The organism is Kitasatospora sp. NPDC001547 (assembly GCF_042894165.1).
Taxonomy (GTDB): Bacteria; Actinomycetota; Actinomycetes; order Streptomycetales; family Streptomycetaceae; genus Kitasatospora.
Genome location: NZ_JBIAVL010000010.1, coordinates 1 through 56,652 on the forward strand (window position 1 = coordinate 1; position 56,652 = coordinate 56,652).

General features: G+C 75.1%; 50 protein-coding genes (1 of these 50 only partly in view). 31 read left to right on the forward strand and 19 right to left on the reverse strand.

Going from position 1 to position 56,652, the window contains the following annotated elements; genetic code table 11:
* Window positions 1-139: 139 nt before the first annotated feature.
* Window positions 140-898 carry a CHAP domain-containing protein gene (locus ACFY0X_RS19400; protein WP_387756182.1) on the reverse strand — a complete coding sequence of 253 codons (759 nt, stop codon included), beginning with the start codon at window positions 896-898 and terminating at the stop codon, window positions 140-142.
* A 229-nt stretch (window positions 899-1,127) separates the two neighbouring features.
* Here ACFY0X_RS19400 and ACFY0X_RS19405 point away from each other — a divergent pair, with 229 nt between their 5' ends.
* From ACFY0X_RS19405 to ACFY0X_RS19420, 4 genes are all read left to right on the forward strand, one after another.
* Window positions 1,128-2,003: a helix-turn-helix domain-containing protein gene (locus tag ACFY0X_RS19405; protein WP_387756184.1), complete on the forward strand. Its 876-nt coding sequence runs from the start codon at window positions 1,128-1,130 to the stop codon at window positions 2,001-2,003.
* 213 nt (window positions 2,004-2,216) lie between these two features.
* Entirely contained in the window at window positions 2,217-3,524 is a 1,308-nt protein-coding gene (locus ACFY0X_RS19410) for an aldehyde dehydrogenase family protein (RefSeq protein WP_387756186.1), read from the forward strand.
* A 52-nt stretch (window positions 3,525-3,576) separates the two neighbouring features.
* Window positions 3,577-4,341 carry a maleylpyruvate isomerase family mycothiol-dependent enzyme gene (locus ACFY0X_RS19415; RefSeq protein WP_387756188.1) on the forward strand — a complete coding sequence of 255 codons (765 nt, stop codon included), beginning with the start codon at window positions 3,577-3,579 and terminating at the stop codon, window positions 4,339-4,341.
* 213 nt (window positions 4,342-4,554) lie between these two features.
* The gene (locus ACFY0X_RS19420; protein ID WP_387756190.1) at window positions 4,555-5,199 is read left to right on the forward strand and encodes a transglutaminase family protein; all 645 of its coding nucleotides are present in this window, start codon (window positions 4,555-4,557) and stop codon (window positions 5,197-5,199) included.
* Here ACFY0X_RS19420 and ACFY0X_RS19425 read toward each other — a convergent pair.
* The gene (locus ACFY0X_RS19425) at window positions 5,159-5,497 is read right to left on the reverse strand and encodes a cyclic-phosphate processing receiver domain-containing protein (protein WP_387756192.1); all 339 of its coding nucleotides are present in this window, start codon (window positions 5,495-5,497) and stop codon (window positions 5,159-5,161) included. The genes ACFY0X_RS19420 and ACFY0X_RS19425 overlap by 41 nt on opposite strands.
* Window positions 5,498-5,634: 137 nt before the next feature.
* Here ACFY0X_RS19425 and ACFY0X_RS19430 point away from each other — a divergent pair, with 137 nt between their 5' ends.
* From ACFY0X_RS19430 to ACFY0X_RS19445, 4 genes are all read left to right on the forward strand, one after another.
* Complete coding sequence (locus tag ACFY0X_RS19430) at window positions 5,635-8,334, forward strand: NACHT domain-containing protein (RefSeq protein WP_387756194.1); 2,700 nt, start codon at window positions 5,635-5,637, stop codon at window positions 8,332-8,334.
* Between the two features lie 135 nt (window positions 8,335-8,469).
* On the forward strand, window positions 8,470-9,711 hold the full coding sequence (locus tag ACFY0X_RS19435) for a hypothetical protein (RefSeq protein WP_387756196.1): 1,242 nt from the start codon (window positions 8,470-8,472) through the stop codon (window positions 9,709-9,711).
* Window positions 9,695-10,465 (forward strand): hypothetical protein, encoded by a 771-nt coding sequence (locus ACFY0X_RS19440; RefSeq protein ID WP_387756198.1) that lies wholly within the window; start codon window positions 9,695-9,697, stop codon window positions 10,463-10,465. The genes ACFY0X_RS19435 and ACFY0X_RS19440 overlap by 17 nt, the downstream gene beginning before the upstream one ends.
* Before the next feature lie 164 nt (window positions 10,466-10,629).
* Entirely contained in the window at window positions 10,630-11,190 is a 561-nt protein-coding gene (locus ACFY0X_RS19445) for a hypothetical protein (protein WP_387756200.1), read from the forward strand.
* A 19-nt stretch (window positions 11,191-11,209) separates the two neighbouring features.
* Here the strand turns inward: ACFY0X_RS19445 and ACFY0X_RS19450 are convergent, their stop codons facing one another.
* Window positions 11,210-12,166, reverse strand: coding sequence for a hypothetical protein (locus ACFY0X_RS19450; RefSeq protein WP_387756202.1), 957 nt, complete (start codon window positions 12,164-12,166; stop codon window positions 11,210-11,212).
* 497 nt (window positions 12,167-12,663) lie between these two features.
* Between ACFY0X_RS19450 and ACFY0X_RS19455 the strand changes: the two genes are divergently transcribed.
* Window positions 12,664-13,581: a glycoside hydrolase family 19 protein gene (locus ACFY0X_RS19455; RefSeq protein ID WP_387756204.1), complete on the forward strand. Its 918-nt coding sequence runs from the start codon at window positions 12,664-12,666 to the stop codon at window positions 13,579-13,581.
* A 129-nt stretch (window positions 13,582-13,710) separates the two neighbouring features.
* Here ACFY0X_RS19455 and ACFY0X_RS19460 read toward each other — a convergent pair whose 3' ends face one another.
* Window positions 13,711-14,427, reverse strand: a complete 717-nt coding sequence (locus ACFY0X_RS19460) for an SDR family oxidoreductase (RefSeq protein WP_387756206.1) — start codon at window positions 14,425-14,427, stop codon at window positions 13,711-13,713.
* 143 nt (window positions 14,428-14,570) lie between these two features.
* Here ACFY0X_RS19460 and ACFY0X_RS19465 point away from each other — a divergent pair, with 143 nt between their 5' ends.
* From ACFY0X_RS19465 to ACFY0X_RS19480, 4 genes are all read left to right on the forward strand, one after another.
* Window positions 14,571-15,518 (forward strand): AraC family transcriptional regulator, encoded by a 948-nt coding sequence (locus ACFY0X_RS19465; RefSeq protein WP_387756208.1) that lies wholly within the window; start codon window positions 14,571-14,573, stop codon window positions 15,516-15,518.
* Window positions 15,519-15,875: 357 nt separating this feature from the next.
* Entirely contained in the window at window positions 15,876-17,483 is a 1,608-nt protein-coding gene (locus tag ACFY0X_RS19470) for an MFS transporter (protein WP_387756210.1), read from the forward strand.
* A 248-nt stretch (window positions 17,484-17,731) separates the two neighbouring features.
* The gene (locus ACFY0X_RS19475) at window positions 17,732-18,703 is read left to right on the forward strand and encodes a permease (RefSeq protein WP_387756605.1); all 972 of its coding nucleotides are present in this window, start codon (window positions 17,732-17,734) and stop codon (window positions 18,701-18,703) included.
* Window positions 18,700-19,575, forward strand: coding sequence for a TIGR03943 family putative permease subunit (locus tag ACFY0X_RS19480; RefSeq protein WP_387756212.1), 876 nt, complete (start codon window positions 18,700-18,702; stop codon window positions 19,573-19,575). Before ACFY0X_RS19475 ends, ACFY0X_RS19480 begins: the two co-directional genes overlap by 4 nt.
* A 78-nt stretch (window positions 19,576-19,653) precedes the next feature.
* On the opposite strand, the gene rpmF is transcribed toward ACFY0X_RS19480, so the two are convergent.
* Genes rpmF through rpmB form a run of 5 tightly spaced genes read right to left on the reverse strand, consistent with a single transcriptional unit; the run spans window position 19,654 to window position 21,801 of the window.
* Window positions 19,654-19,818, reverse strand: a complete 165-nt coding sequence (gene rpmF / locus ACFY0X_RS19485; RefSeq protein ID WP_387756214.1) for a 50S ribosomal protein L32 — start codon at window positions 19,816-19,818, stop codon at window positions 19,654-19,656.
* An 11-nt stretch (window positions 19,819-19,829) separates the two neighbouring features.
* On the reverse strand, window positions 19,830-20,072 hold the full coding sequence (gene rpsR / locus ACFY0X_RS19490) for a 30S ribosomal protein S18 (protein WP_387756216.1): 243 nt from the start codon (window positions 20,070-20,072) through the stop codon (window positions 19,830-19,832).
* A gap of 18 nt (window positions 20,073-20,090) precedes the next feature.
* Entirely contained in the window at window positions 20,091-21,254 is a 1,164-nt protein-coding gene (locus ACFY0X_RS19495; RefSeq protein WP_387756218.1) for a CobW family GTP-binding protein, read from the reverse strand.
* Between the two features lie 5 nt (window positions 21,255-21,259).
* On the reverse strand, window positions 21,260-21,565 hold the full coding sequence (gene rpsN, locus ACFY0X_RS19500; protein ID WP_387756220.1) for a 30S ribosomal protein S14: 306 nt from the start codon (window positions 21,563-21,565) through the stop codon (window positions 21,260-21,262).
* A complete protein-coding gene (gene rpmB / locus ACFY0X_RS19505) occupies window positions 21,565-21,801 on the reverse strand; it encodes a 50S ribosomal protein L28 (protein ID WP_387756222.1) in 237 nt (78 codons plus the stop codon). The genes rpsN and rpmB overlap by 1 nt, the downstream gene beginning before the upstream one ends.
* A gap of 151 nt (window positions 21,802-21,952) precedes the next feature.
* On the opposite strand from rpmB, the gene rpmG reads away from it, so the two are divergent.
* Together rpmG and ACFY0X_RS19515 are read left to right on the forward strand one after the other, a co-directional pair.
* Window positions 21,953-22,117 carry a 50S ribosomal protein L33 gene (rpmG, locus tag ACFY0X_RS19510; protein WP_350741047.1) on the forward strand — a complete coding sequence of 55 codons (165 nt, stop codon included), beginning with the start codon at window positions 21,953-21,955 and terminating at the stop codon, window positions 22,115-22,117.
* A 31-nt stretch (window positions 22,118-22,148) separates the two neighbouring features.
* A complete protein-coding gene (locus ACFY0X_RS19515; protein WP_387756225.1) occupies window positions 22,149-22,400 on the forward strand; it encodes a type B 50S ribosomal protein L31 in 252 nt (83 codons plus the stop codon).
* 255 nt (window positions 22,401-22,655) lie between these two features.
* Here the strand turns inward: ACFY0X_RS19515 and ACFY0X_RS19520 are convergent, their stop codons facing one another.
* The 6 genes from ACFY0X_RS19520 to ACFY0X_RS19545 all read right to left on the reverse strand — a co-directional run bounded on the left by ACFY0X_RS19520 (window position 22,656) and on the right by ACFY0X_RS19545 (window position 29,356).
* On the reverse strand, window positions 22,656-24,332 hold the full coding sequence (locus ACFY0X_RS19520; RefSeq protein ID WP_387756227.1) for a DUF885 domain-containing protein: 1,677 nt from the start codon (window positions 24,330-24,332) through the stop codon (window positions 22,656-22,658).
* 98 nt (window positions 24,333-24,430) lie between these two features.
* Window positions 24,431-25,522, reverse strand: a complete 1,092-nt coding sequence (locus ACFY0X_RS19525) for a hypothetical protein (protein ID WP_387756229.1) — start codon at window positions 25,520-25,522, stop codon at window positions 24,431-24,433.
* A 243-nt stretch (window positions 25,523-25,765) separates the two neighbouring features.
* Window positions 25,766-26,314, reverse strand: coding sequence for a CGNR zinc finger domain-containing protein (locus ACFY0X_RS19530; protein ID WP_387756231.1), 549 nt, complete (start codon window positions 26,312-26,314; stop codon window positions 25,766-25,768).
* A 123-nt stretch (window positions 26,315-26,437) separates the two neighbouring features.
* On the reverse strand, window positions 26,438-27,391 hold the full coding sequence (locus ACFY0X_RS19535; RefSeq protein ID WP_387756233.1) for a trypsin-like serine peptidase: 954 nt from the start codon (window positions 27,389-27,391) through the stop codon (window positions 26,438-26,440).
* 148 nt (window positions 27,392-27,539) lie between these two features.
* Entirely contained in the window at window positions 27,540-28,544 is a 1,005-nt protein-coding gene (locus ACFY0X_RS19540; RefSeq protein ID WP_387756235.1) for an aldo/keto reductase family protein, read from the reverse strand.
* Window positions 28,478-29,356, reverse strand: coding sequence for a BTAD domain-containing putative transcriptional regulator (locus ACFY0X_RS19545; RefSeq protein ID WP_387756237.1), 879 nt, complete (start codon window positions 29,354-29,356; stop codon window positions 28,478-28,480). Before ACFY0X_RS19545 ends, ACFY0X_RS19540 begins: the two co-directional genes overlap by 67 nt.
* Window positions 29,357-29,747: 391 nt before the next feature.
* Here ACFY0X_RS19545 and ACFY0X_RS19550 point away from each other — a divergent pair, with 391 nt between their 5' ends.
* The 12 genes from ACFY0X_RS19550 (at window position 29,748) to ACFY0X_RS19605 (ending at window position 48,222) form a co-directional block, all read left to right on the forward strand.
* A complete protein-coding gene (locus tag ACFY0X_RS19550; RefSeq protein WP_387756239.1) occupies window positions 29,748-30,785 on the forward strand; it encodes a TauD/TfdA family dioxygenase in 1,038 nt (345 codons plus the stop codon).
* Window positions 30,778-31,983: an NAD-dependent epimerase/dehydratase family protein gene (locus ACFY0X_RS19555; protein WP_387756241.1), complete on the forward strand. Its 1,206-nt coding sequence runs from the start codon at window positions 30,778-30,780 to the stop codon at window positions 31,981-31,983. The genes ACFY0X_RS19550 and ACFY0X_RS19555 overlap by 8 nt, the downstream gene beginning before the upstream one ends.
* A 103-nt stretch (window positions 31,984-32,086) precedes the next feature.
* Entirely contained in the window at window positions 32,087-33,715 is a 1,629-nt protein-coding gene (locus ACFY0X_RS19560; protein ID WP_387756243.1) for an amino acid adenylation domain-containing protein, read from the forward strand.
* A 95-nt stretch (window positions 33,716-33,810) separates the two neighbouring features.
* Window positions 33,811-35,160, forward strand: coding sequence for a condensation domain-containing protein (locus ACFY0X_RS19565; RefSeq protein ID WP_387756245.1), 1,350 nt, complete (start codon window positions 33,811-33,813; stop codon window positions 35,158-35,160).
* Window positions 35,161-35,235: 75 nt separating this feature from the next.
* Window positions 35,236-38,442 (forward strand): amino acid adenylation domain-containing protein, encoded by a 3,207-nt coding sequence (locus tag ACFY0X_RS19570; RefSeq protein WP_387756247.1) that lies wholly within the window; start codon window positions 35,236-35,238, stop codon window positions 38,440-38,442.
* Window positions 38,442-39,611, forward strand: coding sequence for an acyl-CoA dehydrogenase family protein (locus ACFY0X_RS19575; RefSeq protein ID WP_387756249.1), 1,170 nt, complete (start codon window positions 38,442-38,444; stop codon window positions 39,609-39,611). Before ACFY0X_RS19570 ends, ACFY0X_RS19575 begins: the two co-directional genes overlap by 1 nt.
* Window positions 39,612-39,634: 23 nt before the next feature.
* Window positions 39,635-41,575, forward strand: a complete 1,941-nt coding sequence (locus tag ACFY0X_RS19580) for a non-ribosomal peptide synthetase (RefSeq protein WP_387756251.1) — start codon at window positions 39,635-39,637, stop codon at window positions 41,573-41,575.
* Window positions 41,576-41,605: 30 nt separating this feature from the next.
* Window positions 41,606-42,868, forward strand: coding sequence for a LeuA family protein (locus tag ACFY0X_RS19585; protein ID WP_387756253.1), 1,263 nt, complete (start codon window positions 41,606-41,608; stop codon window positions 42,866-42,868).
* A gap of 34 nt (window positions 42,869-42,902) precedes the next feature.
* On the forward strand, window positions 42,903-44,909 hold the full coding sequence (locus ACFY0X_RS19590) for an aconitase family protein (protein ID WP_387756255.1): 2,007 nt from the start codon (window positions 42,903-42,905) through the stop codon (window positions 44,907-44,909).
* Window positions 44,906-45,964, forward strand: a complete 1,059-nt coding sequence (locus ACFY0X_RS19595; RefSeq protein WP_387756257.1) for an isocitrate/isopropylmalate family dehydrogenase — start codon at window positions 44,906-44,908, stop codon at window positions 45,962-45,964. Before ACFY0X_RS19590 ends, ACFY0X_RS19595 begins: the two co-directional genes overlap by 4 nt.
* A gap of 62 nt (window positions 45,965-46,026) precedes the next feature.
* Window positions 46,027-47,232: a PLP-dependent aminotransferase family protein gene (locus ACFY0X_RS19600; protein ID WP_387756259.1), complete on the forward strand. Its 1,206-nt coding sequence runs from the start codon at window positions 46,027-46,029 to the stop codon at window positions 47,230-47,232.
* Window positions 47,233-47,565: 333 nt separating this feature from the next.
* The gene (locus ACFY0X_RS19605; RefSeq protein ID WP_387756261.1) at window positions 47,566-48,222 is read left to right on the forward strand and encodes a sigma-70 family RNA polymerase sigma factor; all 657 of its coding nucleotides are present in this window, start codon (window positions 47,566-47,568) and stop codon (window positions 48,220-48,222) included.
* Between the two features lie 19 nt (window positions 48,223-48,241).
* Here ACFY0X_RS19605 and ACFY0X_RS19610 read toward each other — a convergent pair whose 3' ends face one another.
* Window positions 48,242-50,410 (reverse strand): BTAD domain-containing putative transcriptional regulator, encoded by a 2,169-nt coding sequence (locus tag ACFY0X_RS19610; protein ID WP_387756263.1) that lies wholly within the window; start codon window positions 50,408-50,410, stop codon window positions 48,242-48,244.
* Between the two features lie 385 nt (window positions 50,411-50,795).
* Window positions 50,796-50,960, reverse strand: coding sequence for a hypothetical protein (locus ACFY0X_RS19615; RefSeq protein ID WP_387756265.1), 165 nt, complete (start codon window positions 50,958-50,960; stop codon window positions 50,796-50,798).
* On the opposite strand from ACFY0X_RS19615, the gene ACFY0X_RS19620 reads away from it, so the two are divergent.
* A complete protein-coding gene (locus ACFY0X_RS19620) occupies window positions 50,944-51,129 on the forward strand; it encodes a hypothetical protein (RefSeq protein WP_387756267.1) in 186 nt (61 codons plus the stop codon). The genes ACFY0X_RS19615 and ACFY0X_RS19620 overlap by 17 nt on opposite strands.
* Before the next feature lie 210 nt (window positions 51,130-51,339).
* Here the strand turns inward: ACFY0X_RS19620 and ACFY0X_RS19625 are convergent, their stop codons facing one another.
* Window positions 51,340-51,570, reverse strand: coding sequence for a tautomerase family protein (locus ACFY0X_RS19625; protein WP_387756269.1), 231 nt, complete (start codon window positions 51,568-51,570; stop codon window positions 51,340-51,342).
* A 206-nt stretch (window positions 51,571-51,776) separates the two neighbouring features.
* Here ACFY0X_RS19625 and ACFY0X_RS19630 point away from each other — a divergent pair, with 206 nt between their 5' ends.
* Window positions 51,777-52,682: a helix-turn-helix domain-containing protein gene (locus ACFY0X_RS19630; RefSeq protein WP_387756271.1), complete on the forward strand. Its 906-nt coding sequence runs from the start codon at window positions 51,777-51,779 to the stop codon at window positions 52,680-52,682.
* Window positions 52,683-52,749: 67 nt separating this feature from the next.
* Here ACFY0X_RS19630 and ACFY0X_RS19635 read toward each other — a convergent pair whose 3' ends face one another.
* Window positions 52,750-54,687, reverse strand: coding sequence for a BTAD domain-containing putative transcriptional regulator (locus tag ACFY0X_RS19635; RefSeq protein ID WP_387756273.1), 1,938 nt, complete (start codon window positions 54,685-54,687; stop codon window positions 52,750-52,752).
* 134 nt (window positions 54,688-54,821) lie between these two features.
* Between ACFY0X_RS19635 and ACFY0X_RS19640 the strand changes: the two genes are divergently transcribed.
* Window positions 54,822-55,700 (forward strand): alpha/beta fold hydrolase, encoded by an 879-nt coding sequence (locus ACFY0X_RS19640; protein ID WP_387756275.1) that lies wholly within the window; start codon window positions 54,822-54,824, stop codon window positions 55,698-55,700.
* A gap of 326 nt (window positions 55,701-56,026) precedes the next feature.
* Window positions 56,027-56,652, forward strand: partial view of a hypothetical protein gene (locus ACFY0X_RS19645; RefSeq protein WP_387756277.1) — the 5' portion only. It continues 253 nt past the right edge of the window; only the first 626 of its 879 coding nucleotides appear in the window; it begins with the start codon at window positions 56,027-56,029; its stop codon lies off the right edge, out of view.

Below are 56,652 nucleotides of genomic sequence, written 5' to 3' on the forward strand. Positions count from 1 at the left end.
GCCCCCGGGGCGGCACCACCGCCCCCACGGCCGTGGGGCGCCCCCCCCCCCCCCCCCTCAAACCCCCCGCGCAGGGGCCCGCCGCGGGCCCCCGCCCGGCGGGCCCGGCGGGGCCCCGGCGCCGGTGGAGGCGGGCCGGTCAGGCGCCGGGCACGCTGACGTAGCCGGAGATGTGGACGTTCTTCGCACCGGCGCGGGCGTCGGCGGGCTTGATGTGGCGGTGCGTCACCTTGTCCCCGAAGTTGCCCTCGACGGTGTCGAGGGTTCCGTCGTGGTTGACGGCGACGACGACCCCGACGTGACCGCCCGTGGCGTACGCCGGAGCACCGTAGACGACGAGGTCGCCGGGCACGGGGGTGTACGGGCGCTCGCCGCGCGCGGGCAGGCGGTTGTGGAAGAGGTGGTGCTCCTGGCCCCACTTGCCGACCCCGCGCCCGAGCAGGGTGGTCGGCGCGGGCTTGACGCCGGCCTGGTGCCAGGTCCAGTCGACGAACGCGGCGCACCAGGAGGTCTTCGCGCACTTCGCCTTCGGGCTGCTGGAGTAGGCGAAGTACTTGTCGCACGCGCCGGTCCGCTCGGGCTGCCGGCCGGCCGGGGTGATCTGGCCGCGGGCGATGGAGACGATCCGCTCGCGCAGCGCGGAGCGGGCCGCGTCGGCGGTGGTGGCGGTGTCCATGGGGACGGTGTCCGTGGCGGCGGTGTCCGTGGCGGCGGTGTCCGTGGCGGCCGCCTGGACGGTGCGCGCGCCGGCCGTGAGGGTCGTGTCGGCGGCGGTGGCCGCGGTGGCGGCGCTGCCGAGGCCGCCGAGCGTCCCGGCCGCCACCAGGGCGGTGGCGGCGGTCCGTCCGGCGCGCCCCTTGAGGGCGGCGGCGAGCATCCGCGAGCGTGTCATGTTCATGATCTCTCCTTGGGCGTCTTCTCCACCGGCCCGGGCGGGCCACGGCCCGCCCGGGATGCGGAAGAGGGGGTTTCGCCGGGGCGTTCCCGTCGGCTGATGACCACGATTGCACGCCCGACCACCGAACTCCTACGCTGTGTGAACGCCTGGTTACCCATGCATATGCGGGGGGCCTACACATGGCACTGAGCTGGGCCTATGCGCAGCCGAGGGAAGAGGAACCGAGCCGATGACGCAGAACCGGCCGACGGCCACGGCGGCCCGCACCGAACTGGCCCGGACACTGCGGAGATGGCGCCAGGAGGCCGGCAACCCCACCCAGGTGACCGTCGCGCGGCGCACCACGATCGCCCAGACGACGCTCTCCCGCTACGAGAACCCCGACGGCAGGTACCCGGCACCGGAGTCGGCGATCCGCTCCCTGGCGGCGCACTACACGGTCGCCGCCGACGAACTCGACCACGCGCTCGGGCTCAGGGCGGCGATCGACTGCGGCACAGCCGACGCACCGGAACCGCAGCCCGGTCCGCAACCTGCTCCGGAGCCCGTTCCGGAACGGGTTCCGGAACCCTCGTCGACGGACGGCCAGGAGCCCGGCGGCAGGCGGCGGCGCCGAACGACGTGGGCGGCGTGGACCGTCGCGGGCACGGCCCTGGCGGCGGTCGCCGTCGGCGCACTCCTCCACACCACGGCCCGCCCGGGCACCGACGCCGCCGCCACACCCTCCCGGCACCCGCTGCCCGCACCGGCGGCCGGCCCCTCCTGCGACGGGGCGTCCTGCCTGCATGTCGACCCGGTCGGCACCGGCTGCGACCGTGACGCCGCCACCACCGCACACAACCGCGACTTCGGCGTCCTGATCGAACTGCGGCACAGCCCGACCTGCCACGCCGCCTGGGCCAAGATGAGCGGCGGCTCCCCCGGCGACCGCGTCCAGGTCTTCGGCACCCCGCCCGAGCAGGAGGAGTACCGCCAGCAGTACGGCCACGACGCCCACACCAAGATGGTCCGCGCCCCCCTCCCCACCGCCGCCCGCGCCTGCGCCGTCATCCACGCCCGCGGCACCGTCTGCACCACCCCGCCCCCGGCACCCCCCGCGGACTGACCGGCGCGAGCACCGCACCGCCGCGGCACTCGCGCCGCCTCCTCGCATCGCCGGGTCGAAGGCCTTCGACCACGTCGGTCCGGGGGCGACCCGAGGCAGATGATTGACAAACTCAACCTTTCACCCCTAGCCTCGGCATTGCTTCAGGTAGTGAAATTTCTACCCGAAGCACCGTATGCACCACCTCCCCCTCTCAGGACCGCGAGCCCCCTCATGACCGAAGCCATCCCCTCCGTGGTCGCCCGCCTGCGGGCCGAATTCTCGACCGGCCGGACCAGGCCGCTCTCCTGGCGCCTGGACAAGCTGGCCGCCCTGCGCACCCTGCTCACCGAGCGGGCCGAGGTGTTCCAGCAGGCCCTGCACGCCGACCTCGGCAAGAGCGCCGCCGAGGCGTACCGGACCGAGATCGGCTTCACGCTCAACGAGCTCGACCACACCGTGGCCCACTTGGCGCAGTGGCTGGAACCGGCGCCGGCCGCCGTACCGGAGTTCTTCCGCCCCGCCGAGGCCCGGGTCGTCCGGGACCCGCTGGGCGTGGTGCTGATCATCGCGCCGTGGAACTACCCGCTGCAGCTGGCCCTGGCCCCGCTGGTCGGCGCCCTGGCCGCCGGGAACACCGCGCTCGTCAAGCCCAGCGAACTGGCCCCCGCGACCTCCGCCGCCATCGCCGAGCTGCTGCCGCGCTACCTCGGCGAGGAGACGGTCGCGGTCGTCGAAGGGGCCGTGCCGGAGACCACCGCCCTGCTGGAGCAGCGCTTCGACCACATCTTCTACACCGGCAACGGCGCGGTCGGCCGGATCGTCATGACCGCCGCCGCCAAGCACCTGACCCCGGTCACCCTGGAACTCGGCGGCAAGAGCCCGGTGGTGGTCGACCCCGGCGCCGACCTCGCCGTCACCGCCCGGCGGATCGTCCGCGGCAAGTTCCTCAACGCCGGACAGACCTGCGTCGCCCCCGACTACGTCCTCGCCGTCGGCGACACCGCGAGCGGCCTCGAACGCGAACTGGCCGACGCCGTGAAGGAGTTGTTCGGCGAGGACCCGGCCACCAGCACGGAGTACGGGCGGATCGTCAACGAGCGCCACTTCGACCGGCTCACCGCGCTGCTCGGCGCCGGGCGGACCGTCGTCGGCGGCGAGCACGACCGTGCCGCGCGCTACCTCGCCCCGACCGTCCTCGCCGACGTACCGGCGACCGCCCCGGTGATGCTGACCGAGATCTTCGGGCCGATCCTGCCCGTCCTGCCGGTGCCCGACCTCGACGCGGCGATCGCCTTCATCAACGAGCGCGACAAGCCGCTCGCCCTCTACGCCTTCACCGAGTCCGCGGACACCAAGCGGCGACTGGCCGAGGAGACCTCCTCCGGCGCGCTCAGCTTCGGCCTGCCCGTCTCGCACCTGGCGATGCCCGACCTGCCGTTCGGCGGCGTCGGCGAGAGCGGCATGGGCCGCTACCACGGCGAGTACTCGATCGAGACGTTCAGCCACGCCAAGGCCGTCGTCGACAAGCCCCTCGCCTGATCCCCGCCACACCACGGGCCCGCTGCCCCCGATCCCCCCGGAGCATCCGTCCATGACCCCGAACGAGCACGTCGCCGCAGTCTCCGCCGAGACCGCCCGGTTCGTCGCCGCCGTGCGGTCCGCCGACCCGGCCACCCCCGTCCCCGGCTGTCCCGGCTGGACCCTCGCCGACCTCGTCCGCCACACCGGCAGCGTCCAGCGCTGGTTCACCCTCCTGCTGCGCCGGCGCATCCAGGAGCCGCCCACCAGCCGGGAGGTCGACCTGAAGCTCCCCGAGCGGGTCGAGGACTACCCGGCGTGGCTCGCCGAGGCCTGCGCGGAGGCGGGTGCGGCGTTCGCGGAGACCGACCTCGACGCCCCGATGTGGGCGTGGGGCGCCGACCAGCACGCCCGGTTCTGGGTCCGCCGGATGCTCTTCGAGACCCTCGTGCACCGCGCCGACGCCGAACTCGCCCTGGGCCTGAAGCCCGGGATCGACCCGGACCTCGCGGCGGACGGCGTGGCCGAGTTCCTGACCAACCTGCCGTACGCGGCCTTCTTCGCCCCGCGGACGGCCGAGCTGCGCGGCGAGGACCGCACGATCCGCTTCGCCCGCACCGACGGGGACGGCGACTGGCTGGTGCGACTGCGCCCCGACGGCTTCGGCCTGGACTCCGCCGACGCGCCCGCCGGCTCGCCCGCCGACGCCACCGTCTCGGCCACCGCCGCCGAACTGCTGCTCCTCCTCTACGGCCGTCTCGACCGCTCGACGCCCACGGTCACCGTGTCCGGGGACGAGGGCCTGCTGGACCTCTGGTTCGCCAACTCCGCCTTCTAGCAGGGCCGCTGACCACGCCGTTCGACCGGCCCGCGGCGGTGCCCCTGCCACGGGCCGGTCGAACGGGCTCCGCGGGCCGTCCGGTGCGGGACACCGCGACGCCGAGCGCCGGCAGGGCGTCGGCCCGCGAGTCCCGCAGGACCGTCCCGCCGGGAGCGTCCGAGGAGTGGAATCCCGCCCGCGGTGGCCGAGGCTTGCGGCACCGTGGACGGCATGATCCTACGACCGGAGACCGACGACCTCGCCGCCTACCTCGGGGCGGACGAGGTGATCGACCACCAGCACCCGGAGCTGCGGCGGCTGGCCGCCGAACTGGCCACCCCGGAGGCGGCGTTCCACCACGTCCGCGACCAGGTGGCCCACTCCGCGGACGCGGGCGCGTACAGCGGGGCGTTCCGCGCCTCCGAGGTGCTGGCCGCGCGCAACGCGATCTGCCACGGCAAGTCCCACCTGCTGGCCGCGCTGCTGCGGGCGCAGGGCCTGCCGGCCGGCCTGTGCTACCAGCGGCTGGAGGACGGGGAGGGCGGATTCGTGCTGCACGCCCTCAACGCCGTGCACCTGGACGGCCGCTGGTCCCGGCTGGACGCCCGGGGCAACCGGGAGGGCGTGGACACGCGGTACGACCTGGAGCGGGAGCGGCTGGCCTGGCCGGTCCGGCCGGAGTTCGGCGAGCGCGACTACCCCGGGGTCTTCACCGCCCCGCCCGCCCCGCTGCTCCGGGCGCTCGCCCGGGCGGTGCCCGGCCGGTCCGGCTACGGCCACCTGCCGGCCGAACTCCCCGGCGAACCGGAGCCGGGACCCGTCGGTTCGGGACTCCCTACGCCGTCGCCCGCCGGACCCGGTAGTTCCAGCGCGTGAGCGACCGGACGACGGTCTCGGCGCCGACGGGGTTGGCGCTGTGGACGAAGACCGTTCCGATCCGGAACGGCCGCCCGTCGAAGGCGGCTTCCTCCAGGAGGGTCACCACGGGCAGGATGCTGTCGTCGCCGCCGAGATCGTGGTCGAGCCAGAGTTCGTCGATGAAGCCGTCCCGGTGCTCCTGGAGGAGCCGGACGCCCTCGCGGCTGGTGCGGGCGATCCGCGTGGCCCTGGGGAGCGGCCGGAGGTCGTCGATGCCGAGGATGACGGGCGCCGGTGCGGTGGGGTCCTCATTCACCTGATCAGCATCACAGAGCAGCGGCGTCGGGCGTACGCGGAAACCGAAGGCCGGTCGAACGGACCGGACCGGCCCTGGTAGAAAGGGAACTTGAGCGGCAGCTGTCAATCCAGTCGACGCAAGGGCGGAACCGGGGAGTGACGGAATTCGAACTCGGCCACGGGCCCACGAACATCCGCAACGTCGTCACCGACAGTACGGTCCACTACCTGGTGCAGATCGGCGTCCTCAACGGGGAGCTGCACCTCACCGTGCCGCCCCGGGGCGCCGCGCCGGAGACGCCGCTCGGCGTCGCCGAGGAGCGGCTCGCCCGCAGCCTGCTGTACCAGTGGCGGGCCGAGGCCGACGCCTGGGACATGGCCGACCCCGAACCGCTGGCCGTCCGCTGGGTGCACAGCCGCACCGCGCTCGGGCCGGGGACCGAACTCGGCGGGCGCGGCGACCGGGTCGGCACGATGGCGGGGGCCCTGCTGGAGCTCGACCACCGCCGACTGCTGATCCTCGGCGGGGCCGGCGCGGGCAAGACGACCCTCGCCGTGCTGCTCACCCTGGAGTTGCTCGCCCGTCGGCTCACCCGCGGCGAGGACGTCCCGGTGCCCGTCCTGCTCTCGCTGGAGTCCTGGGACGCCGAGCGGGTCAACTTCTACGACTGGCTGATCGGCCGGATCACGGAGGAACACCCCGGTCTGCCGCGGGTGGACGGGCTCCATCCCGCCCGCCGACTGGTGAGCGAACGCCGCCTGCTGCCCGTCCTGGACAGCCTCGACGAGTTGCCCGAGCACCGGCGGACCGCCGTCCTCGGTGCCCTCGGGCGCCAACTGGGCCAGGAGGGCGGGGTGGTGCTGATCTGCCGGACCGAGCCCTACCGGGAGCTGGTGGACACCCAGCGGGACGTGCTCCGGGTGGACTCGGCGATCGAGGCGCTGCCGCTCGACCCCACCGACGTCGCCTCCTACCTGCACCGGGCCCGGCAGCCCTCGCGCGCCGAGGCCTGGGTGCCGCTGCTGGCCGAGCTCCGCTCGGCGCCGGACGGCCCGGTGAGCCGGGCACTGTCGACGCCGCTGATGGTGTGGCTGCTGCGGCGCGGCTACGAGCGGGCGCCGGCCGACCCGGGTGAGCTGGTGGACCGCCGGCGCTTCCCGACCGCCTGGCAGGTGGAGCAGCACCTGCTCGACCGGATCGTGCCCGCCTCGTTCCCGCCGCTGCCGCCGGAGCCCGACCGCCTGCACCCGCCCCGGCGGTGGGAGCCGGACCGGGCGAGGGTCTGGCTGTCCTTCCTCGCCCGGCTGATGAACCGCCAGGAGAGCGCGGAAATGGCCTGGTGGCGGCTGTTCGGCGCGCCGCTGCCGCGGGCGCTGGCGGCACCCGCGCTGATCGCGGCGGGGATCGCCCTGTCGCTGCTGTTCGACCTGGTGCTGGGGGCCGTCCAGGGCTCCGGACACCCCTTCGGCTTCAGCAGTTCGCTCGGCCTCGGCGTGGTCCTCGCGGGTGTGGTCCGGAGGGCCGGGCAGGCGTGGTTCGGGGACGAGACCGCCACGCCCCGGCGGCGGGCCAATCCGCTGCGCTTCGCCGGGGCCCTGCGCTCGGCGGGCCGCACCGGGAGGCTGAGCCGGGCCTGGCGGCTCACGGTGGTGGTCGGCGGGCCGCCGGCGATCCTCGCCGTCGGCGTGTTCCAGCTCCTGGCACCCGCGATGGAGGGGCTCGCGCTGGTGGCCTCCCTGCTGCTGTCCGCCTATCTGATGATCGCGATGGCGGCCCCCTCGGACACCGTGGACGCCGCGACGCCCGACGCACTGCTGCGGTCGGAGCGGACCTCCGTCCTGGTCACGGTGCTCGTCATCGCGCCGCTGCTCGCCGCGGGGATCGAGCTGATGGACTGGTCCTGGGACAGCCACGAGCGCCACCAGGTGGACTGGGCCCACGCGCTGGCGGCCTGGTGCGGGACCGGCGCGACCTTCCTGCTGCTCAGCCCGTGGAGCCGGTGGCTGCTGGCGCGGTGCTCGCTGGCGCTCGTGGGCCGGCTGCCCTGGCCGCTGATGACCTTCCTCCGGGACGCCCACCGGGCCGGCCTGCTCCAGCGGACCGCCGGGACGTACCGCTTCCGCAACCTGCGGCTCCAGCAGCACCTGGCCGCCAAGGCCGGTGCGGGCGCCGCGGGGATCCCGCCGGCCCGGGTGGCACCGGACGGAGCGGCGGCGGCCGGGGCGACGGGCGGCGCGGCGGCCAGGGCGGCGGGCGGGGCCGGTTCCGTCACCGGCCCGGTCCTTCCCCCGGCCCCGCCCCCGGCCCCACCGGTCCGCCCGGCCTCGAGCTGGCGCGGCCTCACCGTGCGGCGCAGCCCCGGCTCATACCTGCTCAGCGGCCGGATCCGCGGGGTCGTGCTGGCGCACTGGGGCCCGATCGGCGCGCTCCTCGGCCTCCAACTGGTCCGGACCACGGTCGGCGGCACCTGGGACCGGCTGGACTCCTGGAGGCCGATGATCGGACTGCCCGCCCTCGGCCTGCTGATGATGCTGATCAGCCTGCTGCCCCGGCGGCGCGTCGAACTGCACATCACCGACACCTTCGTCGCCGCCCGCTGGGGCCGCCGCCGCTGCCGCTACGAGTGGCGCGACGTGGAGGAGGTGGCCGTCCGCCGGGTGCACGTCCGCGGCCGTGACACCCATGTCCACGGCATCCACGTCCGGCTGCGGCCGGGAGCGCCCGTCCCCCCGGCGCGCTTCCGGGGGCGGGACGGGTGGTACCTGGTGCAGCCGATGACCGTCGTCCGCTCCCCCCTGCCCCCGGACGTCGCGGAGGCACTGGCCGAGCTCTCCGGCGGGCGCTGGCGGCCGTAGGCTTCACCACGCAGGGGGCGGGAGACGGGCCCTTGCCCGTGTCCCCGCCTTCGGGCGATCCGCCATCCACCGAGATCCGCGAACGGCAGGTACAGGTCGTTGTCCACTTCGTCGTCCAGTCCGTCGTCCAGCCCGTTGTCCACGACAGAGCCGGCAGAGCCGGCCGAAGCCCGCATCGAGGATGCGCACAACGTCCTGGTCGCGCCTGCGACACTGCGCAACGATGACCTGGTCAGAGGATTCTTCGGGTCCACGGTGTCACCGGAGGAGCTCGCCACCGGTTCGCCCGACCTCGCCCGGAAGACCGTCTACCTGTGCGGCGACATATCCGGGATCAGCACCCGTCACCTGCGTGCGGCCGCCCGGGTGTTCGTCGTCCGGGAGCTCTCGCCCGGCTACCCCGAGGACGTCGACCAGCAGCCCTGGCCCCTGGTCGACCTCGGCCGCGTCCCCGTCCGGGTCCACGGCGTCGGCGTGTACTACCGCCGCTTCTTCGGACTCGACGCCGATCACTTCGGACGGATCCGCGCGGAGCACGAGTTCCAGTCCCTGACGGAGTCCACCAAGCCCGGCGCGGCCCACCGCAGCGGAATCTACCTGACGCCCGTCACACCGCACGACGACGGCCTGCACTTCCGCCTGCTCCGGTGCTCCACGAACCTCTCGGGGCCGACCGAGAACTTCGGCCCGACCGACACCCGGATCGTCGAGGCCCTGAACCACGAGGCCGCCACCGTCTTCCGGAACCAGGCGCCGCTGAACCACGTCCTCGCGCAGATCTACCACAACACCCTTGCCACGGCCGAGCGCAAGCAGTCCAAGGCCAGGATCTCGTCCCACGCCGACAAGACCAAGGACATGCCCGTCAACGGCATCATGGCCTTCTGCAGCTTCTACGACGGGCTCGACAAGCTCCGGCCCCTGCCCGACGACGCCTTCGACCACGGCATGAAGGGCACCAGCGGGCTGACCAGACTCCACTTCCGCCGCAAGGAGTCCGCCGGAGACCGGGACGCCACCGCGTTCCCCACGCAGTTCACCGTGACGCTCTACCCCGGCTCCGTGTTCTTCATGCCGCTGTCCACCAACCGCCTGTACACGCACGAGATCCGGCCCTCAGCCCTGGACGCCGAGCTGCTCCCGACCCGGCTGGGATACGTGGTGCGCTGCTCGAACACCGAAGCCGTCCACCGGGACGGCCGAACGTTCCTCCAGGTGGCGGGGGAATCGGTCGAGTTGGCGCCGCCCACACCGGACGGCATGGACGAGCTGCGCAGGCTGTACGCCGAGGAGAACAGGTCCTCGTCCTTCGTCGACTACGGCGACGACTTCCTCTTCAGCATGAACACGGGAGACTACCGTGCCCCTCGGGTCTAGGCTCTCGGACGAGATCCGCTCCTACGTGCTGCCGACCGAGGCCGACCTCTTCGCGGAACTGTCCGCGTCGACCCGCTGGGAGGACGTGGGCAAGGGCCGGCGAGGCGCCGTGCTCACCAGGCCCGACGAGGCGGGTGGCGTGCCCCTCGTCCGCACGACCACGCGGTACGGCAGCCCGGCGCAGCGCTTCCGGCCGGTGCACGAGCAGCTGGCGCGGCAGGTCCAGGAACGTGCGGCACTGCCGGTCGGCTTCGACAACGCCCTCGTCGAGTGCTACACGAACGCCTACACGACCATGGGCGGCCATTCCGACCAGGCCCTCGATCTGGCCGACGAGTCGTCCATCGCCGTCTTCTCCTGCTACCAGCGGCCCGAGGCGAGCCCGCCGAGGAAGCTGGTCTTCGAGTCCAAGGAGGCCGACGGCGAGAGGTTCGAGATCCCCCTCGCCCACCACGGTGTCGTGGTGTTCTCGGTGGGGACGAACCGGCGGCTCAGGCACAGGATCGTCCTGGACGCGCCCGGCCGGGCGGCGGACAACCTGTGGCTGGGCGTCACCTTCCGCACGTCGAAAACCCTTCTCCGGTTCCACGACGGACACCCGCACCTCCCGCAGGGCGCGCGCCTCGTACAGGCCGACGAGGAGCAGAGCCGCGAGTTCTACCGGCTACGGCGCCGTGAGAACCAGGAGACGGACTTCACCTACCCCGTGCTGACGTACACCGTCAGCGAGAGCGATCTGCTGCCGCCCGTCTGACGCCGCGGCCTCTGATCGCCCGTCCGGGCCCGTTCCCCCCACCGCTCCTCGCCGAAGGCCGGCCCCGGTCCGGTGCCGGGGGCGGGCGCACGGGCGGTCGGTTCCCTGTGCTGTACTACGTGCTCCTCCGCCCGCCCGTGCATCACCTCCGGAGCCACTCCTCGATGAGCGTCACCTGCCCCACCTGCACCTCGACGGACGAGACCGTCGCCGTGCGACAGGCCCTGCTGGACACCGACCGGCCCCTCGACCCTCCGACGCGGGCCCTGCTGTCGATGCCGCCCGAGCCCGGGGGCACGAGCGGGGTCGCGATCGCCCTCTTCGTCCTGGCCGCCGTCTTCGGCCTGCTGGGACTGAACACGCTGCGCTCGGACGACAGCGGCGGCAGCCCCGACGCCGCGTACCAGGCCGGCTACCACTACGGCGCGTTCGTCCTCGGCGCGGTCCTGCTGGGCATCGGCCTCACCGTCCACGCCAACCACCGACGCCGTCGCGGTGACACGGCCGACCAGTGGCCGCGGAGCTACGACCAGTGGCAGCGGCTCCACCAGGTGTGGCGGGCGAGTTGGCTGTGCCGGCGCTGCCAGGTCGCCTTCCTCCCCGAGGCACCGCCGCGCCCCGACTCCGCCGCCCCGCCCGTGACCGCCCTGGCGCGGTTCCCCGAGTGGACGGTGACCGTCGCACGTCAGGGCGACGGCCCCGGCGCTCCCGCCACGTCGGGCTGACCCACCCCCCAGGTCGGCGTCAGGGGGCGGCTGTCCGGCCGCCGGACACTCCGGCGGCGCGGTCGCACAGCTCGACGAGGGGGCCGAGGAGCCGGCCGCCGTACGCGCGGGCGGTGGCGCAGGGGTCCGTGTCGGCTTCGGCGGCCTGGCCCCCGGGCGGTCGGCCGGCGTCGGGGGCGGGCCGCGGTCGGGGCCCAGCGGCCGGAAGGTGCGGTCGATGCCCCGGGGACGGCACCGGGGTGCGCCCCGCCCGGGGCCCGTCCTCGCCCGGGTCCTCGCCCGGGTCGGCGGCCGCGTCCTCCGGTTCGCCCGCGGGTGCGGCGTCCGGCGCGGGGGCGGGCTCCGCGACCGTCGGCTCCGGCGCGGGCTGCACGGGGCCCGGCGCCGGGGAGGCCGACGGCGCGGAGCGCTGCAGGGCTCCCATCACGGCGGGGGCGACCGGCTGCTCGTCGGGGGCCGGTCGCGGGCCCGTCCCGAGGTAGGCCCGCGGACCGGCGTCCGCCGCCCCCGTGAGCAGCGCCGTCGCCAGGACGACCGCGACGACGGCGCCGCGCCCGAACGCCCGGACCGGGGACGGGCAGGCGGGCGGGCGACGGGCGGCCGGGACCGCGGAGGGGGCGGCCGCCGCCGACTCCGCCCGGCGCCGGCAGACCTCCGCGTTGCGCGAGGCCGTCCACTGCTCCGACGCCCCCAGGCCCGCCCACGCGGCGGCGGCCGCGGTGAACAGCTCGGCCGCCCGCCACGGGTCCCCGTCGACCGCCGCGACGTACGCCCGCACCTCCTGCGCGCGCAGGGCCTCCGGGTCCCGGGCGCCGCGTTCCAGGACGACGCGGTGGTGGAGTTCCTCGGCCAGGCGGGCCGCGAGGGCGGTGTCCCCGGCCTCCATGGCACCCCGGATCAGCGCCACCCGGGGGGCGTAGGCCGCCGGGGGCTTCTCGGCGGCCGTCCTTGACGACGTGTCGGCCGGATCGGTCATTGGGCCCCTCGCAGGTGGTCTCCGAACGATGGAACACGTCACGTATACCGGTCGGTGCGGCCCCGTCGCCGGGCCCCGGTCAGCCCATCGGGTGAATCCGTCCCCGCCCGACCGGGGAGGCGGCCCGGCGTTCGGGCCGCTCCCGACGGCCCGGCCGCCGGTCGGCGCACCCGTGGCGCCGCCGTGCCGGAATCGCCGCTTCGAGTGACAGGCCGACGGCGCGGGGCGCAGGCCCGGCAGTGGTGAACCGGGCCGCTCCGACCTCCCCGCGCAGGAACCGCCAGCCCCGGTCGAGTGGCCCACCCGGTACGTCTTTCGCCCGAACCCCTTGACAGGTATAGACCACTCCGCTTGAGTCTGGGGCAGCCCCGCACCGGCCCGCACCCCGGTCGGCCCGTCCCCCACGACGTGCCCCACCCCGCGGGGCCCGGCTCCCCCTGCCCCGACGTCCCTACCTCCACGACCGTGCGGCCCCACACCGCACAAGGGGTGATCAAGTGTCCACGAAACGCCTGCTCGCACTGCTCTCCGCCGTCGTCACGGCGCTGGCGGTGGTCCTGCTGCTGCCCGCGGCCAACGCCAGCGCCGCCGTCTGCGCCACGCCCTGGAACTCCTCGGCCGTCTACACGGGCGGCGCCGCCGTCTCGTACAACGGCCACAACTGGCTCGCCAAGTGGTGGACCCAGAACGAGCCGCCCAGCACCGGCGGCTCCGGCGTCTGGTCCGACCAGGGCGGCTGCGGCACCGGCCCGACCCCGACCGCCACGCCGACGTCCACCGGCACCCCGAACCCGAGCGGATTCCCGGTCAGCAAGGCCCAGTTCGACCAGATGTTCCCGAACCGGAACCCCTTCTACACCTACCAGGGCCTGATCGACGCCCTCGCCGCCTACCCCGCCTTCGCGGCCACCGGCAGCGACACCGTCCGCAAGCAGGAGGCCGCGGCCTTCCTCGCCAACGTCAACCACGAGACCGGGGCGCTGGTCTACGTGGTCGAGCAGAACACCGCCAACTACCCCCACTACTGCGACGCTTCGCAGCCGTACGGCTGCCCGGCCGGGCAGGCCGCGTACTACGGGCGCGGGCCGATCCAGCTGAGCTGGAACTTCAACTACAAGGCCGCCGGGGACGCCCTCGGCATCGACCTGCTGCACAACCCGAATCTGGTGCAGACCGATCCGGCCGTGGCCTGGAAGACCGCGCTCTGGTACTGGAACACCCAGAACGGGCCGGGCACCATGACCCCGCACAACGCGATCGTCAACGGCTACGGCTTCGGCGAGACCATCCGCAGCATCAACGGCTCGCTGGAGTGCAACGGCCGCAACCCCGCGCAGGTGCAGAGCCGGGTCAACGCCTACCAGCGCTTCACCCAGCTGCTCGGCACCGTACCGGGCGACAACCTGAGCTGCTGAGCGCCCGAGGCCCGCGCCCGGCCCCCCGCGGCGGCGCCCACCCGGCCGGTCGGCCGGGCACGCCACCGCGGAGGGCCGGGCGCCACGTACGGCGGCCGACTGGGCGGCGCTGTTCGGGGCGCCCGGGTGTCACACCAGCGCCGCGCCGCCGTCGATCGCGAGGGTGGTGCCGGTGACGTAGGCGTTGGACAGGACGAAGAGGTAGGCCGCCGCGGCCTCCTCGGCGGTGCCGACGCGCCGCGTGAGCAGCCCGGCCCCGGCGCCCTGGAGGAAGGCCTCCGGGTCCGGGACGCTGCCGTCCCACAGCTCGGTGCGGATCACTCCGGGCTGGACCACGTTGACGCGCAGCGGGGCGAGTTCGACGGCGAGCGCCCGGGACAGGGCCTCGATGCCGCCGGTGACACCCGCCGTGAGCGCGGTTCCGGACAGCGGGCGGATCGCGAGCACGCCGGAGCTGAAGGTGATCGAGCCGCCGTCGCGCAGCCGCGGTGCCGCGTACTTGGCGGAGAGGAACGCTCCCCAGAACCGGCGCTCGAAGACGGCCCTGGCCTCCCGCGGGGTGGTGTCGGCCAGCGACTTGATCACCAGGGCTTCGCCCGCGGTGTAGACGAGGTGGTCGAACTCGCCCACCTGCTCGAAGAATTCGGCGATGGCGGCGCCGTCGGCGACGTCCAGGCGGCGGCCCTCGGCAAGCTCGCCCAACCGCTTCGTCGCGGCGTCCACCCGGTCCTGGCTGCTGGAGGCGACCACCACGTCCGCGCCGGCCGCCACGGCCTGCCGGGCCACCTCGAAGCCGATGCCGGAGGTGCCACCGATGATCACGATCTTCTTGCCGGCCAGAGACATGGGTCCCGCTCCTTCGTCGCTGCGGTGCCGGGGTTCGGCGACCGCCATGGCACGAACGTACGGCTCCTCGGTGAGACGCTGAATGACTGGAGGTCTCGATTCCCTGTCTCATCGTCTCGCCGGGTCGGCACTAGAGTGGCGCCGTGGACATCCTCAGCGACACACTCGAAGTCCTGCGCACAGGGCGCCCGATGGTGACCCGCACCGACGCGCACGCCCCGTGGGCCCTGAGGTTCCGACCCGTCTCGGGAGCCGGGTTCCACGTGGTCGTGGAAGGGCACTGCCACCTGCTGCCACCGCACGGCGAGCCGCTCGCGCTCGGCCCCGGCGACATCGTGTTCCTGCGGCGCGGCAGCGGACACACCCTGGGCGACGCGCCGGGCCGCGAGCCGGTGGACTTCGTCCCGGAGCGCGTGGACCGTTCCTCGCCGATCGGCCGGGTCACGGTGGACGGGCCGGGGCCGCGCACGGTGCTGGTGTGCGGCGCGTACGCGATCGACGTCGACCGCCCGCATCCGCTGTTCGGCGACCTGCCGGAGGTCCTCCACCTCCCCGCGGTCCCGGGCCGCCACCCGGTGCTGCGCTCGGCGGTCGATCAGCTGTGCGCCGAGTTCCACGCGCCGCAACCGGGTTCGGACGCGGTCGTCACGGCGCTCATCGATCTGCTGCTGCTGTACATCCTCCGGTCCTGGTACGCCGAACTGCCGAGGGAGCGGACCACGGGGTGGACGGCCGCGCTGACCGACCCGGCGGTGGCCCCGGCGCTGAAGGCGATCCACGACGATCCCGGCCACCCCTGGACCGTGGAGTCGCTGGGCACCCGCGCCGGGCTGTCCCGCGCGGCGTTCGCCCGCCGCTTCGCCGCGGTGGTCGGCGAGCCGCCGTTGACGTACCTGACCAACTGGCGGATGGCCACCGCGGCGCGGCTGCTGCACCGATCGCCGGCCCCGGTGGGCACGATCGCGCAGCGCGCGGGGTACACCTCGGAGTTCGCCTTCGCCAAGGCCTTCAAACGGCACTTCGGATCGCCGCCGGGCGCCTACCGCAAGCAGGCCAGGACGGCCGGCGACGAACCCCCCGTACCCGGCTGACATCGCGGCCACGACCGATCGTGAGGGCCGCCGGGGTGCCGGCCGCGGGTACCAGCGGGCTCCGGGAGACGGTCAGGGGTTCGCGCTGCCCCCGGAAGGCCGGCCGAACCAGCGGCTCGCGGCCCGCTGGAACGCTTGGCGAGCACCCACGTCCGGCCCGCACGTCCATGGCGTGCGGGGTCGGAACAGCACTGGGCGCTGACGGTCAAGTCGCCGGCACGGACCGGCTCTAGCGTTCCCCGGGGAGGGAATGAGGGCCCTTCCGGGACCGCCCGACGACGTCGACTTCCCCCCGTACCGTCGCGTCGTCGGGCGTCCCTCCGACAGCGTGCGATGAGGCGAGCAGGTGGTGCGTCGATGACCGGGACCGACGGCGGGCAGGTCGGCGGGGCGAGCAGTTCGGCCTGGTCGCCGCTGCGCCGCCGCGTCTTCCGCGACCTCTGGCTGGCCCAGTTCACCTCGAACGTCGGCAGCTGGATGCAGACCGTCGGCGCCCAGTGGCTGCTGGTCGGGCACGGCGCGGCCCAGGTGTCCCTGGTCCAGCTCGCGGCGAGCCTGCCGATGCTCTTCCTCGCCCTGCCGGCCGGGGTCCTCGCGGACCTCGTGGACCGGCGCCGCCTGCTGCTGGTGATGCAGGCCGCCATGGCCCTGGTGGCCACGGCGCTCACCGTGCTGGCGTTCACCGGGCGGCTCGGCTCCTGGACGCTGCTGGCCCTCACCTTCCTCCTGGGCTGCGGGAACGCGCTCAACGGCCCGGCCTGGCAGGCGGTGCAGCCCTCGCTCGTCCCCCGGGCGGAGCTGCGCCAGGCCGCGGCGCTGGGGGCGGTGAACATGAACCTGGCGCGCGCCGTCGGCCCGGCCCTCGGCGGAGCCCTGGTCGCCACCCTCGGGGTCGGCTGGACCTTCGCCGTCAACGCCGCCTCCTTCCTAGCGATCCTGGCCGTGCTGGCGACCTGGCGCCCCGGCGCCGAGGCGGTCGCGCCGCGACCGGGCCAGGAGCGCGAGCACCTGTTCGCGGCCCTGCGCGCCGGCGGCCGGTACGTCCGCAGCGCTCCCCGGATCCGCCGGATCCTGCTGCGCAGCGCCCTGTTCGTGCCCGGCGCCTGCGCCCTGTGGGCACTGCTGCCGATCTCCGCCCAGCAGTCCCTCGGCCTCGGCGCGGCCGGGTACGGCCTGCTGCTCGGCGCCGTGGGAGTCGGGGCGGTCGCGGGAGCGGCGGCGCTGCCGGCGCTCTCGCGTCAGGTCGGCGGCGACGGCGCGCTGGCACTCGCCGGGACCGTCTTCGCGGGCGCGCTGGTGGCGCTGGCCGTCGGCCCGAGCGTGCCGGTCGCCCTCCTGGCCCTGGTGGCGGCGGGAGCGGCGTGGATCACGGCGCTGTCCACCCTGAACGCGGCGCTGCAGGTCGCCCTGCCGGCCTGGGTACGGGCCCGGGGCTCGGCCTTCTACCTGCTGGTCTTCCAGGGCGGAAACGCGCTCGGCTCGCTGGTCTGGGGGCAGGTCGCCCAACACGCCGGCGTGTCCGTGGCGATGGCCCTGGCGGCGGCGGTCCTCCTCGGCGGGGTGCTGTCGCTACGACGGCTGCCGCTGCTCGGCGGCCGCGCCGACCCGACGCTCTCCGAGGCCTGGCCCGAACCCCGACTGGCCGTCGAACCGGCGCCGCGGGACGGGCCGGTCCTGGTCACCGTGACCTACCTGGTCCGGGAGGAGAAGGCGCCGGCGTTCGTCGCGGCGATGCGGAAGGTGGAGTCCTCCCGGCGCCGGACCGGCGCCGTCACCTGGGGCCTGTACCGGGACACCGCCCGACCGGAGCGGTACGTCGAGACGTTCACCGTGACGTCCTGGTCGGAGCACTGCGCCCAGCACCACGGGCGCTACACCGGCGCCGACCACGCCTTCGAGACCGACGCCCGCACGCTGCTCACCCGGGACCCGACCGTCACCCACGCCATGACGGTGCACCACTGACGCACCGCGAGGAGCGGCCCGCCGGTGACGGCCGGCGCGGCCGCCCTCCCTTCCCTCCAAGACCACGCAGGCTACTGGTCGGGGGGACGGCGGCGGAAGGGCTAGATGAAGATGATTATCAACGCTACTCTGTCCCCGCTCGCCGCATGACGGTGAGCAGACAGGTTCTCGTCGCCGATCCGCGACGAGTGGGCTGAGGGGCGGTCACCTTGGTGGAGACGAGTCTCGGCAGCGCCCGGCACCTCCAGGTGGCACCGGCGGATACCCCGCCGCGCCGGAGGAGCGCGCTGCTGATCGGGGCGGTGGTCGCCGTCGTGGCGGCCGTCGCCCTGGCGGAGGTGTGGGACACGGGCGGGGTGCGGACCTGGCGGACGGTCATGGTCGCCATCGTCGTGCAGGGCGTGCCGTTCCTGGTGCTGGGCACGGTGGTCTCGGCGGCGATCGGGGCGTTCGTCCCCGACCGGGTGTTCACCCGGGTGCTGCCGAGGAACCCGGCCCTCGCCGTACCGGTGGCCGGGGTCGCCGGGGCCGTGCTGCCGGGGTGCGAGTGCGCGTCCGTGCCGGTGGCCGGCAGTCTGATGAAGCGCGGGGTGGCACCGGCGGCCGCGCTGGCGTTCCTGCTCTCCGCGCCGGCCGTCAACCCGGTGGTACTGGTCGCCACCGCGATCGCCTTCCCCGGCGAGCCGGAGATGGTGCTGGCCCGCCTGCTGGCCTCGCTGCTCACGGCGGTCGTGATGGGCTGGCTCTGGGCGGCCTTCGGGCGGCCGGAGTGGCTGCGGCTGCCCAAGGGCCCGGCCGGTCACGGCGAGGGCGGCGCGCGCAATCCGCTGGAGGAGTTCCGGCGCGGCCTGCAGCACGACTTCCTGCAGGCCGGCGGCTTCCTGGTGGTCGGCGCGGCGGCCGCCGCCACGTTCAACGTGCTCGTCCCGCCGTCGGTGCTGCGGGTCTTCGACGACTCGCCCTGGCTGGGCGTTCCGGTGCTCGCCCTCCTCGCCGTGATCCTGGCGGTCTGCTCGGAGGCGGACGCCTTCGTCGCCGCGTCGCTCACCGGCTTCTCCCCCGTCGCCCGGCTCGCCTTCATGGTCGTCGGCCCGATGGTCGACCTCAAGCTCATCGCCCTCCAGTCGGGCGCCTTCGGCCGCGCGTTCGCGCTGCGGTTCTCCACCGCCACCTTCGTGGTCGCCGTCCTCGCCAGCATCGTGATCGGAGGGGCCCTGTGAAAGCCACCGTTCGGGACCTCGCGCCGTGTCTGCTCGTCGCGCTGGTCGGCGCGGCCCTGCTGCGGATCACCGTCGGCAGCGACGTGTTCCTGCAGTACGTCAAGGAGGGCCTGCGGATCCCGCTGATCGCCTCCGGGACGGTGCTGCTCGGGCTGGGAGCCGCCGGTGTGGTGCGCCGGGTGACCGCCCGTCGGCAGGAGCCGGTGATGCGGTTCGGCCGGGACGCCGAGGGCAACGCGGTCTGGCACCGGCCCACCGAGGACGACGGACACCCGGACGGCCACGGGCACGACCACGGCGGCCACGGTCACGGACTGCGCGTGGCCTGGCTGCTGGCCGTACCTGCCGTGCTGCTGCTCTTCCTCGCCCCGCCCCCGCTCGGCTCGTTCACCGCTGCCCGGGACGGCTCGGACGCCGTCGTGGAGCCGGCGACGTACGCCGGGCTGGCGGCGCCGCCCACGGCTCCGGGCGCGGCTCCGGGCGCGGCCGGCGCGGGTGCGGGCGTCCGCGTCGACGTGGTCACCCCGATGTCGCTGACCGAGTTCATCGGCCGCAGCCGCGACCCGCAGAAGAGCCTGGAGGGACGCAGGGTCCGCCTCACCGGCTTCGCCTCCCCCGGAGCGAATCCCGGCGAGTGGTACCTCAACCGGCTGGTCGTCGGCTGCTGCGCGGCGGACGCCCGCCGACTGCGCGTCCTCGTCCACGGCACCGGCCCCGCCCCGGCCGCCGACAGCTGGGTCGACCTCACCGGGACCTGGCGTCCCGCTCCCGACGCGTCCGCCACCGCCGCACCGCGGATCGACGTGTCCGAGCAGCACGCCGTCCCCAAACCCCGCGCCCCGTACCGGGACCTGCCGCCCTCGGACGGCTGACGCGGCACACCGCGCACGCGCCGTCGTGCCCTTCCGCCACGAGGAGCCGCAGTTCTCGCACTGCGGCTCCTCGTGGTCTCACGGCTTCAGCAGCCCCCGCTCGTAGGCCCTGACCAGGTTGCGCGGCACCAGGTGCTCGCGGCCCTCCACGGCGATCGGGACGAGCTGCGGGGCCGCGGCCTTCCACTGCGACCGGCGGTGGCGGGTGTTGCTGCGGGAGGTCTTCCGCTTGGGTACGGCCATGGGAACGGCTCCTATCGGGTGGTCGAGGTGTAGGGCAGCAGGGCCATCTCGCGGGCGTTCTTGACCGCCCGGGCCATCGCCCGCTGCTGCCGCACGGTGAGCCGGGTGACCCGGCGGCCGCGGATCTTGCCGCGGTCGGAGACGAACCTGCGCAGCAGGTCCGTGTCCTTGTAGTCGACGGAGGTGATGCCCGCCTCGACGAGCGGGTTCGGGCGCGGCCGGGTCGGGCGTCCGCCGACGGGTCGCTTGGCCATCTCGGTTCCTCTCTCTGGTCAGGACACGGGTTCGAGCAGGCCCTCGAAGGCGTCGGGCAGGTCCTTCCATCCCCGCTCCCCCGCCATCAGTTCGGCGTCGGTGAGCAGGCAGGAGTCGAGCAGGTCGGTGATCCCGTCGACGTCCAGGCCCTCGGCGATGAAGACGAGTTGCTGGACGCGGTCGCCGTGCGCGGGATGCCAGTCGAGGGCCGCGGCGGCCCTGCGGGCGGGCGGGTAGAACTCCCAGGCGGCGTCGGGGAGCCCGGCCAGCCACGGGCCGCACTCCTCGACGGCGAGGTTCGCGCCGGCGGCGTCCCAGGCCAGCATCGTCCCGGGCCGGTTGGCCAGCCAGAACCGTCCGCGGCTGCGCTGGGCGGCCGGGACGAGCAGTTCGAGCGCCTCGTGGAACCGGCCGGGATGCAGCGGGCGGCGGCGCTCCCAGACCATGGTCGCCACGCCCGCGTCGTCGGCCTGCTGCGGCAGCAGGGCGAGCGCCGGGTTCACCCGGTCGCGGGCGGCCGCCACGTCGAAGCCGCCGAGCGCGGCACGCAGCAGTTCACCGGTGCCGAGCAGCACCCGCCGGGCGGTCGGGTGCAGCTGGCGCAGCATCGCGAGGCCGGTCTCACCGCCTCGGGCGACCGCGATGGTCGTGGCGTACTCGATCTGGTGGGCGAGCGCCTCGGCCCGGGTGCGGGTGTCGTCCGGCGACGTGTGCTCGCCGTGCTCGGCCAGGTCGTCGGGGACGGACAGTTCGCCGAGCAACCGGTCCGGGTCGACCGCGACCACGGTGCCGGCCAGTTCGAGGAACTCCTCCGCCGCCCGGCCGTCCACCTCGCCGCCGGCCAGCACCTCGGCCGCCGGGTGCGGGTCGCTGCCGCCCCACAGCTCCACGACGGCCAGCCCGTGCTGCCCGTCCTCGGCCAGGCGCAGCAGCTCGGGCAGCAGGTCCTCGCGCAGGGCGCAGCAGGCGCAGTCGTTGCTCAGCGGGACGTCCGCCGTCGCGATGGTGCCGGAGGCGTCGCGGAGTTCACGACGGACCGTACGGCGAGAGGCGTCGCGCAGGTCGTGGTGGAGGACGACGCCGTTGACGCTGCCGTCCAGCAGCTCCTGGACCGCGCGGCGGCGTTCCGCGCGGTGCAGGCCCGCCACGACCACGACGGGGAGCCTGAGGTGTTCGGGCACCGCGCTCACCAGCTCGACTTGCGCACGCCCGGCAGCTGTCCGGCGTGGGCCAGGGTGCGCAGGTTGATCCGGGAGAGGCCGAAGGCGCGCTGGTAGCCGCGCGGACGGCCGTCGACGCCGTCGCGGTTGCGGACGCGGGTGGCGCTCGCGTCGCGGGGCTGGCGGGCCAGCTCGCGCTGCGCGGCCGCCCGCTCCTCGGCGGTGCTCGCCGGGTGGGCGATGGTGCGCTTCAGCTCGGCGCGGCGCTCGGCGTACCGGGCGACGGTCGCGCGCCGCTGCTCGTTCTTGGCGATCTTGCTCTGTTTGGCCATCAGACCTTCTCCCCCCGGGCTCGGACGCGGGCGACGGCGGCCTCGACGCCGATGGCGTCGACGGTCTTCAGGCCCTTGGCGCTGAGGGTGAGGCGGACGTACCGGCCCTCGCTGGGCAGCCAGTAGCGCTTGCGCTGGATGTTGGGGTCGAAGCGGCGGCGGGTTCGCCGGTGCGAGTGGGAGATCGCGTTGCCGAATGACGGCTTGCGGCCGGTCAGTTGGCAGTGTGCGGACATGGTGACGACTCCGTTGCTCATCGTGCGGGCAGGCAGGGGACCACACCCCGGGACGGGCGTGCCGCCCCCTGGATGCCTTCCCACCCTATGCCAGATGAAAACGAATTTCATTTCGCTATAGTGGGACCACACACCGACGAAGGGGACATCCATGGCCCGCAACGAACTGCGCCCGATCATCAAGCTCCGCTCCACCGCCGGCACCGGCTACACGTACGTCACCCGCAAGAACCGCCGGAACGACCCAGACCGCCTCGTCCTGCGCAAGTACGACCCCGTCGCCAGGCGGCACGTCGACTTCCGCGAAGAGCGCTGACCACCCCCGCACCACCAGGAGGACCACTGCCATGAAGCCCGGAATCCACCCCGAGTACCGCCCCGTCGTCTTCCGCGACAAGGTCGGCGGCCTCGCCTTCCTCACCCGCTCCACCGCCACCGGCACCAGCACCGTCGACTGGGAGGACGGCAACACCTACCCCGTCATCGACGTCGAGATCTCCTCCGCCAGCCACCCCTTCTACACCGGCCAGACCCGCGTCCTGGACACCCAGGGCCGCGTCGAACGCTTCCACCGCCGCTACGGCACGGCTCAGGGCTGATCCGACGGCCCACCGCGGCAGGCGGCCGCCGCCGACCGACCACCTCCTCGGCCCCGCCGCCCGGACGAACCGGGAGGGCCTGCCCCCGCTGGGCAGGCCCTCCCGGGCGCTCCGTCGGTCACCGGGCAGCCGTGCACCGCCGCCTCGCACCCGCGCTCGCACCCTGGCGGCGCCTGGGCCGGATCCCGGCCCCGGCCGGCACGTTCGGGCTCGGCACGCCGGGACGGCCGGCTGCCGGAGCGGGGGCGCGGCCCACTACAGCGCGGCGAGCTGGTCCGCGAGGTCGTCGAGGCCGAGCGAGCCCTGGGCGAGGGCCTTCATGTGCCACGCCCTCAGGTCGAACGCGGCGCCCTGGCGGCGGCGGGCGGCCTCACGCCCCGCCAGCCAGGCGCGCTCGCCGAGCTTGTAGCCGATGGCCTGGGCGGGCCAGCCGAGGTAGCGGACGATCTCGCTGTCCCGCAGTTCCGCCGGACTGCCGTTGTACGTGGCCATGAACTCCGTGGCGAGTTCCGGTGTCCAGCGCTCGCCGGGGTGGAACTCCGCGTCGGCGGGAACGGCCAGGCCCAGGTGCATGCCGATGTCGATGATCACCCGGATGGTGCGCAGCATCTGCTCGTCGAGGAAGCCGAGGCGGTGGGCCGGGTCGTCGAGGAAGCCGAGTTCGTCCATCAGGCGTTCGGCGTACAGTGCCCAGCCCTCGACGTTGGCGCTGACCTTGCCCAGGGTGGTCTGGTAGCGGCTGAGCCGGTCGGCGACGGCGACCCACTGGGCGAGCTGCAGGTGGTGGCCGGGGACGCCCTCGTGGTACCAGATGCTGACGAGCTGCCAGGTGGGGAAGGTCTGCCGCCCAAGGGTGGGGAAGTAGGTGCGGCCGGGGCGGCTGAAGTCCAGGCTGGGGGCGGAGTAGTACGGCGAGGCGGCGCTGCCCGCCGGGGCGATCCGGGACTCCACCCGGCGCAGCGGGCCGGAGATGTCGAAGTGGGTGCCGTGGAGAGCGGTGATCGCCCCGTCCATGAGCTGCTGCAGCCAGTCGCGGACCGCCTCCTCGCCCTCGACGGCGGGGCCGTGCTTCTCCAGGTGGTGCATGGCCTCCAGGACTCCGGCCCCGGGCAGCACCCGGTCGGCCTCGGTGCGCATCTCGGCCGCGGTGCGGCGGAACTCGTCCCAGGCCCAGGCGTAGGCCTCGTCCAGGTCGACGTCGGCGCCGGTGTGGTGGCGTACGGCGATCCGGTACCGCTCCCGGCCGACGGCGTCCGGGGTTCCGGTGGTGGCGGGGGCGTAGGTGTCGCGCAGCCAGTCGCGGAACGCGGCGACGGCGTCGGTGGCCCGGAGGGCGGCGGCGTCCAGTTCGCCGCGCAGCCGCTCGGGTCCGGGGGCGACGAACTCGGCGAACCAGCCCGCGCCGCCGGCGCCTCCGCCGGTCCAGGCGGTGAGCTGGTCGGCGACGGCGGCCGCCTGTCGGGGCGCGGCGAGCAGGCGCCGGTCCATCCCCTCGGTGAGGGTCGCGCGGTATCCGTCGAGCGCGGCGGGCAGGTTGCGCATCCGGCCGGCCACCGCGGCCCAGTCGTCGTCGGTGGCGGTCGGCATGTAGGTGAAGATGTCGCGTACCTGGTGGACGTGCGCGCCGATGTTGCGCAGTTGGCGGAAGTGCTCGCCGGAGTCGTGCACCGCCAGTTCGGCGGTCAGGCGCTCACGGAGCAGCCGGGCGCAGGCGAGGTCGGCGGGGCCCGCCGGGGCGGGCAGCGCGGCGAGCGAGGTGAGCGTGCCCCGGGCCAGGCCGGCGAGTGCCTCGAACCCCTCCGGCGAGAGGTCCGGCTGCCGCTCGTCCCCCGGGTTCAGGCCCAACCAGGCGGCGACCAGCGGAACGTGCGCCGCCACCTGTTCGAGGTGGCGGTCGGCGATGGTGCGCGCGGTGATCGTTTCGTTTGCCATGCCGTCATCCTGATCCATCGACAGCACCGCACGACAGTCGGCCGGCCTCGCAGCCGGGCGGGCCCTCGGCGGACCGCCTCAGGACGGATCGGCCACGCTCACCCGCCGTGCCCCGTCCGGCCGGGTTCGAAGCACGGATACCCCGGCAACGGGTCCACGCGCCATCCGTCGGCGACGTCCCGCGACAGCCGGCGCATCGCCTCCGCGAAGGCGGGGAGACCGGCCAGTCGTGCGGCCTCCTCCCAGCGGTGCCCGAGCACCTGACGCCGGGTCGGCACCGGCCGCCGGGTGCGGTGCATCGGGCCGTCCTCGGCGGCGCGCGGGAGCAGGCGTACGGTCGCGTCCACCGTCCACACGGCGACGGCCTGCCGCATGCCGTCCTCCCACACCGCGTCGTCGGCCAACGCCGGGTACACCGGTACGACTTCGGCCCGGTACGCCGCCTCGATCCGCGGGGCGAGCCCGGCCGGGAGGGCGAAGACGCACCAGCAGGTGGAGAACGGCATCCGGCAGTACGCCGCGGTCAGGAACACCGACTGGTAGCAGGCGGCCTCGAAGTCGATCAGGCGCAGCCCCTGCGGGGTCAGCAGGTTGTTGTCCGGGCAGGTGTCCCCCGGTGTGAACGCCGGGTACTCCTCCCCGCCCGCCGTCCCGATCCGCGCGAGCTCCTCGGCCAGCCCGTCCGGCACCGCGACGCCGGCCTCCTCCAGGACGCCGGGGAAGGCGGTCGCGTTGCGCGCGGTCCACGGCTCGTCCGCCCAGGTCGGCATCCCCCTGTCGTACCGCGCCCACAGCCGGGCGAGGTCGGCCTGCCGGTCCACCGAGCGGGCGGCCAGCCGTCCCAGCCCGGCCGCCCAGGTCAGCAGTCCCTCCTCCGCGGCCGCCGGATCGTCGCCCAGCAGCAGGTCCGCCAGGGTGGGGGCGCCCCCGAAGTCCTCCAGCACCACCAGCGGCGCCTCCGGGTCCACCCCGAGCAGCGGCGGGCCGGCCAGCCCGAGCGCGAGCCCGGCCGCCTCCGCCGTGAAGCCGCGCAGCGCGTCCGGGCCGCCGGTGTAGGCCTTGACGACGACGCTCCGCCCGTCGCCCGTCCGGCAGCGCAGCACGGTGGTGCGGCTGCTCCCGCCCAGGTCGACGGCGTCGTGCAGCGGGGTGGTCAGCAGCCTCTCGGCGGCGCGCAGGATCTCGTTCACCCGCGCATCCTGCCACCGGCCGCCGGCTCCGCCGACGACGGGGCGTGCTCGGGGCCCGTCGGGGCGGGAGCGGGGCGGGAGTTGGGCCCCGGGGCTTCCTCCCGGGGTGCGGGTCGGGTCGGTGGCCGGGGCCGAGTCCGAGGAGGCGGCCCGGGTGGTCGAGCGAGTCGGTCAGGGCGGGCCCGATCCGGCGAGTCGGTCAGGGCGGGCCCGATCAGACGGCCCCGGTCAGGGCGGCCCCGGTCAGGACTGGGAGGCGTTCTGGCGCGCCCGGTAGTTGGCGGCCTTGACGCGGTTGCCGCAGGTGCGCATCGCGCACCACTCCCGGCGGTGGCCCCGCGAGCGGTCGAGGTAGACCTGGGTGCACTCCGGGCGGGAGCACTCCCGCAGCAGCGCGGCCTCCTCCCCGCCGACGAGCCGTACGGTCTCGCGGGCCAGCGTCGCCAGGGCCTGGGAGACCGACCCGGTCAGGGTGACGCCCTCCGGAGCGAGCCGGACCGTCACCGGCAGGCCGGAGGCGTGCAGGTTGACCTCCGCCACCGCCTCGGCCGGGAGCGGCCGGCCGTGGAGCCGGGCCGCGACCAGGTCGTAGATCGCCTCGCGCAGCCGCACGGCGATCGCCACCTCGGCCTCGTTCGCGCCGGGCGCCGAGTCCAGCGTCCCCGACTCGACGAACCAGTCGTCCAGCAGGGCGGGCGTGGCCAGTTTCTCCAGCGGCTTCGCGTTGCGCCGGGCGCGCAGCGTGCCGACGAAGTCCAGGGCCGGGGTCCCGCAGGGGAATGCGTGATTCACGTAACCATACTGGCCAGTGACAGGGCCCGAGGCAAGTCCTCCGCCGTTGCGGGCCCCGGCCGCCCGGCGGTTCGGGGGCGGCACCGGACCCGGCGCCGCCCCCGAACCGCCCCTGCCGAGGGCCTACTTGGCGAGGGTCTCGTACGCCGCCTGGGCGTGGGACTCGTTGATCTGTCCCTGGAAGAACACCTCGTTGTTGATCGTCACGTCACCACGGGTCGTGCCCACCACCCAGGACGCGTGGCTGCTCGGGTCGACCCAGAGGATCGGGGCCCCGCTCTGCGCGAGGTTCCCGCCGCACAGCATGAGCCAGATCCCCTGGCCCGGGTACTTGGGGTCGGCGCTGGCGAAGGCGCCGCAGGTGGCCTGGGTGCCGGACGGGTAGTAGACGGTCGTGAAGGCGCCGGTGGGATCCTTCGGGTCGCCGAACGAGACCCCGTAGCCGCCCATGATCTCGGCCAGCCCCTTGCCCTGCTCGTTGACGCCGAGTCCGACGTAGGCGACGTCCCCCACCGGCGACCCGAGGGTGTAGTTGCCGGCGAGCGCCGCCCCGTTCATCGGGAACTTCCCGTACGGCGTGCTGCCGTTGTCGTACGCGGGCACGAACACGACGTTGAGCGCGTCACCGCTGGAGTTGCGCAGGCAGTGCGCGGCGGTCTCCACCATCCCCTTGAGCTTGCCCGGGGTCACCGAGACCCCGCCGCACTCCCTGGCCTGCCCGTTCCGGGTGAAGAACAGCTTGCCGACGCGCCGGTCGTAGGTGCCGGCGAGCCGCTGCTCGGCGGTGGCCCCCGAGGCGGCCGACTCGAAGGCGACCGATCGGGAGCCCGCCGCGTCGGGGGCGGCCGCGGTGCCGCCCTCCGAGTCGAGCACCGCCTGCCGCATGCGCTCCGGGGTCCAGTAGGCCGTCGCGTCGGCACCCGCGGTGTCCGTCGCGGCGGTGACGGTCCTCGGCGCCGCCGCGGCGCCGAGGCCCTCCGCGCCGGCGGGGGCCGTTCCGAGGAACGCCGTGAAGGCGAACAGGGCGCCGGCGAAGGCCGCGGCACCGGCCGTCGTCTTTCCGTGGCGAATCATCATTCCACTCCTTTTGCGGATTCTTCGCCGTCGCTCGACGGAATCCGGCGGGCGGTCGGCCGCCATCGCCGGTCCGTGCTGTGACGGGCGTTACTGAAAACGTGTCGGGGATTCCCGGACACGAGAATGCGGGCGGATGCGCGTTGACCGGTCAGGGCCGTCGGGCTGGGGCCTGCGCGGCGGTGAGCGAGGGGTCGCTCTCGGCGACGGGGGCGAGGATCTCCTCCGCCCTCGCCACCAGCCCGGGATCGAGCCGGACACCGGAGGCCCGGGCGTTCTCGCGGATCTGCGCGGGGTCCGTGCCGCCGATGACGGCGGCCGAGACCGCGGGCTCGCGCAGGACCCAGGCGAGCGCGAACTGGGGCAGGGTGAGGTCCGCCTCCGCCGCCAGCGGTGCGAGTTCCGCGACCCTTTCCAGCACGTCGGTGCGGAGGAATTCGCCGATGTTCCCGGCCCCGCCCTTGGTGTCGGTGGCCCGGGTGCCGGCGGGAGCCTCCCGGCCGGCGCGGTACTTTCCGGTGAGCACGCCCTGGGCGAGCGGCGACCAGACGATCTGGCCCATGCCGAGTTCGACGCAGGCCGGGATCACCTCGGCCTCGATCACCCGCCAGAGCATCGAGTACTGCGGCTGGTTGGAGACGAACGGGACGCCGAGTTCCCGGGCCAGCGCGTGCCCGCGCCGGATCTGACCGGCCGTCCATTCGGACACCCCGATGTAGTGGGCCTTTCCGGACCGCACGATGTCCGCGAACGCCTGCATCGTCTCCTCCAGCGGAGTATGCGGGTCGAAGCGGTGGGCCTGGTAGAGGTCGACGTGGTCGGTGGCGAGCCGGCGCAGCGAGCCCTCGACCGCGGTCATCAGGTGCTTGCGCGAGAGCCCGCGTTCGTTGGCGCCGGGGCCGGTGGGGAAGTACACCTTGGTGGAGATCTCCAGCCCTTCGCGCCGCCGTCCGCGCAGCGCGCGGCCGAGGACCCGCTCCGCCCGGGTGGCGGCGTAGGCGTCCGCGGTGTCGAAGGTCGTGATGCCCGCGTCCAGGGCCGCGTGCACGCAGGCGATCGCCTGCTCGTCGTCCAGCTGGGAGCCGTGCGTCAGCCAGTTGCCGTACGCGATCTCGCTGACCAGGACGCCGCTGGCGCCCAGGTGGCGGTACTCCATGACGGGGGTCGCTCCTCTCGGTGCGGGGGGTGGTGGAGGGGGGAACGGTGGGGTGCGCCGCTCCGCGGGGCCGGGCCGGGGGCGGCCTCGGGCGACCAGAGCAGCGCGGGGTCGCGGTCGAGGATGCGCTGGTGCGTCCGGCTCAGCTGGGGTGACGGGCCGACGCCGAGCTCCTCCTTCAGCAGCCGTCCGGTCTCCCGGAAGACGGCCAGCGAGTCGGCCTGCCGGTTGGCCCGGAACAGGCAGACCATGAGCAGCTCGCGCAGGCCCTCGTCGAGCGGGTTCTCGGCGGTGAGCTCCCACAGTTCGGTCGCGGCGGCCAGGTGCTCGCCGAGCCTCATCCGGCAGCGCAGGCGTTCGCTCCGGGTGGTGCGGAGCAGTTCGCCGAGGAACGTCCGCTTGGCCTCGGCGAGCGGCCCCGGCACGTCACGGAGGGGTTCCCCGTGCCACAGGCGGATTCCCTCCGCGTAGCGGTCCGCGGCCTCCGCGGTCCTTCCGTCCAGCTTCGCCGCCTCGGCGAGGGACACGATCCTCCGGAACTCGTCGAGATCGACCGACGCTTTCTCCGCGTCGAGCTGGTAGGACCTGCCGGAATTCCCGACGATGTCGATTCCGGCGGCCCGCAGGGTCTTTCTCAGGAGGTACACGTGGGTGCGGACGGTTTCGGCGGCCGTGCGCGGCTGCTCGGTGCCCCAGAGTGCGGTGGCGATTTTCTCGGTGGTGAGTTTCCTGTCGTTCGAGAGGGCGAGTGCGGAAAGGACGGCCTGCTGTTTCGGGCTGGAAATGCCGACCGTGGTTCGGGAGTTCGACACGGAGAGCGGTCCCAACAGGCGGACAGCGAACACGGAAGCCTCCAGGCTTTCTCGGCGGCGGGTTCAATGGTGCGCACACACCGACGGAGCGTCAAGGCGTACAGGTCATACACGAATTGAGCCGGAAAAAGGTTCACGGCGCCCGGTCGCCGGGTGGAATCCGGCTGGCCGGCGGGGCGGTTCCGGGTTCCCGCGGTGTTCTACGGCGAATTGACGGGGATTCTACGCGGCCCTGTTTGACTGGCCGAGCCGCCGGACCCGACGGGCTTCCGGCGGGAGCCGCGTCCTTGGGAGCGGCGCGGGCCCGGCCGCCGGCCGCCCGCCTCCCACCCGGGACGCCCGCCTTCTCCGGGCAGCCGGTCACACCCTGCCCCGAACAGAGGAAACGACTATGCCGACAGCGAGTCCGCCGGTCTCCGTGCTCGCTCCCTCCGCCGCGCGCCGCCTGGTCGACGCCGCGGAGCGACTGCTGGCGCGGCACGGCGCCCCCGACAGCTCCGAACTCCTCGCCGAACTGCCGGACGTCGCCCGCGAGTTGCCCGTCCCCCTGGTGGCGGCCGTGCGCCGGGGCTTCCCGGTCGAGGGCATGTACGTCCTGCGCGGCCTGCCCGTCGCGGACCACCCCCTGGAGCCGACCCCGTTGGGCTGGCGGCAGGCCGGTGACGCGGGCGCCCGGTGGGACGTGGTGCTCCTCCTGCTCGCCTCCGTCCTGGGGCACCCGCTCGCGTGGGAGGGCCAGCAGAACGGCCGTACCGTCCACAACATCGTGCCCTCGCCCGGCCACGAGGAGCAGCAGACCGGCGCCAGCAGCGCCGTGCTCCTCGCCCCGCACACCGAGGACGCCTTCCACCCCGGCCGGGCCGACGTGCTGATGCTGTGCTGCCTGCGGAACCCGGACCGGGTGTCGACGACGGCGGCGAGCGTCCGCTCGACGGACCTGTCGGCCGAGGACGTCGCCGCGCTGACACGGCCGGCGGTACCGATCCTGCCCGACGACGCCTACACCGTGCGCTCCGCGCGGCCGCCCGTGCCGGTGCGCACGCTGTGGCGGACGCCCGAGGGGCTGGGAATCCGCTTCGACCCGGCCTACACCCGGCGGGACGGCGCGGACCCGGTGTTCCGCGGCGCCTACGCCCGGCTGGAAGCCGAACTGGAGCGGGTGACCCAAGCCGTGGTGCTGGAACCGGGCGACGTACTGGTCGTGGACAACGACGTCGTCGTGCACGGCCGGGTGCCGTTCCGGGCCCGCTACGACGGTACGGACCGCTGGCTGAAGCGCACCCTCGTCCGCCTGCCGCACCGCACCGGGCGGCCGGCCTCGGAGCGGGCGGAGCACGGCTACGGGCAGGCGGTCGTCGACCGCTGCTGCCCGGACGGCGTCCGGCGGTCCGGCGGCTCCCCGGCCCTCTCCGGAGCACGCGATGACTGAGCCGGCCCGCCCCGACGCCCGGCCGGACTGGGACCCCGAGCGGATCGCTGCCGTGTACGCGGCCGGCCTGTCCGCCGCCGCCGGCCCGGACACCGACTTCTTCGCGGCGGGCGGCCACTCCCTCCTCGCGGTGCTGCTCGCCGACCGGCTGCGCGAGCTGCTGCGGGTGCCCGTCACGGGCTTCGACGTGATGGAGCACCCCACGCCCCGCGCCCTCCTGGCCGAGTTGCGCGGCCGCACCGCCGCGCCGCACCCGGCGCCCGGTGCCTCCGGGGCCCCGACGAGCGGGGCCGCGACGACCGGCCGGGGCACCGTCCTGGTGACCGGCGGCACCGGCGCCGTGGGCAGCTTCGTCGTCACCGAGCTGCTGGCCCGCGGACACCGGGTACGGGCACTGGTCAGGCCCGAGTCCGCCGCCGCCCTGGCCGGGACCGGAGCCGAGCCGGTGGACGGGGACCTGGCCGAGCCCGACGGCCTGCGGGCGGCGGCGCGCGGAGCCGACGCGGTCGTGCACGCCGCCTGCACCTTCACCCGCCCCGACGTGGACGAGGCCGCGCTGCGGGCACTGGCGGACGGCTGGGAGGGCGGCCCGTTCGTCTTCGTCAGCAGCGTCGACGCCTACGGGCGCCCGGCCCGCCCGACGGTCCGCGAGGGGCAGGGCGCCGAGGGGGCGGTCAGCGACTACGGGCGGGGCAAGGAACGCTGCGAGTCCCTGCTGCTCGACGCGGCGGACCGCCGGAACGCCCGGGACGGCGTCAGCCTGGTCCGCGTTCCCCTGGTCTGGGGGCCGCATCACCGGCTGGGCGAACAGCTGCGGTTCGGCGCGCTGCGCACCTTCCACCAGCGGGCGCTGCGGGGCGAACCGCTGCTGGTCCCCGAGCGGGACGGCTGGACCGGTGTCCCCTGGGTGGGGGCGGCCGCGCTGGCCCGCGCCCTGGCGGACATGCTCGACCGTCCGGCCGGCGGAATCGTCAACGCGGTGGCCGGCCATGTCGGTTGGGCCGAGCTGGCCGGGGAGCTGGCGGTGCTGATGGGCGGCGGATCCGCCGTACGGACGGCACCGGACCTGCCGCCGGCCCTGCACCGGCCCTGGCGCTACCGCACCGACCTGTTCGACGCGCGCTACGGAACCGGCCTGCGCGAGGACTGGCGGCCGCTGCTGGCGGCGACGGTGGCCGCCGGGGCGGGGCATGGCTGAGACCGCCGACCGGAGCCTGCCGAGCACGGCCTTCCGAGCAGAACCCCGAGCAGAACGTTCCGAGCAGCACCTTCCGGCCGGGTCCGGAGAAACGGAGAGCACGATGAGCAGCACCGCACCGGACGCCGCGGGGACGTCCTTCGCGGGCGTCCACGTCCTGGTGGCGCGCCAGGTGGCGGCCCGGCCGCACGCCTGCGCGGTCCGGGACGTCCTGGGCCGTGAACTGTCCTACGCGCGGCTCTGGGAGCGCTCGGGCGAGGTCGCCTCGACGCTCACCCGGCACGGCGTCGGACCGGGGGCGCGCGTGGTGGTGGCGCTGGAGCGCTCCGCCGACCTGGTGGCGGTGCTCCTCGGTGTCCTGCGCACGGGGGCGGCGTACGTCCCCGTCGACCCGCACGCACCCGGGGCGCGCCGGGAGGCGGTCGTCCGGGACTGCGACGCCGACGCCGTGGTGACGGCCGGTGCGTCCGGCAGCGGCCCGTCCGGGCAGCGGGTGCCACGGCTGACGCCCGGCGACCTGTTCGACCGGGCGGAGCCGGGCCAGGACGCGCCGCCCGTCCAGGCCCCGGAGCCCGTCCACGACGTGCCGCCCGTCGAGGACGCGGCGCCCGTCCGGTTCGTGGCACCCGGCGACGCCGCGTTCATCGGCTACACCTCCGGATCCACCGGCCGGCCCAAGGGCGTGGTGCTGAGCCACTCGGCCATCGCGCACTTCATCGCCGGCGGCGGCTACTGCCCCGTCGGCCCCGGGGACCGCGTCGCCCACGTCGCCAGCCCCGCCTTCGACCCCGTCACCTTCGAGGTGTGGAACACCCTGGCGTCCGGAGCGACGGTGGTCGTCCTGCCCGCCGTGGCCGAGGTGCCGCTGGAGGAGTGGACCGACAACCTGGCGAGGCACCGGATCGACGTCATGTTCCTCACCACCGCCCTGGTCGACCTGGTGCACCGCACCGCACCCGGCGCCTTCGCGCCGCTGCGCGTCCTGCTCTTCGGCGGGGAGGCGGTCGACCCGGAGATGGTCCGGGGCCTGTGCGCCGTCCGTCCCCCCGGACAGGTGCTGCACGTCTACGGCCCGACCGAGGCCACCACCTTCACCAGTTCCTTCCGCTGCGACGCCGGGAACCTCGACGGGCTCGACCGGATACCGATCGGCTTCCCGCTCCCGCACACCACCGTCGCCGTGCTCGGCCCCGACCTCGCTCCGGTGCCGCCCGGCGAGCCCGGCGAGCTGTGCATCGGCGGCCCCCGCCTCGCGACCGGCTACCTCGGCCAACCCGGGCTCACCGAGGAGAGGTTCGTGCTGCTGCCCGACGGTGAGCGGGTCTACCGCAGCGGGGACCTGGTGCGCCGGCGCGCCGACGGGGCGCTGGAGTTCCTCGGGCGCCGGGACCGCCAGGTCAAACTGCGCGGCTTCCGCATCGAGCCGGAGGAGGTGGAACGCGCCCTGCTGGCCACCGGACTGCTCGACGCGGCCGTGGTCGAGAAGGCCGGCGAAGGCCCGGACGCCCGTCTCGTCGGGTTCGTCGTGCCGGCGGGGCGGACGGCCGGGCCGGCCGGGCCCCTCCCGCAGGCGCTCGCCCGGGAACTGCGCCGCCACGTGCCGCACTACATGGTGCCGACCACCTGGCACGTCGCCGCCGCGCTGCCCGTCACCGCCAACGGCAAGGTCGACCGGGCCGCACTGCTCGCCCGCCTGCGCGACCCCGACCAGGCCGTGGGCGCTCCGCACTGACCGTCCGCCGCACCGACCGACCGCCGCACTGCCCCTTCGCCGCACCTGACCGCCGCCGACCGCCGCCGACCGCCGCCGACCGCTGGAGTCCACCGATGGGCGAGAACATCACCGCCACGTACCTCGAACAGTTCCGCTCGGCCGTCGCCGACCACCCGGGCGTCCTCCCCGTCACGGGGGCGCAGCGCCGCTTCCTGACGATCCGCCGGCTCGCCCGCGACGTCCCGCCGCTGCTGGTCCCGCTGTACTTCCGGTTCCCGCGCGGCGCCGTCGACCCGGACCTGCTGCGCGCGGCGGCCGCACGGCTCGCGGCCCGGCACCCGGTGCTGCGCACGCGGTTCGACACCGCGGCCGACCTGCCCGTCCAGCGGCTCACCGAGCCCCGGGGCGCGGTCCACCGGGTGACGGCCGGGCCCGGCGAGACCACCGACGGGGCGCTGCGGCGGGCCCTGCGCAGCTGGAGCCCCGACGGCCCGCCGCTGCGGCTGTTCCTGGCCGCCGCGGAGGCCGAACCGGAGCTGGAGACGCTGGCCGTGGTCGTGGACCACGCCGCCTGCGACGAACAGTCGCTGGGGCTGATCACCGAGGGCCTCGGCCGCGCCTACCGGGAGCGGACCGATCCGCGGGAGGTGCTGGCCGCCACCGGCGCGTCGGACGCCGAGGCGTACCGGGACGCGGTGGAACGGCAGCTCGCCGTCGAACGCGCCGCCTCCGGGCCGGGCTCGCTCGCCCACTGGGCGGGCCGGCTGGCGGAGCTGGTGCCCACCGGCGTCGCCGCCCGGCGGGCCGCCGCCGACCCCGGGCGGGCGGACGCCGTCGCCGGGCTGCTCCGGTACCGCAGGCCGGCGCCCGCCGAGGAGGCCGGCATCGCCCTCTTCCCCGCCGTGCTCGGCGCGACGGCCGCGGCGGTCACCGCGGTCACGGGGGTCGCCGGGGCGGCCGGTGCCCCCGGCGGCGCGACCCCGAGCGTGGGCTACCCGTGGGGCGGTCGGCCCCCGGGCGCCGCCCCCGTCCTGGGCTGCTTCCTCAACACGGTGCTCTGCGTGGCCCCCTGCGGCGCGGACCCGGACGACCTCACCGACCGCTGGTGGGACGACCTCGACCACGCCGACACCCCGCTGGACGAGGTCCTGCGGCTCGCGCGGCTCCGCGGCCCCGCCCGGCACGCGCTGTTCGACGCGCTGGTGGCGCAGGAGGACGCCACCCGGCGCCCGCCGCTGGAACTGGGCGGCGTCGAGGGCCTGGAGACCCACCGGGAGGCCCTGGCCCTCCAGACCCCCCTGGCGGTGGCCGTCACGCGCGGCGCCACCGACCTGCTGGTGCGGCTGGGGTGGCAGCCCGGGCTCGTCGATCGGGCGGCGGCGCACTCCGGCTTCGACGCGCTGCGCAGCACCCTCGCCGCCCACCTGGACCGTTCCCCCGACCCCTGCGCACCCGCGCCCTGAACCGCCGACCGAAACCACCGACCGACCCACCGCCGGCACGATCCGCTCGATCCGAACGACCACAAGGAAGGCACCATGCCACAGCAGAGCACCACGCCACCGGAAGGCCCCGTCTACGCGCTCTCCCCGTCCCAGGAGATCGTGTGGCTGCACGAGCAGCTGCTCCCCGGCAGCCGCGCCTACAACTCCACCGCGGCCATCGAGCTGCGCGGCGAGCTGGACGTCCGGGCGCTGCTGGACAGTTGGGAGGAGGTGCTGCGCCGGCACCCCGGGCTCCGGCTGGAGCTCGTCGACCGGGAGGGCGGCCTGCCGGGCCAGCGGGTCAGCGCGAACAGCGTGCCCCGCTTCCGCGAGGTCGACCTCTCGGCGGCCGAGGACCCGGAGGCCGAGTTCGCCGCCCTGGTCCGCTCGGAGGCCGACACGCCGCTGGACACGTACGCCGCACCGCTGGTGCGCTGGTGCCTGGTGCGGATGGGCCCGGACCACCACCGGCTGGTCCACGTCGAGCACCACCTCGTGCACGACGGGCGGTCCTGGGTGATCGCGCTGCGCGACCTGTTCACCCTCTACCGCTGCCGGCTGCTCGGCACGGAGCCCGTGCTGCCGCGGCCGCGCGGCTACCAGGAGCACCTCCAGGAGTCGGCCCGCACCGCCGACCTGGCGAAGAGCCTGCAGTACTGGCAGGAGGAACTGCGCGGCGCCGCCCACGAGATCGCCCTCCCCGGCCTCGGCCGGCCCGGGGCCGAGCGCCGCCACCACGGCGCCCAGCTGCGCCAGGCCCTCGACCGGCGGCTCGTGGAACGGCTGCACGACCACTGCGCGACCTCCGGGCACACCGCGTTCACGACGCTGCTCACGCTGTTCGCCGAACTGCTGCGCCGGCACAGCGGCCGGGACGACCTCGTGGTCGGCACGGCCACCGCCAACCGCGGGCCGGGCTGGGAGGAGAGCGTCGGCATGTTCGTGAACACCATCCCGCTGCGCCTGCGGCCGGACCCGGCCGGCCCGGCCGACGAGGCGGTGGACGAGGTCACCGACGTGCTGATGCGCGGCCTGCCCCACCAGGAGGTGCCGGTGCAGGAGCTCACCAAGGCGCTGGGCCTGCACACCGACGGCGCCCGCAACCCGATGTTCAACGTCATGTTCAACGCCCACGACACCCCCCTGCCGGTGATCGACGTGCCGGGCCTGGAGGTGTCGCTCGACGAGGCGTTCACCGCGGGGACCACCCGGAGCTTCGACCTCGACGTGGTCCTGATCCCCCACGAACGCACCATCGGCGCGGACGGTTCCCGCCCGGGGAGCGGGATGACGGCGGTGTGGGACTACGACGCCGACGTGTTCCCCGAGGAGTCGATCCGGCTGCTCGCCGCCAGGTTCGAGGAACTGCTGGAGAGCTATCTGGCCCGCCCCGGCGCCCGGCTGGCCTCGCTGGCCGCCGACTCCACCGCGGCCGCCGTCGCGGCCGCCGCCGGGTCCCGCGCCGTCGGGTCCGCGGACCCCTCGGACGACCGGGTCGCCGCCCTGGACCCGTCCCGGCGGGACGGCACGGCCACCGCGCTCGTCAGCGGGGCACTGACCTGGACGTACGCCGACCTCGACCGCGAGGTGACCGCCCTGGCCGACCGGTTGACCCGCGCGGGCGTCACGGCGGGCCGCCCGGTGGCGGTCGTGCTGCCCCGGGGCGCCGGGAGCGTGGTGGCGCTGCTGGCCTGCCTGCGCACCGGAGCGGTGTACGCGCCGCTGTCGCCGGACGACCCGCGCGACCGGCTGGCCCTGCTGCTCGACCGGCTGCGGCCGGCCCTGGTGCTGGCCACCGCGGACAGCGCCCTCGGCCTGCCCGTCCAGGGCCCGCCGGTGGGCCTGCTGGACACCGCCGAGTTCCCGGCCGCCGCTCCCGGCCGGTCCGTCGAGGACGCGGCCTACGTCATCCACACCTCCGGCTCGACCGGCACCCCGAAGCCGGTGGCGGTCCCCCGCCGCGCGCTGGACACCTACCTGGCCGGCATGGGCGAGCGGCTCGCCCTCACGGCCGCGGACCGGGTGCTGGTGTTCGCCAGGCCCTCCTTCGACCAGAACCTGGAGGACGTGCTCGTCACCCTCGCTGCCGGCGCGGCGCTCGTCCTCCCGCAGCGCGAGGTGCCCACCGCCGACGAGCTGGTCGCGGTGCTCGCCGGCCGGCGGGTGACCGTCGCCAACCTGCCGGCCAGCTACTTCCTGTCCGTCCGGGGCGAGTTGGCCGCGGCACGGCGCGACGGCAGGTGGCAGCCGACGACCGTGGTGGTCGGCGGCGAACGGCTGCCCGTCGACGCGCTGGCCGACTGGGCGCACCCCGGCACCAGGCTGCTCAACGCCTACGGCGTCACCGAGGCCACCGTCACCTCGGTGACCCACACCGTCACCGCCGACGACCTGGTCCGCGGCGGCGACACCCCGCTGGGCACGGAGATCGACGGCACCCGGGTCCTCGTGCTGGACACCGGCCTCGACCCCCTGCCGGACGGCGCCGTCGGTGAACTGGCCATCGCCGGAGGCACCCTGGCGACCGGCTACCTCGACGACGAGCGGACCACCGCGGAGCGCTTCGTCACCCTGCCGGCCCTGGGCGGGCGACGGGTCTACCGCACCGGGGACCGCGGCTACCGCGACCCGGCCGGGCGGATCCACTTCCTGGGCCGCCGGGACAACCAGGTGAAGCTGCGGGGGCACCGGATCGAACCGGAGGAGATCGAGGCGGTGGCCTCCGCCGAACTGGGCGGCCGCTCCTGCGCCGTCGTCCTGCACGACGACCCGGTGGCCGGCCCCGTCCTGACCGGCTTCGTGGCCACGGACGGCCCGCTCGACGAGCGCGCCCTGCACCGGGCCCTGGCCGGCCGGCTGCCGGCGCCGTTCCTGCCCGCCCGGTGGATCGCCCGGGCCTCCCTGCCCACCCTGCCCGGCGGGAAGCCGGACCGGGCCCGGCTGGCCGCGCTGGCGGCCACGGCCGCGCCGGCCGGGCCCGCCGCCCAGGCCACCGGCACCGGCACCGGCCCCGGCACGCAGGACGGCACCGGCTTCACCGGTCCGGGCGAGTCCCTGCTCGCCGAGGGGTGGCGCGCGGTCCTCGGCCACGACCGGTTCACCGCCGACTCGCACTTCTTCCAGGTCGGCGGGCACTCCCTGCTCGCCGCCCAGCTCGTCGCCTGGCTGGAACCCAGGCTGGGCCACCGGCCGCCGCTGCGCACGGTCTTCCGCAACCCGATCCTCGCGGACCAGGCCCGGGCCCTGGAGGTGGCCGCGTGATGCCGCAGCCCTCCTCCGTGCTGGAACGCAGGCACCACGAGATCACCGCCAGCTTCGAGTCCTTCGTGCGGCGCGAACTGGTGCCGCTGGCCGCCGAGATCCCCGAACCCGTGGACGGCCCGCCCCGGGACCTGCGCGACTACGTCCGCAGGCGGTCCGCCACCCTGGGCTTCTACGGCGCCGAGTACCCCGAGTCCATGGGCGGCGCCGGGATGCCGGTCACCGCCCTGGTGCAGCTCCACCACGCCGCCGGGGCGAGCGGCTGCCCGCTCGCCCCGTACGCCCTGGCCGGGCCGGACGGCCCCAGCTGGCTGCTGACGCACGGCACCGCCCGGCAGATCGAGGAGTACCTCGTCCCGATGGTGCGCGGGGAGAAGCTGCGCTGCCTCGCGATGACCGAGCCCGGCTCCGGCTCCGACGCCTTCGCGATGTCGACCAAGGCCCGGTGGGACGGCGACGACTGGGTGCTGAACGGGCGCAAGACCTTCGTCAGCAACGCCGGGCACGCCGACTACGCCATCGTCGTCGCCGATGTGACGGACGGTCCCACCGGGCACGGCGGCGCCACCGCGTTCGTCATGCCGCTCGACCACCCGGGGCTGCGGCGCGGCCAGCAGTACGCCGGCATGGCCGGGGAGCCGCTGTTCGAGCTGGTCCTCGACGAGGCGCGGCTGCCGATGGCCGCGGTGGTCGGCGAGTCGGAGGGCATCGGCTCGGCGGTGGAGTACGCCATGGACAGCCTCGCCTACGGGCGGCTGCTGGTCGCCGCCCAGTGCAACGGCATCGCGGAGTTCGCGCTGCGCGAAGCCGTCGGCTTCGCCCGGGAACGGCGGGCGTTCGGCCAGGTCATCGGCGGCTACCAGCACGTGCAGGAGCACCTCGTCACCGCCCGGGCAGGCGTGGAGACCGCCAAGCTGCTCACCCTGGCCTGCGCCGAACTGGTCGACGAGGGACTGGAGAGCGGGGAGAACGCCGCCCTCGCCAAGCTGGTCGCCACCGAGGTCGCCGTGGACGTCGTCGACCGGGCCCTGCAGGTGCACGGAGCCACCGGCTACGTGCGCGGCCACCCCCTGGAGTACCTGTACCGCCACATCCGCATGATGACGATCATCGAAGGGACCTCCGAGGTCCAGAAGGTGATCATCGCTCGCTCCATGGGGCTGGGATGAACGCCCCCGAGACCGGAGGAACCGTGAACCACCGCACACCGGCGACGCCCCGGCGGGCGACCGCCGACCTCAGCATCGTCACCAGCGACCCGGCCGCCGCCGGGCCGGCGCTCCCCGACGCGGCCGACCCCGTGCTCGCCGCCTTCGACGCCTGGGCGCGGCTCGCCCCGGACACCGTGGCCGTGGACGAGCACGGCACCCGGTGGTCCTACGCGCAGATCGGCGCCGCGGCCACCGAGCTGGCCGACGCCCTGCGGCAGCGGGTGCGCCCCGGCGACGTGGTGGGCATGTGCCTGGAACGCTCCGCGCTGCTGGTGGCCGCCACGGTCGCGCTCGCCCGGCTGGGCGCGGTCCAGGTCCTGCTCGGCCCGCGGCCCGCCCCGGGGCGGCTGACCGCGCTCGCCGGGAGCCTGCGCCTCGGCTGCCTGCTGGGCGACCCGGGGGACGGGCTGCCGGCGGACCGCCGTTCGGTCGAGGTGTCCGGGCCCGGCCGGGACGGCGCCGCGCGACGGCTGGACGTTCGGGTGCCCGTGCCCGGGCCGGGCCCGGAGCCCGCCACCGGCCCCGCGGACCTCCCGTCCGGCACCGGCCCGGCGGACCTCCCTCCGGGCGCCCGGTACGCCGTGCTGACCTCCGGATCGACCGGGGCGCCGAAGGTCGTGCTGGTCGGCGCCCGGTCCCTCGCCCGGGCCGTCGGCTGGTACCGCGGCCGGTCCGGGCTGCGGCCCGGCGAGCGGCAGGGCCTCTTCATGAGCACCGCCTTCGACGCGCACTTCCTGGAGTTGTGGGGCGGGCTGGCCTCGGGCGCCACCCTGGTGGTGGCCCCCGAGGAGGCGCGCAGCGACCCGGCCGCGCTCACCGACTGGTGGCAGCGGTCCCGGCTCACCGCCGCGCTGCTGCCCACCCCGCTCGCGGAGACCGTGCTCGACCGGCCCTGGCCGCCGGGACTGCCGCTGCGCTACCTGTGCATCGGCGGCGACCGGCTCCGGCGCTGGCCGGGGCCCGACGTGACCGCCAGGGCCGACAACGTCTACGGCCCGTCCGAGACCACCATCGCGGCGACCTTCCACCCGCTCGACGGGGAGCCGGCGGACGACCGGTCCGGTCCGCCGCCGATCGGCCGCCCGCTGGGCGGGGCCCGCGCCTTCGTCACCGACGCGGACGGGACGGTCCTCGGCCGCGGCACACCGGGCGAGTTGTGGATCGCGGGACCGACCCTCGCCCTGGGCTACCTCGACCGGGAGCTCACCGGCCGGCGCTTCCCGGCCGCACCGGAGGAAGCCGGCGGCGGCCGGGCGTACCGGACCGGCGACCGGGCGGTGATGCGCGCGGACGGCGTCCTGGAGTTCCTCGGCCGGGTGGACGACCAGCTCAAGATCAGCGGCGTCCGGATCGAGCCGGCCGAGGTCGAGGGTGCCCTGGAGCGCGACGCGCGGGTGAGCCGGGCCGCCGTCGCCTCGCCCGGCGGCGGACGGCTGCTGGCCTTCGTCCTGCCCGCGCCCGGCGCCCGTCCGGACGAGGCGGAGCTGCTGGCGCTGGCCGCGGAGTGGCTGCCCGCGCAGGCCGTGCCCTCCCGGGTCCGGCTGCTGGACGAACTCCCGTACGACGCCAACGGGAAGGTCGACCGGGCGACGCTGCTGGCCGAGGACGAGCGGCGCTGCGCGGTCGAGGCGGAAGCCGCCGAGGCGGCGGAGCAGCTCCCGGACGACCGGGCGTCGGCCACCCGGCGGCGGGTGCTGGAGCACTGCCGCGCCCTGCTGGGCAATCCGGCGCTGATGCCGCACGACAACTTCATCCGGGCCGGCGGAACCTCGATCGACATCGCCCGGCTGCTCGCGGCCCTGGAGCGGGACACCGGGGTCCGGCTCCGGGCGGCGCGGGTCATGCGCCAGCCGGACCTCGCCGCGGTCGCCGCGATGCTCGACGCCGCCGTGTCCGACGCCGGGACCGCCGACCGGTCCTGACCGCGACCACCCGTCAGGAAGGGGAAGACCGTGAGTGAGACCAGGCAGGACGTCTGGTACAGCTGGAACGACGCGAGTACGGAACACGGGGCGGAGCACGACGGGCACGAGGAGCACGGCGGCAGCGGTACGGGCCTCGTCTTCGACGAGACCCTCCGGGACGGCCTCCAGGCACCGCACGTCCGCAACCCGACGCCGGAGCAGAAGCTCGGCTTCCTGGAGCACATGGTCCGCTCCGGCATCCGGAGCGCGGACCTCGGGTTCCCCGGCTCGGACCCGGCGGCGGCCGAGGAGTGCACGGCCCTGGCCCGGCACATCGCCACCGCCGGCCTCGACCTGGTCCCCGGCTTCGCGGGGCGCACCCACCCGGCGGACATCGGCGCGATCTGCGAGGTGGGCCAGCGGGCCGGGATCGGCGTCGAGGCGTACGCCTTCATCGGCGTCAGCCCCATCCGGCAGTACGTGGAGGACTGGGACCCCGGGCTGATCGAGCGCGCGATCCGCACGGCGGCCGCCGAATGCGCCCGCGGCGGGGCGGAGTTCGTCCTCGTCCTGGAGGACACCGTCCGCTGCACCCCGCAGGTGCTCGCCGGCGTGTACGACGTCGCCGTGGAGACCGGCGTGCGGCGGCTGACGCTGTGCGACACGGTGGGAGCCGCCGTCCCCCGGGGCACGGCGGCCCTGATCCGCTGGACCCGGCGCTACTTCGCCCAGCGCGGCCACATCGTGGACCTCGAATGGCACGGGCACAACGACCGGGGCCTGGCCCTGGTGAACTCGCTCGTCGCGCTGTCCCTCGGCTGTGCCCGGGTGCACGGCACCGTCCTCGGCGTCGGCGAGCGGGCCGGCAACGCGTCGCTCGACCAGATCATCGTCAACCACCGCCTGGACGACGGGCACCCGTACGACCTGAGGGCGCTGCGCGGGTACGTCGAGCACGCGGCCCCGCTGCTCGGCGTCGAGATCCCGCGGAACTACCCGGGCATGGGCCGCGACGTCTTCAAGACCAGCGCCGGGGTGCACGCCTCCGCGATCCTCAAGGCCCACCGCAAGGGCGACGAGGCGCTGAAGGACGGCGTCTACGCGGGCGTCCCCGCCCGGCTGCTCGGCCGGGAGCAGGAGGTGCTGGTGGACGCGGCCTCCGGCGCGAGCAGCGTCAAGTACTGGCTGACCACGCACGGTTACCCGGCGGAGGACTCCGACGTGGTCAAGAGGGTGCTGGAGCTGGCCAAGACGCGCCGCACCCCGCTCACCGACGAAGAGATAGGACGGGTCATTGCGACGGGCCACTGACGGGACGCCGACCGCGTCCCCCCGCACGATCGCGTTGCACGGGAACGTGCTGGTCCTCACCGAGGACCCGGAACTGGTCGCCGGGCAGCTGGCCGGCGAGGGCGGACCGACGCCGCAGCGGCTCCTGCGCGAGCCGCTGCGCAACAACGTCTCGACCGACGAGATCATCCCCGGCTGGTGCTGCTTCTGGTACGACGAACGGCTCGGCGACTTCGCGTACCTGGGCCTGCGGGACCGGCGGTTCGGCGAGGGCGCGGTGAAGGCCTTCGCCCCGCAGATCATCGTCAGCGGGGAGGCCAAGGGCTGCGGATCCTCCCGGGAGCACGCGGTGTACGCGGAGAAGTACGCCGGGACGGAGCTGGTCTTCGCCCGCTCCTTCGAACGGATCTACCAGCAGAACTGCCGCAACGTCGGCATCGTCACCTGCGAGGACTTCGACCTCCTCGCCGCCCTGCTGGCCGGGGAGGAACTGCCGCTGACGGCCTTCACCGGGAGCGCCAACGACGTCGAGCGCGCCGTCATCGACCTCGGCGGGCTGTTCGGCTTCCACCGCCGGACGGCGGACGGGCACGGCACCGGGCCGGTGCCCGCGTTCGCCGGGAGCCGGCCGCTGAACATCGTCGAGAAGATCCTCCAGAGCCGCCTCGCGCCCCGGAACCCGGCGCCGGCCGGCGGCACCGTCCGGGCCGGCGAGTCGTACTTCGTACGGACGGACGTCAGGTTCTCCCACGAGTACGTGACACCGATGGCCGCCGGCATGTTCACCCGGGAGTTCGGGGCCGACGCCCCGCTCGCCGACCCGGACTCCTGCTACTTCTTCCAGGACCACCTGTCGCTCGCGGACCAGGTGGTGGCCCGCCGGCCGGGCGGAGCGGACCTGGTCGGCCGGATCCACGACCTCGGTCGCCGGCAGCTGGAGTTCGCCACGGCCGCCGGCGGCCACTTCGTCGGCCCCGCCGCCACCGGCGGGGGCAGCCGGGCGATCTGCCACAACCACATCGTGGAGCACGTCGCCCGGCCCGGGGACGTGATCATCGGCACGGACAGCCACACCTGCACCGCGGGCGCGGTCGGAGCCCTCGCGTTCGGCGTCGGCGCGACCGACATCGCGAGCGCCTGGTACAGCCGGGAGACCCTGGTGAAGGTGCCGGAGGTCCTGCGGATCGAGCTCACCGGGCGGCTGCCGGAGGGCGTGTGCGCCAAGGACCTCATGCTGGGCCTGCTGGCGCACCCGATGGTCGAGGGCAGCCGGACGCTGGGCAGGGTCCTGCTGTTCACCGGTCCGGGATGCGCCGGGCTGAACACCGACGAGCGCGCCACGCTGTGCAACATGGCCGTGGAGGCCGGCGCGATGACCGCGCTGTTCGAACCGGACGAGGTGACGCGCGAGTTCCTGGCCGGGCGCCCGGGGGCGCCGGTCACCGACGGGGAGGTCCCCGGCGAGCCGGTCCTCGACAGCCCGCTCCTCGCCTCCGACGAGGGCGCCCACTACAGCGCGGTGGTGGCCGTCGAGCTGGCGGGTATCGAGCCGATGGTGGCGCTGCCCGGGGACCCGCGCAACGCCGTCCCGCTCGGCTCGGTGCGCGAGCCCGTCCCGGTGGACAAGGTGTACGGCGGCTCGTGCACCGGCGGCAAGGCGTACGACATGGACATGTACGCCCAGGTGTTCGCGCTGGCCCGGGACCGGGGACTGACGGTGCCGCCGGGGGTGGAGGCGTACATCCAGGTCGGCAGCGAGTCGGTGATGAGGTACGCCGTCGACCGCGGGTACACCGACCTGTTCGCGGCCGTCGGGGTGCAGGTGCTGCCACCGTCCTGCGGGGCGTGCATCAACGCCGGCCCCGGTGTCTCCGAGCGGGCGGACCAGGTCACCGTCAGCGCCCAGAACCGCAACTTCCCCGGACGTTCCGGGCCGGGCCGGGTCTACCTCGCGTCGCCGTACGTGGTGGCCGCCACGGCGATCGCCGGACGCCTCAGCTCCGTCGAGGCCCTGTTCGGCGACTCCGTCGGGGCGCAGCTCGGCGCGGAGCCGCGGTCATGAGGATCGCGGTGGTGCCCGGCGACGGGATCGGCAAGGAGGTCGTCCCGGCGACCCTGCCCGCCCTGACGGCGGTCAGCGAGGCGTTCGGCCTCGGCCTCACCTACGACGTCCTCGACTGGGGCGCGGACCGCTGGCTGGCCACCGGCGTCGGCCTGCCGCCCGGGGCGCTCGACCGCCTCTCCCGGGACTACGGCGCCGTCTACCTGGGGGCGCTCGGCGACCCGCGCATCCCCGACATGGCCCACGGCCGGGACATCCTGCTCGGGCTGCGCCGGGGCCTCGACCTCTGCGTCAACCACCGGCCCGTCGTGCTGGAGCACGGGGTCGTCGACCTCTACCGCGAGAACACCCAGGGGCTCTACGCGGGCGTCGGCGGGTCGGTCGCCCGCTCGGGGGCCGTCACGGTGGCGATCGACGAGTGCGTCTACACCCGGGAGACCGTCGAGTCGTTCGTCCGCTACTGCCTGGCCCGGCTGCACGCCGCGGGACGGCGCCGGGCCACCCTGGTGCACAAGTCCAACGCGGTGCCGAACACCGGGCGCCTGTGGCAGGACGTCTTCCGCCGGGAGCTCCGCGCCTTCCCCGGCCTGGCCGGCTCCGAGGAGTACGCGGACTCGTTCTGCTACCACCTGGTGCGCGACCCGAGCCGGTACGAGGGGGTGCTCGCTCCCAACCTCTTCGGGGACGTCATCAGCGACATCGGCGCCGCCCTGGCCGGCGGGCTCGGCCTCGCGCCGAGCGCCAGCATCTGCCCGGACACCGGGTTCGCCCTGTTCGAACCCGTCCACGGCAGCGCCCCCGACATCGCCGGGACGGGGACGGCCAACCCGTACGGCGCGGCGATGTCCCTGGTCCTGCTGCTGGAGCACGCCGGCCACCGGGCCGCGGCCGAGGTGTTCCGCTCCTGTCTGGTGGAGGCCGCCGCCGGACCGGCGGCGACGCCCGACCTCGGCGGCGGCGGAACCACCCGGCAGTTCATGGCCGAGGTGACGGCGCTGCTCGAACGGCGCCTGCCGGCCGCACCGCCCGCGGCCGTCGGCCCGGGCACTGACTGAACGACTGAACTGAACGACTGAACAACCGGATGACGGAACGACCGTACGACGATCGGAGAGTCATGACACCCCCCTCGGCCCGCGTGCCGCCGCCCGCCCTGGTGGAGCCGCCCGTCCTGGCCGGCGGATCGGCCATCCACGAGGCCCTCGCCCTCACCGGCAGGCCCGACGTGATCTCCTTCGCCGGCGGACTCCCCGCCACGGAGCTGATCGACGCCGACAACCTGCGCGCCGCCTACGACCGGGTGCTGAGCGAGTCCCCGGGCCGGGCCCTGCAGTACGCCGGCTCGGACGGCGACCCCGGGCTGCGCGCGGCGATCGCGGCCCGGCTCTCCCGGCAGGGCCTGCCGACCCGCCCGGACGACCTGCTGATCACCACCGGGGCGCAGCAGGCCCTGGCCCTGCTGGCCACCACCCTGCTGCGCCCCGGGGACGTGGTGGCCGTGGAGGACCCCACCTACCTCGCGGCCCTGCAGTGCTTCGCCTACACCGGCGCGAGGGTCGTGCCCGTCCCCTCGGACGACGGGGGGATCGTCGTCGAGGCGCTGGAGCGGGTGGTGGCCACCGCGCGGCCCAAGCTGCTCTACCTCGTCCCCACGTTCCGGAACCCGACGGGGCAGACCATGGCGGGAAGCCGCCGGAGGGAGGTGGCGCGCCTCGCGGCGGAGCACGGGTTCCGGATCGTGGAGGACGACCCGTACGGCGAACTGCGCTTCCGCGGCGCCCCGGTGCCGTGGATCGCCGCGCAGCCGGAGGCGGCGGACCGGACCGCTCTGCTGGGCAGCCTGTCCAAGACGATCGCACCGGGCCTGCGGCTGGGCTGGCTCCGCGCACCGGGGACGCTGCGCCGCGCCTGCCTGTTGGCGAAGCAGGCGCTCGACCTGCACTCCTCGACCGTCGACCAGGCCGCCGCCGCGCGGTACCTGGCGGACCACGACCTGGACGCCCACCTGGTGTCGGTCCGCGCGGCGTACCGGGAGCGCTGTGCGACGCTGCTGGCCGCGCTCCCGCGGGTGCTGCCCGCGGGCAGCACCTGGAGCCGGCCGGACGGCGGGATGTTCGTCTGGGCCCGGCTGCCAGCCGGTCACGACACCGGTGCGCTGCTGCGCGACGCCGTCGCCAAGGGGGTCGCCTACCTGCCGGGCGCGCCCTTCCACGCCGGCCCCGCGGACCCGGGGACGATGCGGCTGTCCTTCGCCGCCCACCGCCCGGAGGTGATCGAGGAAGGCGTCGGCCGGCTCGCCGACGTGCTCGCCGGCACGGGCTGAGCCGCGTCCCCGTCCCCGTCCTGTCCCGTCCCGTCCCCTTTCCCTGACCGCGCCCCGCCCGGGCGCCGGAGCCACCGGACCACCGAACCCCCGCTCCCCCACCGCCCGAGTCGCGGCGGGGGCCGGGGGTTCGGTGTCCGACGCGCGCGGCGTGTGACGCGCGCGGTGTGTGGCGCGCGCTGGCGGAGGGCCGTCGTGCCGACTGACGCACCGGCACCCGGGCGGCAGGGAAACGTCACTGTTCGGACACAGGGGGGCTCCTAGTGTGCGGAACACGCGGTGCCGAAGGACGCATCCCGGCACCGCCCGCCCACCATGTGACAGGGGACCGGAATGACTCACCGACCGACGGCCGCCATGACCGGCGAGGCCACCGTGCGCGGCACGGCCCGCCTGCGCCGCGCGACCACCACGACCGTCACGGCCACCACGGCCACCACGGCCGTCACCGCCACCACCCGCGGCGCGACCGCGACCCGGTCGGACCTCCTCGGCGTGATCATGAGAGAGCACCGGGAGGCCCTCCTGGCCTACGCGGAGCGGATGACCGGGGACCACGGGCTCGCCGAGGACATCGTCCAGGAGACCGCCGTGCGCGCCTGGCGGAACATCGACCGCCTCGTCGGCCTGGAGGGTTCGGTGCGCGGGTGGCTCTTCACCGTCACCCGGCACCTGGTGATCGATTCGGTCCGCCGGCCGCACGCCCGTCGGGAGGTGGTGGGTTGCTCGCACGAGGAGCCGTCCGTACGGCGGGAGGCCGCCGACGCGGTGCGTGACGGCACCGATTCGGTGCACGACGTGCTGCTGGCCCGGCTGTTGCTGCGGCGGCTGTCGCCGGAGCACCGCGCCGTCCTGGTCCACATCTACCTGTGCGACCGCACCATCCAGGAGACCGCTGGCATCCTCGGGGTGCCGCTCGGGACGGTGAAGTCCCGTCAGCACCACGCGCTGCGCAAGTTACGGGCCGTGGCCGGGCCCAGGGCCGCCTGAACCGACGCCCGCCGGAGGGTCAGGGCGCCGCGAACCGGGCGCCCGACTCCAGCGCGGTGGTGAGGCGTCGGCGCAGGGCGGCCGCTCCGGGGCCGCCGCCCGCCTCCCGCAGGAGCGCCGCCAGGGCGGGCCGCTCGGCCGCGATCCACCGGGCGGCGCCCGTCCGGTCGTCGAACCGCTGGGGGCGGACCCCGGCCCGCGGGGGCGGCAGCGGCACACCACTGCCGGCGTCCCCATCGCGGTCACCGTCGCCGTCGCCGTCGCCCTCGCCGTGCGGCACGAGCAGGGCGACCGCGGCGGCCGCGCTGTACAGGTAGTACTCGGACAGCCGGGCCCGGGCCTCGGCCAGGGCGTCGTCCCCGTCCACGCAGTGGGCCAGTTCCGCCGCGCGACCGCGCAGCAGCCCGTGGCAGGCGTACCGGCCGGGAACCCGTTCCACCGCCATGCTGCGGTCCACGAGTTCGGCCAGGTGCACCCGGGCCGACCACGGATGGGTACCGGTCAGACTGGTGACGACGGGCAGCGAGAAGTCCGGCCCCGGGTACAGGCTGAGCAGCCGGAACAGGGCCGCCGCGCCGCTGCTCAGCGTGTCGTAGCTGCGGGAGAAGACGCTGCGGAGGTCGGTGCGGGCGTCGTGGCTGGAGAAGGCGACCAGGCTGTCCCGGTTGTCGCGGAGCTCCTGGGCGAGCGCGCCGAGCGGGAAGTCCGGGCGCGTCAGGGCGCGGGCGGCGACCACGGCCAGGGCCAGCGGGAGTCCGCCGCACAGCCCGACGATCTCCTCCGCCGCCGCCCGCGCGTCCGCGACCCGGTCCGCGCCCAACCGGTGTTCGAGCAGTTCCAAACCCTCCGGCCCGGTCATCGGAGCCAGCGCCAGCAGCCGGGCGTCGTCGGTGACGGCCAGCCCCTCCAGTCGGCTGCGACTGGTGACGACCGTCAGGGATCCGGGGGCGCCGGACAGCAGCGGACGCACCTGCTCGCAGTCCCTGGCGTCGTCCAGGACGATCAGTAGTCGACGGCCGGCCAGTGTCCGGCGGTAGCGCGCGCCCAGCTCGGCCGTGCTCGCGGGCGCCGGGTCCGGGCGGGCGCCGAGCGCGCCGAGCACCTCGGTCATCGCGGCGGCGGGGGTGAGCGGCGGCTGCGCGCTGTGGTGGCCCCGGAGGTCGATGTGGATCTGCCCGTCGGGGAAGCGCCCGGCGACCAGGTGCGCCCAGTGCAGGGCCAGCGTCGACTTTCCCACGCCGGCCATCCCGCAGACGGCCACGGTGGTGGGCGCCGGGGCCTGTCCGCCTTCCGGAGTGAGCGCGTCCAGGCAGTGGTCCAGGACCGGACGGCGGCCCGCGAAGGGCAGGTGCACCGGGGGCAGTTGGGCGGGCCGCACCACCGGACCGGCGGCCCGCTCCGGCCCGTCCGCCGGCCGTACGGCCTGCCGGCGCAGCACCTGCTGCCGGGCGGCACGCAGACCGGGCCCCGGCTCGACCCCCAGTTCGTCGGCCAGGGTGCGCCGGATGCTCTCGAACTGCTGGAGCGCCTCGACCTGACGGCCGGTCGCGGCCAGCGCGGCGACGATCCGGGAGTGCAGCGCCTCGTCGAAGGGGTGGCAGTCGACGGCCCGGCGCAGCGCCGTCAGGACCTCGTCGGTCAGCGCGGGCGCCGAGGCGAGGACCACGTCGGCGGCCTCCTTGGCGGTCGCGACGTACTCGTGCCCCGCCGCGGTGAACAGCGGGTGCTGGGCCACGGACGTGCCGGCCGCGATGGTCGGCCCGTGCCACAGGCCCAGTGCCGCCACGAAGTCCTGCGCGCCCCGCTCGGCGGCGCCGGCCCGGACGGCCTGCTGCGCCTGCGCGCGCAGGGCGCGGAAGCGGAGCAGGTCCGAGGCGGAGGTGTCCACCAGCAGCCGGTACCCGTCCGCGGCCCGCACCAGGTGCTCCGCCTCGGTGCGGCTGCGCAGTCCCGGCTCCAGGGTCCTTCGCAGCGCGCCGATGTGACGGTGCACCACGTTGACGGCGCTGGGCGGCGGATCGTCGTCCCAGAGGATGTCCACGGCCTCGCTCAGGGTGATCGGCCCGGGCGCCCGGAGCAGCAGCAGTGCGAGCAGCGCCAGGCGCTTGGGGGGCCCCAGTTCCAGTTCCGTGGTGCCGCGGGTGGCCCGCACGGCGCCGAGGATCGAATAGCGAACCGGTGCGTCCATCTCGGGTTGACCTCGCAGTCCTTCCGCGTCCCGCCGGGGTGAGCAGCGGCCCCCTCCATAACCATTCTGGGGGGTTATTCATTCGTGACCGTCTCACCCCCCGGCGCCCACTGTCAAGCCGCCCCCGTCGCCGGCGTCCGCCCCGGCCAACGGCGGAGCGCGCTCGGGGGAACCATGGGACGCGCGTTTCGGCGAGGGGTTGCCCGCGCTCCACCTGGCGGCCTCGACCGCCGGTTCGGGATACACGGACCGCGCGGGCGGGTACCGCCGTCGCTCCGACCGTCCGACCGTCCGACCGCCCGACCGACGGAGTCGCGACGGCCGGCCGGCTCGCCGACGGCGGTGCGGTGGTTGTACGGCCGGCCTGTGCGGCCTGCCCGCCGGATCAGGCGTCGATCGGGGTCAGCCCGGGGTAGACGTCCTGCCAGCGGTAGCGGCGGCAGCGGAGGTGCCAGAAGGCGAAGGCCTTCATGTACCGGTCGAGGTGCGGGCGTTGCTCGTCGGTGGCGAGGTCCAGGATGCGGCGGTTCGACGTGTGGCGCGGCCACACGGCGGCCTTCTACGGCATGCCCGGCGGCGGCGTGCAGGAGTGGCTCGACAAGGCGCTCAAGCCCGCGGCACTCGGCACCAAGGACTACAAGATCGACGTCCTCATCGCCGAGGGCTACCTCCAGGTCGTCGACGACGACCAGTGCGTGGTGACACCCACCGGCGCCTGACGGACCGGCGGGCCCCCGGGCCCCGGGGTGCGATGGGCCAGGTCGAAGGTCGTGATCGTCCGGAACGCGTGGCTCGGTCCGCGGTACGGGCCCCGGTGGTAGCCGAGGGCCGTCCTCCTGCCGGTCAGCCGTCGGCGGTGACCGTGCCGGTCACCGCCGACGGTGTCGGGCAGCGGCTCGTCGCGCTGCTCACCCAGGGGTCCGGAGCGGTCAGAGGCCCCTGGTGTCGGTCGGTGCCGCCTCACCGAGCACGGCGAGGGTCAGCACCTTGCCGGAGATGCCCCAGCCGCCGTCGGCGACCTCCTCGACCAGCACCATGGTGTTGTTCCGGGCGCGCTCGCCGTAGAGCTCGACGTACAGCTCGGTGACGCGGGTGACGATCTCCTCCTTCTGCTCCGGGGTGAGGGTCTTCTCGGGGACCTTGAAGTTCGCGAAAGGCATGGCCGGCTGTTCCTGCTCTCAAGGGGACGTCATGGAAGGGGATGAGCACCGCTGACTCCAGTGGTGGACGCGGCAGGGCCGCGGTCCCGCCGCCGCCCTGCTGCGACCTCAACGATCGGCCGGTCCCCCGCCCCCAGCCAGGGTGGCGTCCACCCGGGGGGTGCCACCCCCTGGCTACGGCCCGGCGCGCACGCGACCATCAAGGGGTGAACCTTCCAGAACTCGGCGCCTTCCTCCGGACGCGCCGTGACCGCATCCGCCCCGCCGAGGTCGGTGTCTCCCCAGGCCCGCGCCGGCGCGTTCCCGGGCTGCGCCGAGAGGAAGTCGCCCAGCTGGCAGGGCTGTCAGCCGACTACTACACCGAGCTGGAACGCGGTGGTGGAAAGCACCGCGTCCAGCCCTCGACCCAGACCCTGGCCGCCCTGGCCCGGGCTCTGCGTCTGAACGGCGACGAGCGCGACCACCTGTTCCGCCTGGCCGAACGGCCGATCCCGCCGTCGGCCCACGGGCCGTCGGCACACGTGCAGCCCGCCTTCCTCGGACTCCTGGACAGGCTGTCCGACACCCCGGCGCGCGTCATCACCGACCTGCACGAAACCCTGGTGGAGAACGACCTGGCGCTGGCCCTGTTCGGCGCGTCCCCGGCACACCGCGGCCCGGCGGCGAGCTTCGTGTACCGCTGGTTCACCGATCCGCAGGCACGCGAGAGGTACCCGCTCGAGGACCACCCGCACCACTCCCGGGTGTTCGTGGCCGACCTCCACGCGGCGGCCGCCCGACGCGGCAGGGACGCGGAGGTCACGAAGATGGTCGCCGTGCTGTGCCACCGGAGCCCGGAGTTCGCGGCCCTCTGGAACACCCGTGACGTCGCGGTGCGCCGCATGGACCACAAGAGGATCGTCCACCCCGCGCTCGGCGTCATCGAACTCGACTGCTACAGCCTCCTCAGCGAGGACGGACGCCAACGCCTGCTGTGGTTCACCGCACCGCCCGGAAGCCGGGGTGCCGAACAGCTGGAACTGCTGTCCGTCATCGGGACCCAGGACCTCGGCGTCACCGGGGACCCGGCCCCGGAGAGGGTGCCCGCGGCCGAGTCCGGACCGCAGCGCTGACCCGCACCGGAGACGGAGGGCCGTGTCTCGTCCTGCGGGTGCGCCGACGTCCCCACCGGTGCATCGGTCATCCCCTGTCAGCGCATGCCTCCGCCTCCGCCAGGTACCGCGCCACCGGCCCCAGCGTCAGCAGCCCGCTCGCCCCGCCCGCGTGTTCGGTGCGGGCGGGGCGCAGGGCTGTGGCCGCGCGGGCGGCGACCGGGCGCTCGCCGAGGCGGGCGGCGGCGTGGGCGGTCAGGCACCAGAGCGCTTCCTGCATGTGGTCGGGGGGTGGTTCGGGCGCCGAGGTGAGGGCGGTCCGGGCCTCCTCGGCGCGGTCGCGGGCGAGCAGCACCAGGGGCTGGGCCCAGGAGCGGTAGGGGCCCCAGTCGAGAGCGGGGTCGGTGGGTGCGGGACGGCCGTGCAGGAGGCGAAGGCCCAGGAGGGCGAGGGCGAACAGGCCCCGGTGCAGTCCCGGCATGCCCGCCGTCGCGGCGAGGGCGTCCTCGGCGGCGCGGTAGTGCGCCGCGGCGGTGGCGGCGGTCGGTCCGCCCGGTTCGGCGCTGCGGGCGGCCGTGGCCCGGGCCCGGAACCAGGCGGTGAGGACGGGGACGAGGGAGGCCTCGGTGCTGACGGCGAGCCGCTCGGCGGCCTCGGCGTGTGCGGTCGCGGCGTCGAGGTCGCCGAGGGCGGAGGCGGACTGCAGGCGGATGAGCCGACCGAGCACGGCGAAGTTCGGCAGTGCGTGCCGGGTGGCCAGGTCGAGGATCTCGGCGCCGGTCACGTCCCGGGCCGCCGCGAGCCCGGGCCGGGTGAAGGACTGGAGGAACACGCCGTTGAGGGCGAACACCAGCAGGGCCGGGTCACCCAGTTCCCGGGCCAGTGCCTCCGCTTCGCGCGCCGCCCGTGCGGCGCGGGTGAGCGCGGTGCCGGACAGATCGGCGCTGCGGCTCTCGACCGCGACGGTGGCCAGCAGGCGGGCGCGCAGTTCGGCGGGGCCGCCGGGGCCGAGCGCGGTGAGCGTGCGCTCGGCCGCCTCCACGACGGCGCGGGACTGCTCGGGGTCGTCGGCCCGGCTCCAGAGGGCGGGCACGTCGTAGGCGCCGATGACGCGGGCGGTCAGGGCGACGTCTCCGGTGCGCTCCGCCGCCAGGACGGCGGCGAGGCGGTCGCGCCGCGAGTGGACGAGGGCGTCGCCCCCCGCCAGGGCCAGGGTGCGGGCCAGCTCGACGGTGGTGCGCGGGCCGAAGCGGGTGGCGGTGGTCCACACGGTGCGCGGGGGCTGGAGCGTCGTGGCCCCGTGGAGGATGTCCGTCTCCAGGCGCCGCAGGTCGGGGCCGGGGTCGAGCCCGAGCTGGTCCACCAGCATCGTGCGGGCGCGGCGGAGGGTGGCCAGCGCGTCCGCCTGACGGCCCGCCCGGTGCAGTGCGCGGGCCAGCAGTCCCCAGGCCGGCTCGCGCCAGGGGTGTTCGGTGACGTGGGCGCCGAGTTCGGCGACGAGCTCGGCCCCTGAACCCGCGTCGAGCAGGAGGCGGGCGCGCACTTCCGTCGCCTCCAGCCGCAGCTCCTCCAAGCGGGTCCGCTCGCGCCGGGCCCACGCGGAGCCGGTGACGTCGGCGTAGGCGGGGCCGCGCCAGGCCCCGAGGGCCGCTTCGAGGTCGGTCAGCGCATCGGGCGCGCTCCTGGCGCGGGCCAGGGCGTCCTCGAACCGGTGGGCGTCCACGTGGTCATGTGGCAGGCGCAGCGCGTAGCCGGGGCCTTCGGTGACGAGGACGCGCGGTGGGGTGCGGGGTGGCCGCTCGGGTTCGAGGGCGCGGCGCAGCGCGGCGACGAACGTGCGCAACGCCCCGACGGCGCGGTCCGGCGGCTCGGCCCACAGGTCGTCGACGAGGGTGTCGGTGGCGACCATCCGTCCCTCGGCGGCGACGAGCCGGGCGAGCACCTCGCGGTGGCGGGGCCCGCCGAGGTCGACCGGGGTGCCGTCGTCGTGGAAGGCCCGCACGGCACCGAGTACGTCGATTCGCATGCCTTCCATCTTCCGCGTCACGGGACCGCGACGTCGACGCGTACTGATCGGCTGCTGATCGCCGTCGCCCATGCTCGTTCCGTCAGTCCTCGGACCGGGGCTTTCGCCGGTCCGACCCCAGGAAGGAACCCTTCATGACGCTCGCCATTCCCGGCTTCGACCGTCTCCGCCTGCCCGGTGCGGACGGCGTGGAGCTCGCCGCCTCCGTCGGCGGCAGCGGCAGCCCGGTCGTGCTGCTGCACGGCTTCCCCCAGACCCACCTGATGTGGCGGCACGTCGCCGAGCGGCTCGCCGAGGAGCACACGGTGATCTGCCCGGACCTGCGCGGCTACGGCGCCAGCGACAAGCCGGCGGCCACCGGACCCGAGGTGTACTCCAAGCGCACCATGGCCGCCGACGTCGTGGCCCTGGCGGCGGCGCTCGGCCACGAGCGCTTCGCCCTCGTCGGCCACGACCGCGGCGCCCTGGTCGCCTTCCGGGCGGGCCTGGACCACCCGGAGACCGTCACCCACCTGGGCATCCTCGACGTCGTGCCGACGCTCGACATGTGGAACGTGCTCCACGGCGTCCCGGCGGCGGTCGGCTACCACCTCTTCCTGATGGCGCAGCCGCCGGGGCTGCCGGAGACGATGATCGCCAACAGCGCGGACGCGTTCTTCGGCTCGTTCCTCGACGCCTGGGCGAACGACCCGGCCGCCGTGCCGGCGGAGGTGCGCGCCGAGTACCTGCGGGCGAGCGCCGCGGCGGTGCCGTCGATCGTCGCGGACTACCGGGCCTCGGCGGGCGTCGACGTCCTGCACGACCAGGCGGACCTGGACGCCGGGTCGCAGCTGGCGATGCCCGTGACCGTGGTCCAGCAGGACTGGGGCGCCCAGCTGGGCTACGACGCCGCCGCGGTGTGGCGGGCGTGGGCGCCGGACCTCGACCACCGGCTGACCCGGGCGGGGCACTTCATGGCCGAGGAGGCGCCTGACGAGATCACGGAGGCGATCCGCGACCTGCTGGTTCGCTGATCCCTCCACCCGGGCCGCGGGAAGCGGCGGGCGAGCCGAGCGCCCCCGGCGCCGGACGGGCACTGGACGGGCGCCGCGATCCGGCGATCCGGGTGGACGAGGGGCCGAGGCGTGGGGGGGGGGGGGGGGGGGGGGGGGGGGGCCCCCCCCCCCCCCCCCCCCCCCCCGACCGGTGTCCCGGCCCGGCCCGGCTCGGCCGACCCGGTGGATCCGCCCGGCCGCGGGCGGGTCCGGAGGGGGCCGCGACCGGGCGGGCGGGGGACGGGTGGCAAGGTGGCCGGAGCGAAGCCGCCGTCGGGCGGGGGCCGGCGAGAGGGGAACGGACCATGGCGGGACGGCAGCGGTTGGCGGCAGGGGCCGTCGTCGTCCTGCTGGCGAGCGGGCTGAGCGGGTGCGGCGGGGGCGGCGACACGACCGCCACGCCGTCCGACGGCCCGAGCACGGCCAGCGCCACGCCGTCCACCGCCTCGCCGAGCGCCCAGGCCAAGCCGACCGACCGCTCCCCGCACGGGGTGCTGCTCTCCGCCCAGCTGGCCGCGCAGACCGCCCGCCGGGCCAAGGTCAGCTACCGGCTCGGCGCGGACGCCGGCTCCGGCCCGCTGTTCTGGCAGCCCAAGACCGCGCTCCAGATCAAGCGCTCCACGCCGGCCGAGGCGGAGCAGCTGATCGTCGTGGACACCGTCGCCTACCAGGGCGGCGACGCCGCCACCGCGGCCCGGCAGGGCGGGAAGCACTGGGAGCGCTTCACCGTCCCGCCGGCCGCGGACGGCCGCAAGGAGATCCCGTACGCCGGGCTGATCGACCTGCTGAACCCGGTCGAGGCGCTGACCGCGGCCACCGCCGAGGGGACGGAGCCGGTCTTCGTCGGCGAGGAGAAGTTCGACGACTCGACCGTGGGGCACTACCGGGTCACCACCACCGCCGAGAGGTACGCGGCCGCCCAGACCCAGCT

Bases quoted from the DNA above. Each gene is read 5' to 3' on its own strand.
- rpmB (WP_387756222.1), bottom strand. From the start codon at position 21,801: ATGTCCGCACACTGCCAACTGACCGGCCGCAAGCCGTCATTCGGCAAC.
- ACFY0X_RS19565 (WP_387756245.1), top strand. From the start codon at position 33,811: ATGGGCGAGAACATCACCGCCACGTACCTCGAACAGTTCCGCTCGGCC.
- ACFY0X_RS19600 (WP_387756259.1), top strand. From the start codon at position 46,027: ATGACACCCCCCTCGGCCCGCGTGCCGCCGCCCGCCCTGGTGGAGCCG.
- ACFY0X_RS19420 (WP_387756190.1), top strand. From the start codon at position 4,555: ATGATCCTACGACCGGAGACCGACGACCTCGCCGCCTACCTCGGGGCG.
- ACFY0X_RS19450 (WP_387756202.1), bottom strand. From the start codon at position 12,166: ATGACCGATCCGGCCGACACGTCGTCAAGGACGGCCGCCGAGAAGCCC.
- ACFY0X_RS19410 (WP_387756186.1), top strand. From the start codon at position 2,217: ATGACCGAAGCCATCCCCTCCGTGGTCGCCCGCCTGCGGGCCGAATTC.
- ACFY0X_RS19535 (WP_387756233.1), bottom strand. From the start codon at position 27,391: ATGATGATTCGCCACGGAAAGACGACGGCCGGTGCCGCGGCCTTCGCC.
- ACFY0X_RS19400 (WP_387756182.1), bottom strand. From the start codon at position 898: ATGAACATGACACGCTCGCGGATGCTCGCCGCCGCCCTCAAGGGGCGC.
- ACFY0X_RS19635 (WP_387756273.1), bottom strand. From the start codon at position 54,687: ATGCGAATCGACGTACTCGGTGCCGTGCGGGCCTTCCACGACGACGGC.
- ACFY0X_RS19540 (WP_387756235.1), bottom strand. From the start codon at position 28,544: ATGGAGTACCGCCACCTGGGCGCCAGCGGCGTCCTGGTCAGCGAGATC.
- ACFY0X_RS19570 (WP_387756247.1), top strand. From the start codon at position 35,236: ATGCCACAGCAGAGCACCACGCCACCGGAAGGCCCCGTCTACGCGCTC.
- ACFY0X_RS19470 (WP_387756210.1), top strand. From the start codon at position 15,876: ATGACCGGGACCGACGGCGGGCAGGTCGGCGGGGCGAGCAGTTCGGCC.
- rpmG (WP_350741047.1), top strand. From the start codon at position 21,953: ATGGCCCGCAACGAACTGCGCCCGATCATCAAGCTCCGCTCCACCGCC.
- ACFY0X_RS19415 (WP_387756188.1), top strand. From the start codon at position 3,577: ATGACCCCGAACGAGCACGTCGCCGCAGTCTCCGCCGAGACCGCCCGG.
- ACFY0X_RS19575 (WP_387756249.1), top strand. From the start codon at position 38,442: ATGCCGCAGCCCTCCTCCGTGCTGGAACGCAGGCACCACGAGATCACC.
- ACFY0X_RS19625 (WP_387756269.1), bottom strand. From the start codon at position 51,570: ATGCCTTTCGCGAACTTCAAGGTCCCCGAGAAGACCCTCACCCCGGAG.
- rpsR (WP_387756216.1), bottom strand. From the start codon at position 20,072: ATGGCCAAGCGACCCGTCGGCGGACGCCCGACCCGGCCGCGCCCGAAC.
- rpmF (WP_387756214.1), bottom strand. From the start codon at position 19,818: ATGGCCGTACCCAAGCGGAAGACCTCCCGCAGCAACACCCGCCACCGC.
- ACFY0X_RS19405 (WP_387756184.1), top strand. From the start codon at position 1,128: ATGACGCAGAACCGGCCGACGGCCACGGCGGCCCGCACCGAACTGGCC.
- ACFY0X_RS19550 (WP_387756239.1), top strand. From the start codon at position 29,748: ATGCCGACAGCGAGTCCGCCGGTCTCCGTGCTCGCTCCCTCCGCCGCG.
- ACFY0X_RS19605 (WP_387756261.1), top strand. From the start codon at position 47,566: ATGACTCACCGACCGACGGCCGCCATGACCGGCGAGGCCACCGTGCGC.
- ACFY0X_RS19445 (WP_387756200.1), top strand. From the start codon at position 10,630: ATGAGCGTCACCTGCCCCACCTGCACCTCGACGGACGAGACCGTCGCC.
- ACFY0X_RS19595 (WP_387756257.1), top strand. From the start codon at position 44,906: ATGAGGATCGCGGTGGTGCCCGGCGACGGGATCGGCAAGGAGGTCGTC.
- ACFY0X_RS19520 (WP_387756227.1), bottom strand. From the start codon at position 24,332: ATGGCAAACGAAACGATCACCGCGCGCACCATCGCCGACCGCCACCTC.
- ACFY0X_RS19555 (WP_387756241.1), top strand. From the start codon at position 30,778: ATGACTGAGCCGGCCCGCCCCGACGCCCGGCCGGACTGGGACCCCGAG.
- rpsN (WP_387756220.1), bottom strand. From the start codon at position 21,565: ATGGCCAAACAGAGCAAGATCGCCAAGAACGAGCAGCGGCGCGCGACC.
- ACFY0X_RS19640 (WP_387756275.1), top strand. From the start codon at position 54,822: ATGACGCTCGCCATTCCCGGCTTCGACCGTCTCCGCCTGCCCGGTGCG.
- ACFY0X_RS19515 (WP_387756225.1), top strand. From the start codon at position 22,149: ATGAAGCCCGGAATCCACCCCGAGTACCGCCCCGTCGTCTTCCGCGAC.
- ACFY0X_RS19610 (WP_387756263.1), bottom strand. From the start codon at position 50,410: ATGGACGCACCGGTTCGCTATTCGATCCTCGGCGCCGTGCGGGCCACC.
- ACFY0X_RS19460 (WP_387756206.1), bottom strand. From the start codon at position 14,427: ATGTCTCTGGCCGGCAAGAAGATCGTGATCATCGGTGGCACCTCCGGC.
- ACFY0X_RS19560 (WP_387756243.1), top strand. From the start codon at position 32,087: ATGAGCAGCACCGCACCGGACGCCGCGGGGACGTCCTTCGCGGGCGTC.